The sequence below is a fragment of the Streptomyces spororaveus genome (assembly GCF_016755875.1).
Taxonomy (GTDB): domain Bacteria; phylum Actinomycetota; class Actinomycetes; order Streptomycetales; family Streptomycetaceae; genus Streptomyces; species Streptomyces spororaveus.
The window spans coordinates 4,542,782-4,597,093 of record NZ_BNED01000005.1; the positions used below are offsets into that span (position 1 = coordinate 4,542,782).

59 protein-coding genes, 3 tRNA genes and 1 pseudogene (1 of these 63 running past the window's edge) are annotated in these 54,312 nt (G+C 71.7%); 29 read left to right on the forward strand and 34 right to left on the reverse strand.

The window, feature by feature from the left end; all coding sequences use genetic code 11:
• The 11 genes from Sspor_RS22785 to Sspor_RS22835 all read right to left on the reverse strand — a co-directional run.
• A protein-coding gene (locus tag Sspor_RS22785) for a DNA primase family protein (RefSeq protein WP_237403980.1) crosses the window boundary here: on the reverse strand, window positions 1–337 show its 5' portion. It extends 1,049 nt beyond the left edge of the window; the window shows 337 of its 1,386 coding nt (coding positions 1–337); its start codon is at window positions 335–337; its stop codon lies off the left edge, out of view.
• Window positions 334–651 (reverse strand): hypothetical protein, encoded by a 318-nt coding sequence (locus Sspor_RS22790; protein ID WP_237403981.1) that lies wholly within the window; start codon window positions 649–651, stop codon window positions 334–336. Before Sspor_RS22790 ends, Sspor_RS22785 begins: the two co-directional genes overlap by 4 nt.
• On the reverse strand, window positions 648–1,547 hold the full coding sequence (locus tag Sspor_RS22795) for a bifunctional DNA primase/polymerase (protein ID WP_202200795.1): 900 nt from the start codon (window positions 1,545–1,547) through the stop codon (window positions 648–650). The genes Sspor_RS22790 and Sspor_RS22795 overlap by 4 nt, the downstream gene beginning before the upstream one ends.
• The gene (locus Sspor_RS22800; protein WP_202200796.1) at window positions 1,544–2,227 is read right to left on the reverse strand and encodes a class I SAM-dependent methyltransferase; all 684 of its coding nucleotides are present in this window, start codon (window positions 2,225–2,227) and stop codon (window positions 1,544–1,546) included. Before Sspor_RS22800 ends, Sspor_RS22795 begins: the two co-directional genes overlap by 4 nt.
• A gap of 295 nt (window positions 2,228–2,522) precedes the next feature.
• Window positions 2,523–4,646, reverse strand: coding sequence for an FtsK/SpoIIIE domain-containing protein (locus Sspor_RS22805; RefSeq protein ID WP_202200797.1), 2,124 nt, complete (start codon window positions 4,644–4,646; stop codon window positions 2,523–2,525).
• A gap of 93 nt (window positions 4,647–4,739) precedes the next feature.
• Entirely contained in the window at window positions 4,740–4,970 is a 231-nt protein-coding gene (locus tag Sspor_RS22810; RefSeq protein WP_202204144.1) for a DUF6257 family protein, read from the reverse strand.
• A gap of 278 nt (window positions 4,971–5,248) precedes the next feature.
• Window positions 5,249–5,623: a DUF6251 family protein gene (locus tag Sspor_RS22815; RefSeq protein ID WP_373318808.1), complete on the reverse strand. Its 375-nt coding sequence runs from the start codon at window positions 5,621–5,623 to the stop codon at window positions 5,249–5,251.
• Window positions 5,624–5,625: 2 nt separating this feature from the next.
• The gene (locus tag Sspor_RS22820) at window positions 5,626–6,009 is read right to left on the reverse strand and encodes an RRQRL motif-containing zinc-binding protein (protein WP_202200799.1); all 384 of its coding nucleotides are present in this window, start codon (window positions 6,007–6,009) and stop codon (window positions 5,626–5,628) included.
• A complete protein-coding gene (locus tag Sspor_RS22825) occupies window positions 6,006–6,845 on the reverse strand; it encodes a DUF2637 domain-containing protein (RefSeq protein ID WP_202200800.1) in 840 nt (279 codons plus the stop codon). The genes Sspor_RS22820 and Sspor_RS22825 overlap by 4 nt, the downstream gene beginning before the upstream one ends.
• Window positions 6,842–7,168 (reverse strand): DUF6303 family protein, encoded by a 327-nt coding sequence (locus Sspor_RS22830; RefSeq protein WP_202200801.1) that lies wholly within the window; start codon window positions 7,166–7,168, stop codon window positions 6,842–6,844. Before Sspor_RS22830 ends, Sspor_RS22825 begins: the two co-directional genes overlap by 4 nt.
• On the reverse strand, window positions 7,165–7,434 hold the full coding sequence (locus tag Sspor_RS22835) for a DUF6284 family protein (RefSeq protein ID WP_202200802.1): 270 nt from the start codon (window positions 7,432–7,434) through the stop codon (window positions 7,165–7,167). The genes Sspor_RS22830 and Sspor_RS22835 overlap by 4 nt, the downstream gene beginning before the upstream one ends.
• A gap of 493 nt (window positions 7,435–7,927) precedes the next feature.
• Between Sspor_RS22835 and Sspor_RS22840 the strand changes: the two genes are divergently transcribed.
• The 11 genes from Sspor_RS22840 (at window position 7,928) to Sspor_RS22890 (ending at window position 19,510) form a co-directional block, all read left to right on the forward strand.
• Window positions 7,928–8,773, forward strand: a complete 846-nt coding sequence (locus tag Sspor_RS22840) for a sigma-70 region 4 domain-containing protein (RefSeq protein ID WP_191870315.1) — start codon at window positions 7,928–7,930, stop codon at window positions 8,771–8,773.
• Between the two features lies 1 nt (window position 8,774).
• Window positions 8,775–9,593, forward strand: coding sequence for a protein phosphatase 2C domain-containing protein (locus Sspor_RS22845; protein WP_202200803.1), 819 nt, complete (start codon window positions 8,775–8,777; stop codon window positions 9,591–9,593).
• A 1,181-nt stretch (window positions 9,594–10,774) separates the two neighbouring features.
• On the forward strand, window positions 10,775–11,233 hold the full coding sequence (locus Sspor_RS22850; RefSeq protein ID WP_202200804.1) for a DUF6344 domain-containing protein: 459 nt from the start codon (window positions 10,775–10,777) through the stop codon (window positions 11,231–11,233).
• A 564-nt stretch (window positions 11,234–11,797) separates the two neighbouring features.
• On the forward strand, window positions 11,798–12,109 hold the full coding sequence (locus tag Sspor_RS22855; RefSeq protein WP_202200805.1) for a hypothetical protein: 312 nt from the start codon (window positions 11,798–11,800) through the stop codon (window positions 12,107–12,109).
• A gap of 185 nt (window positions 12,110–12,294) precedes the next feature.
• Window positions 12,295–13,446: an acyl-CoA dehydrogenase family protein gene (locus tag Sspor_RS22860; RefSeq protein WP_202203803.1), complete on the forward strand. Its 1,152-nt coding sequence runs from the start codon at window positions 12,295–12,297 to the stop codon at window positions 13,444–13,446.
• Complete coding sequence (locus Sspor_RS22865) at window positions 13,443–14,429, forward strand: bifunctional MaoC family dehydratase N-terminal/OB-fold nucleic acid binding domain-containing protein (RefSeq protein ID WP_202200806.1); 987 nt, start codon at window positions 13,443–13,445, stop codon at window positions 14,427–14,429. The genes Sspor_RS22860 and Sspor_RS22865 overlap by 4 nt, the downstream gene beginning before the upstream one ends.
• On the forward strand, window positions 14,429–15,487 hold the full coding sequence (locus tag Sspor_RS22870; RefSeq protein WP_202200807.1) for an acyl-CoA dehydrogenase family protein: 1,059 nt from the start codon (window positions 14,429–14,431) through the stop codon (window positions 15,485–15,487). Before Sspor_RS22865 ends, Sspor_RS22870 begins: the two co-directional genes overlap by 1 nt.
• The gene (locus Sspor_RS22875; RefSeq protein WP_202200808.1) at window positions 15,484–15,867 is read left to right on the forward strand and encodes a MaoC family dehydratase; all 384 of its coding nucleotides are present in this window, start codon (window positions 15,484–15,486) and stop codon (window positions 15,865–15,867) included. The genes Sspor_RS22870 and Sspor_RS22875 overlap by 4 nt, the downstream gene beginning before the upstream one ends.
• Window positions 15,864–17,030: a lipid-transfer protein gene (locus Sspor_RS22880; protein ID WP_202200809.1), complete on the forward strand. Its 1,167-nt coding sequence runs from the start codon at window positions 15,864–15,866 to the stop codon at window positions 17,028–17,030. The genes Sspor_RS22875 and Sspor_RS22880 overlap by 4 nt, the downstream gene beginning before the upstream one ends.
• Before the next feature lie 134 nt (window positions 17,031–17,164).
• Window positions 17,165–17,698, forward strand: a complete 534-nt coding sequence (locus tag Sspor_RS22885; protein ID WP_202200810.1) for a SigE family RNA polymerase sigma factor — start codon at window positions 17,165–17,167, stop codon at window positions 17,696–17,698.
• Window positions 17,699–17,860: 162 nt separating this feature from the next.
• Window positions 17,861–19,510, forward strand: coding sequence for a long-chain fatty acid--CoA ligase (locus tag Sspor_RS22890; protein WP_202200811.1), 1,650 nt, complete (start codon window positions 17,861–17,863; stop codon window positions 19,508–19,510).
• A gap of 49 nt (window positions 19,511–19,559) precedes the next feature.
• Here Sspor_RS22890 and Sspor_RS22895 read toward each other — a convergent pair whose 3' ends face one another.
• The 3 genes from Sspor_RS22895 to Sspor_RS22905 all read right to left on the reverse strand — a co-directional run bounded on the left by Sspor_RS22895 (window position 19,560) and on the right by Sspor_RS22905 (window position 24,053).
• Window positions 19,560–20,135 carry an antibiotic biosynthesis monooxygenase gene (locus tag Sspor_RS22895; protein WP_202200812.1) on the reverse strand — a complete coding sequence of 192 codons (576 nt, stop codon included), beginning with the start codon at window positions 20,133–20,135 and terminating at the stop codon, window positions 19,560–19,562.
• A 13-nt stretch (window positions 20,136–20,148) separates the two neighbouring features.
• The gene (locus tag Sspor_RS22900) at window positions 20,149–23,508 is read right to left on the reverse strand and encodes a response regulator (RefSeq protein WP_202200813.1); all 3,360 of its coding nucleotides are present in this window, start codon (window positions 23,506–23,508) and stop codon (window positions 20,149–20,151) included.
• A 119-nt stretch (window positions 23,509–23,627) separates the two neighbouring features.
• Window positions 23,628–24,053 carry an SSI family serine proteinase inhibitor gene (locus Sspor_RS22905; RefSeq protein WP_202200814.1) on the reverse strand — a complete coding sequence of 142 codons (426 nt, stop codon included), beginning with the start codon at window positions 24,051–24,053 and terminating at the stop codon, window positions 23,628–23,630.
• Window positions 24,054–24,240: 187 nt separating this feature from the next.
• On the opposite strand from Sspor_RS22905, the gene Sspor_RS22910 reads away from it, so the two are divergent.
• From Sspor_RS22910 to Sspor_RS22920, 3 genes are all read left to right on the forward strand, one after another.
• Window positions 24,241–24,331: transfer RNA gene (locus Sspor_RS22910), tRNA-Ser, on the forward strand.
• Window positions 24,332–24,549: 218 nt separating this feature from the next.
• Window positions 24,550–24,622 (forward strand) — tRNA-Arg (locus Sspor_RS22915).
• Between the two features lie 197 nt (window positions 24,623–24,819).
• Window positions 24,820–25,185, forward strand: a complete 366-nt coding sequence (locus tag Sspor_RS22920) for a PH domain-containing protein (RefSeq protein WP_190620409.1) — start codon at window positions 24,820–24,822, stop codon at window positions 25,183–25,185.
• A 12-nt stretch (window positions 25,186–25,197) separates the two neighbouring features.
• Here Sspor_RS22920 and Sspor_RS22925 read toward each other — a convergent pair whose 3' ends face one another.
• Window positions 25,198–26,109: an SMP-30/gluconolactonase/LRE family protein gene (locus Sspor_RS22925; protein ID WP_202200815.1), complete on the reverse strand. Its 912-nt coding sequence runs from the start codon at window positions 26,107–26,109 to the stop codon at window positions 25,198–25,200.
• Window positions 26,110–26,216: 107 nt separating this feature from the next.
• On the opposite strand from Sspor_RS22925, the gene Sspor_RS22930 reads away from it, so the two are divergent.
• From Sspor_RS22930 to Sspor_RS22970, 9 genes are all read left to right on the forward strand, one after another.
• Entirely contained in the window at window positions 26,217–26,651 is a 435-nt protein-coding gene (locus Sspor_RS22930; RefSeq protein WP_202200816.1) for an Lrp/AsnC family transcriptional regulator, read from the forward strand.
• Window positions 26,648–27,541: a DUF2797 domain-containing protein gene (locus tag Sspor_RS22935; protein WP_202200817.1), complete on the forward strand. Its 894-nt coding sequence runs from the start codon at window positions 26,648–26,650 to the stop codon at window positions 27,539–27,541. The genes Sspor_RS22930 and Sspor_RS22935 overlap by 4 nt, the downstream gene beginning before the upstream one ends.
• Window positions 27,542–27,668: 127 nt before the next feature.
• Window positions 27,669–28,007, forward strand: coding sequence for an antibiotic biosynthesis monooxygenase family protein (locus tag Sspor_RS22940; RefSeq protein ID WP_202200818.1), 339 nt, complete (start codon window positions 27,669–27,671; stop codon window positions 28,005–28,007).
• Window positions 27,991–28,872, forward strand: a complete 882-nt coding sequence (locus Sspor_RS22945) for an amidohydrolase family protein (protein ID WP_202200819.1) — start codon at window positions 27,991–27,993, stop codon at window positions 28,870–28,872. The genes Sspor_RS22940 and Sspor_RS22945 overlap by 17 nt, the downstream gene beginning before the upstream one ends.
• Window positions 28,873–29,063: 191 nt before the next feature.
• Entirely contained in the window at window positions 29,064–29,831 is a 768-nt protein-coding gene (locus tag Sspor_RS22950; RefSeq protein ID WP_272934843.1) for a response regulator transcription factor, read from the forward strand.
• Window positions 29,831–31,396 (forward strand): sensor histidine kinase, encoded by a 1,566-nt coding sequence (locus Sspor_RS22955; protein WP_202200820.1) that lies wholly within the window; start codon window positions 29,831–29,833, stop codon window positions 31,394–31,396. The genes Sspor_RS22950 and Sspor_RS22955 overlap by 1 nt, the downstream gene beginning before the upstream one ends.
• A gap of 25 nt (window positions 31,397–31,421) precedes the next feature.
• Window positions 31,422–32,696: a bifunctional glycosyltransferase family 2/GtrA family protein gene (locus Sspor_RS22960; RefSeq protein WP_202200821.1), complete on the forward strand. Its 1,275-nt coding sequence runs from the start codon at window positions 31,422–31,424 to the stop codon at window positions 32,694–32,696.
• Window positions 32,693–34,882, forward strand: coding sequence for an ArnT family glycosyltransferase (locus Sspor_RS22965; protein ID WP_202200822.1), 2,190 nt, complete (start codon window positions 32,693–32,695; stop codon window positions 34,880–34,882). Before Sspor_RS22960 ends, Sspor_RS22965 begins: the two co-directional genes overlap by 4 nt.
• 139 nt (window positions 34,883–35,021) lie before the next feature.
• The gene (locus tag Sspor_RS22970; protein ID WP_202200823.1) at window positions 35,022–35,645 is read left to right on the forward strand and encodes a TetR/AcrR family transcriptional regulator; all 624 of its coding nucleotides are present in this window, start codon (window positions 35,022–35,024) and stop codon (window positions 35,643–35,645) included.
• A gap of 47 nt (window positions 35,646–35,692) precedes the next feature.
• Here Sspor_RS22970 and Sspor_RS22975 read toward each other — a convergent pair.
• Window positions 35,693–37,252: pseudogene (locus tag Sspor_RS22975) on the reverse strand (MDR family MFS transporter); the annotation flags it as partial.
• Between the two features lie 85 nt (window positions 37,253–37,337).
• On the reverse strand, window positions 37,338–37,730 hold the full coding sequence (locus Sspor_RS22980) for a MarR family winged helix-turn-helix transcriptional regulator (protein WP_237404359.1): 393 nt from the start codon (window positions 37,728–37,730) through the stop codon (window positions 37,338–37,340).
• Window positions 37,731–37,989: 259 nt separating this feature from the next.
• Here Sspor_RS22980 and Sspor_RS22985 point away from each other — a divergent pair, with 259 nt between their 5' ends.
• The gene (locus tag Sspor_RS22985; RefSeq protein ID WP_202200824.1) at window positions 37,990–38,229 is read left to right on the forward strand and encodes a hypothetical protein; all 240 of its coding nucleotides are present in this window, start codon (window positions 37,990–37,992) and stop codon (window positions 38,227–38,229) included.
• Between the two features lie 16 nt (window positions 38,230–38,245).
• Here Sspor_RS22985 and Sspor_RS22990 read toward each other — a convergent pair whose 3' ends face one another.
• The 10 genes from Sspor_RS22990 to Sspor_RS23035 all read right to left on the reverse strand — a co-directional run bounded on the left by Sspor_RS22990 (window position 38,246) and on the right by Sspor_RS23035 (window position 45,139).
• Complete coding sequence (locus Sspor_RS22990) at window positions 38,246–39,058, reverse strand: hypothetical protein (protein ID WP_202200825.1); 813 nt, start codon at window positions 39,056–39,058, stop codon at window positions 38,246–38,248.
• 50 nt (window positions 39,059–39,108) lie between these two features.
• Window positions 39,109–39,960 carry an RNA polymerase sigma factor SigF gene (locus Sspor_RS22995; RefSeq protein WP_202200826.1) on the reverse strand — a complete coding sequence of 284 codons (852 nt, stop codon included), beginning with the start codon at window positions 39,958–39,960 and terminating at the stop codon, window positions 39,109–39,111.
• 230 nt (window positions 39,961–40,190) lie between these two features.
• Entirely contained in the window at window positions 40,191–41,093 is a 903-nt protein-coding gene (locus Sspor_RS23000; protein ID WP_372499690.1) for an RNA polymerase sigma factor SigF, read from the reverse strand.
• A gap of 207 nt (window positions 41,094–41,300) precedes the next feature.
• Window positions 41,301–41,462, reverse strand: coding sequence for a hypothetical protein (locus tag Sspor_RS23005; protein ID WP_167745563.1), 162 nt, complete (start codon window positions 41,460–41,462; stop codon window positions 41,301–41,303).
• Window positions 41,463–41,940: 478 nt separating this feature from the next.
• Window positions 41,941–42,231, reverse strand: coding sequence for a hypothetical protein (locus Sspor_RS23010; protein ID WP_158781067.1), 291 nt, complete (start codon window positions 42,229–42,231; stop codon window positions 41,941–41,943).
• A gap of 108 nt (window positions 42,232–42,339) precedes the next feature.
• Window positions 42,340–42,424, reverse strand: a tRNA-Ser gene (locus Sspor_RS23015).
• Window positions 42,425–42,554: 130 nt separating this feature from the next.
• A complete protein-coding gene (gene tadA, locus Sspor_RS23020; protein ID WP_237404360.1) occupies window positions 42,555–42,983 on the reverse strand; it encodes a tRNA adenosine(34) deaminase TadA in 429 nt (142 codons plus the stop codon).
• A gap of 50 nt (window positions 42,984–43,033) precedes the next feature.
• Window positions 43,034–43,582, reverse strand: coding sequence for a tRNA adenosine deaminase-associated protein (locus Sspor_RS23025; protein ID WP_202200829.1), 549 nt, complete (start codon window positions 43,580–43,582; stop codon window positions 43,034–43,036).
• Between the two features lie 284 nt (window positions 43,583–43,866).
• Entirely contained in the window at window positions 43,867–44,046 is a 180-nt protein-coding gene (locus tag Sspor_RS23030) for a hypothetical protein (RefSeq protein WP_202200830.1), read from the reverse strand.
• Window positions 44,047–44,128: 82 nt separating this feature from the next.
• Window positions 44,129–45,139, reverse strand: a complete 1,011-nt coding sequence (locus Sspor_RS23035) for a universal stress protein (protein WP_237403984.1) — start codon at window positions 45,137–45,139, stop codon at window positions 44,129–44,131.
• 164 nt (window positions 45,140–45,303) lie between these two features.
• On the opposite strand from Sspor_RS23035, the gene upp reads away from it, so the two are divergent.
• Window positions 45,304–45,939 carry a uracil phosphoribosyltransferase gene (upp, locus tag Sspor_RS23040; RefSeq protein WP_030010426.1) on the forward strand — a complete coding sequence of 212 codons (636 nt, stop codon included), beginning with the start codon at window positions 45,304–45,306 and terminating at the stop codon, window positions 45,937–45,939.
• Window positions 45,940–46,050: 111 nt separating this feature from the next.
• Here the strand turns inward: upp and Sspor_RS23045 are convergent, their stop codons facing one another.
• Complete coding sequence (locus tag Sspor_RS23045) at window positions 46,051–46,722, reverse strand: LytR C-terminal domain-containing protein (RefSeq protein ID WP_237403985.1); 672 nt, start codon at window positions 46,720–46,722, stop codon at window positions 46,051–46,053.
• A gap of 93 nt (window positions 46,723–46,815) precedes the next feature.
• Window positions 46,816–47,112, reverse strand: coding sequence for a type II toxin-antitoxin system VapB family antitoxin (locus Sspor_RS23050; RefSeq protein ID WP_030010424.1), 297 nt, complete (start codon window positions 47,110–47,112; stop codon window positions 46,816–46,818).
• An 88-nt stretch (window positions 47,113–47,200) separates the two neighbouring features.
• On the opposite strand from Sspor_RS23050, the gene Sspor_RS23055 reads away from it, so the two are divergent.
• Together Sspor_RS23055 and opcA are read left to right on the forward strand one after the other, a co-directional pair.
• On the forward strand, window positions 47,201–48,820 hold the full coding sequence (locus Sspor_RS23055) for a helicase HerA-like domain-containing protein (protein ID WP_202200831.1): 1,620 nt from the start codon (window positions 47,201–47,203) through the stop codon (window positions 48,818–48,820).
• Between the two features lie 20 nt (window positions 48,821–48,840).
• Window positions 48,841–49,773 carry a glucose-6-phosphate dehydrogenase assembly protein OpcA gene (gene opcA / locus Sspor_RS23060; RefSeq protein WP_202200832.1) on the forward strand — a complete coding sequence of 311 codons (933 nt, stop codon included), beginning with the start codon at window positions 48,841–48,843 and terminating at the stop codon, window positions 49,771–49,773.
• On the opposite strand, the gene Sspor_RS23065 is transcribed toward opcA, so the two are convergent.
• Window positions 49,722–50,195, reverse strand: a complete 474-nt coding sequence (locus Sspor_RS23065; protein WP_202200833.1) for a cupin domain-containing protein — start codon at window positions 50,193–50,195, stop codon at window positions 49,722–49,724. The genes opcA and Sspor_RS23065 overlap by 52 nt on opposite strands.
• Window positions 50,196–50,324: 129 nt before the next feature.
• Window positions 50,325–50,936 carry an HhH-GPD-type base excision DNA repair protein gene (locus Sspor_RS23070; protein WP_202200834.1) on the reverse strand — a complete coding sequence of 204 codons (612 nt, stop codon included), beginning with the start codon at window positions 50,934–50,936 and terminating at the stop codon, window positions 50,325–50,327.
• Between the two features lie 117 nt (window positions 50,937–51,053).
• Here Sspor_RS23070 and Sspor_RS23075 point away from each other — a divergent pair, with 117 nt between their 5' ends.
• Complete coding sequence (locus Sspor_RS23075) at window positions 51,054–51,866, forward strand: VOC family protein (RefSeq protein WP_202200835.1); 813 nt, start codon at window positions 51,054–51,056, stop codon at window positions 51,864–51,866.
• Window positions 51,867–52,009: 143 nt separating this feature from the next.
• Window positions 52,010–52,357 (forward strand): DoxX family protein, encoded by a 348-nt coding sequence (locus tag Sspor_RS23080; RefSeq protein ID WP_202200836.1) that lies wholly within the window; start codon window positions 52,010–52,012, stop codon window positions 52,355–52,357.
• A gap of 48 nt (window positions 52,358–52,405) precedes the next feature.
• Here the strand turns inward: Sspor_RS23080 and Sspor_RS23085 are convergent, their stop codons facing one another.
• The 3 genes from Sspor_RS23085 to Sspor_RS23095 form a co-directional block, all read right to left on the reverse strand.
• Complete coding sequence (locus tag Sspor_RS23085) at window positions 52,406–53,185, reverse strand: ATP-grasp domain-containing protein (RefSeq protein WP_202200837.1); 780 nt, start codon at window positions 53,183–53,185, stop codon at window positions 52,406–52,408.
• A gap of 126 nt (window positions 53,186–53,311) precedes the next feature.
• Entirely contained in the window at window positions 53,312–53,794 is a 483-nt protein-coding gene (locus Sspor_RS23090; RefSeq protein WP_202200838.1) for an MFS transporter, read from the reverse strand.
• Window positions 53,791–54,183, reverse strand: a complete 393-nt coding sequence (locus tag Sspor_RS23095; RefSeq protein WP_202200839.1) for a hypothetical protein — start codon at window positions 54,181–54,183, stop codon at window positions 53,791–53,793. Before Sspor_RS23095 ends, Sspor_RS23090 begins: the two co-directional genes overlap by 4 nt.
• Window positions 54,184–54,312: the final 129 nt, after the last annotated feature.

Below are 54,312 nucleotides of genomic sequence, written 5' to 3' on the forward strand. Positions count from 1 at the left end.
AGGAGGGAGCGTCCACCTCTGTGGGCAGGAGGGTGACGGCGAACAGGGCGTCCAGGAGGTTGCCGAGCTTGGTACGGGTCGGAGCCCAGTCCCGGACCTCGGGCAGACCGTCCTTGTCGAGCCCGGCCACGTAGGTGGCGTGCTCCAACTGCTCGTACAGCCGCTTGCGCATCAGCAGGTCCTCGAACTCACGCCAGCAGGTACCCGTCCAGTGCATCCACGACCCCCGCCACCGCCTGCACAGCAGACGGCCCTGCCCGTCCTGCCAGCCGGGCAGAATCCGCCGGGCGACGGCCATCGGGTTGGACGGAGCAGGCAGCTCCTCGGCGAGGCTCATGCGGCCTTCCTCCCTTCCTCGGTGGGGGTGATGTGCGGGCAGTCGGTGCGGTGCTGCTCGTGGTCGGCGATCAGAGCGAGCGCCCGCCGCTGTCCGGCGGCGAACAGGTCCCGTCCGCACGCGCACCAGGACCGGACGGACGGGGTCACGCCGCGCCCAGGGGCGTTGATGTGGAGCCAGGCGACGGGGCGGCGTCCGTCGTCCCAGCGCGGGTCAGAGCGAAGGGCAGAAGGGACGCCTTCGGCGACGACCTTCGGCGCGCTACCGCCGTCGATGGTGGGGGTCGGTTCGGCGGAGCGGGGGCCGGTGGTCACGATGCCCTCACCGCCACAGCGGCAAGGCCGCGCGTGACCGCCCGCTCGGCGTACGCCTCAGGCACTCCGACATCGACGGCCGCGTCGATGACCTGGCGTCCGAGCATCTCCAGACCGCACGGCCCCGGGCATGCGGTGTGCTGGTTGGCGAGGAACCGGGCGACCCCGTAGGCGGCACTGCCGGCACCCTCGTTAAGGCAGGCGGCGACCTTGGCGAGACCACGATCAAGGGCGGTCTGGACGAAGGCGCTGGTGTGGCGGCAGCCAGTGGCCACCGACCGGTCCCACCGGGCGCGGGCCGGAGACGAAGAGTCCACCCCCACGCGAAGGGGCCGGGTGGCCTCTTCCTTCACGACCAGCGCGCGGACAACGTCCGGCAGAACGGTGATGGGGCCAGCGCCCGGGCCCCGCCACACGGCGTAGGACATCAGGGACTTGATGTCGACGCCGGGCCGGACGTGGTTGGCGGACTGCATGGCGCCCCGGTAGATCCAGTGCTCCCCCCGCGTCGTCGGCACGGTCTTCGTTGTGGGAAGCGTCTGGCGGGCCCACGTGATGGCGTCGGCGTTGTCGAGGTCGACGACCGTGAAGCCCGCGCCACCGGGGTGGTAGGCGACGGCACCGGCCTGCTGCCAGGCCCGAGCCCACGCCAAGGAGGTGAGGACGGCCGGGTCCGTGGTGGCGGCGGCCCAGCCGTGGCAGGGGGCCGGGCACTGGCAGGGCCCGGCGGCCTTCATGTTCGGGCGGTCGCCGCACTGGCAGGGCCCGGCGGCTTTGTTGCTGGTGCAGGCGGGGCAGTTCCCGATGGGTAGCTTGCCCGCCCGCAGGGGCAGGACAGGCAGCCCCAGTTCGGCGAGCCAGAGCGCGGTCTGCAGGTGCCCGGTCGCGGCGCTCATGCGGCCACCGCCATGGTGTTCAGGTGGGCGAGCACCTGGTGGCCGATCCAGTGGGTGTATGCCGGGGGGATGCATTCGCGGATGCCGTCGCGGTTCATCCAGGGGACGTCCATGTCGGCGCGGACGTAAGGGACGTTGGAGAAGTTGCCGACGGCGTGGTACCAGTCGCCCTCCCGCAGCGGGCGGCCCATCTTGGTGAGGGGCGCGGTGTGGGGCTGGTGGGCGGGCGGGGTGAGGGTGAAGCCTCCGCCGGTCTCGAAGAGGCGGTGGCGGTAGGTCCGCATCCCGAACACGGCCGCGCACATCACCACCGGGTTTCGCAGTTCCGGGGCGGCCTCTACGACGTTCTCGATGACCCACGGTCGGCCGGTGGCCTCCAGGGCCTGCCGGACGGGGGCGATCAGGTTGGGGTGTTCGCGGCCCTGGATCTTCTGGGTGCGGGAGTAGCGCTGGCAGGGCGGGGAGGCATGGATGAAGTCGAAGCCGGCGCCGAACTTGCGGATGAAGGCGATGGCGTCGCCCTGGTGGAAGCCGAGCGGGTAGCGGGTCTGTGCGGTGAGGTCGACGCCGATGACGTCGAATCCGGCGCGGTGGTAGCCCATGCCGGCGCCGCCCTGGCAGCAGAACGCGTCCAGTAAGCGCGGCTGGTGCTCTCGCCGGATGTCGGTGGTGTGGGTCATGCTGGGTCTCTCCAGTTCTTGTGTGTGCTGGATGAGAGCGGCCCCGTTTCATTGGCGTGAGGGGGCCGCTCTCGACATGTCGGATGGGTGATGCGGAGCCTCTGCCGCGGGTGAGTCAGGGAGGCGTGGGCACCCCCTGCTGGGGTGCGTGTGGAGGGGGTTTCGGGGGTCTGACCTGCGGAGCCTCCCTGCCTCCCTGGTGGATCATTTGTGCAGGTCAGGCCCAGGGAGGTGGGTCAGGGAGCCGGTCAGGGAGTTCTCCCTGCCTCCCTGGCCGATGCGGGGGCGGCTCCCTCTACTTGGTGGCGGAAGCGGAACCGTCCTCGGGGCGGTTGGTGAGGGCGCGGGTGATGCGGTCGCGGCCGATGACCATGCGGCCGTCGGACTTGTAGGGCTCGGCGCCGGTGCCGTCGAGGACGCGCTTGAGGTCGATGAACGACCACCGCCCGTACGCCTTGCCGTTCAGCGCGGCGAGCCGCTTGAGCACCTCCTGTGTGAGGACGCGGGCCTCGGTGCCGAGGACGGTGAGGATGTCCGCGAGGGGGTCGGATTCGTCCGCCGCTGCGACGGTGTGCGCGGTGGTGATGCCATCGCGGAGGGCCTTGGCTCGGTCGGCGACTTCGGCTGCCTGTTCGTCGTCGATGTAGTGCGTCCGTACCGTGATGGAGGTCTGGCCGGCGGGGATGGTGATGCCGCCGGAGGCGACGACGACGGTTCCCTTGTCGAGGTCCTGGCGCAGCAGGTGGGGTGCGGCGCCGCCGTCGACGGCCTTGTCGCCCAGGGCCATGCGGGCCTGGGACTCGGTGCCCAGGACCAGGGAGATACGCGTGTGGGCGCCTTCACGGACGAGCTTGGGAAGGTTCTGATCGGTCGGGTCCTGCGTCCCCTCCCACAGCAGCACGTCCACGGCCCGACCCTGGTTGTGGATCTTCCGGACGGCCATGAAGTACCGGCTGGTGGCCTTGGAGCCGCCGTAGGGACGCTTGTCGGCGCCGACGGCCGGACACATGAACGCGACCTGCGCCTCGTCCACGATGCCGATCAGCGGTGTGAACACGGTCCCGGGCGGCATCTGGATGCGGCGTTCCATCTCCGCGACCAGCTCTTCGACCATCTCGGTCGCCTGGATGACGTGCTCGTCGGTCGGGCCCTGGATCAGGGTCGTGGCGAGTCCGTCGAACATGCCCCAGTCGCCCACGCCCTTGAGGTCGGCGATCCGGAACTCCACCGTCTTGTCGAGGGCGAGCCACAGGGCGAGGGCGCGCAGGGCGGCGGTCTTGCCCTGGTTCGAGAGTCCGGTGGCGAGGATGTGGCGCTGGTACAGACTCAGGGTGGCAGCGTCGCCGCGCAGGTCCTGGCCCCACGGCGCCTTGCCCGTCTTGTAGTTCGCGGCCGCCTTGGGGTCCGTGACCAGCGGGGAAGGGCCGATCGGCTCGTCGAGCGCGCCGGAATCGGCGATCCACAGCCGGACGGTGCGGGCGGCGGCAGGGAGGGTGATGAACACTTCGTGCTCGTGCCGTCCCAGGTTCTCCGCGAGCTTGCGGCGACGCCCCTGCACCTCCTTGGTCGAGACCCCCGAGGGAAGGGTGGCGTCAACCTCTACGCCGCATCCGGCGATCCGGATCGGGCCGAGCATCGCGGCGCCGGCGTCGCCCATCTCCTTGATGGCCTTCCGCATCGGCGCGATACCCAGGTCACGCAGGGCGGTGACCACGATCGACGGGGTGATCGGCGCGCCCGCGTCGTCACGCTGCTGCGCGGGCAGCGCCCACTGGGGTGCGGTCTGCCGCTGCCGGCCGACTCCCCACAGGGCCAGTAACCCGAGCCACGGGCTGATCGTGACGGCCGGTCCCCACACGACGGTGGCGACGTGGACGGCCGCTGCGATCGCCTCGATCACAGCGGTGATCGGGGCGAGGATCCAGGTGGCGTCCTTGTTGGCTATGGCCAGCACGATCCCGAGCAGCAGCAGGCCACCGATGGTGAGGCCCGCCCCGTACGCGGCACTCTTGACCGCGTCCTGGGGGGCTTTCAGCAGGTCCATGCGGCGGTGGTGGCGGGCGGAGCGGAAGCGGGTGAGGCGGTCCTCCCACTCCTTGGCTTCCTCGAAGTTCCCCGCGGCCTCGGCGGCGCGGATCATCCGCTCGTAGCGGGAGCCGGTCCGCCCGTCCCACGCACGCTTGGCCGTGATCCGGGTACCGCCGAGCACGTACATGCCGTGCCGGGCCACCAGCCGAGCTGCCGTACGGGCCGGCTCGCTGGTGACGGCCGCACGCAGGCTGCGTGCCGTGCGCTTCCACCGTCGTACGGGCCGGACCGAATCCGGGGCGGCTACAGCCGGGGTCTCGGGGGTGTCGCCGGGGAGTGTGTAGGTGCCGGTTGTGGGGTCTTTGAAGAGGGGGACGACGTTGTCGGTCATGCTGAGAACTCCTGCTCTCGCTGACAAGCGGGTGGGTAGGGCCCGGGGCGGCCGGCGTTCTTTGGCGAGAGGGACGGCCGCCCCGGGGCACAGCTACTTCCTGGTGTTCTTGGCGCGGGCTTTGCGGGCGGCCTTCTCGGCCGCCGCCGCGTCTGCGGCCTGCTGGGCCTCGCGTTCGCGGGCGCCGTCGATGATCCGCTCGACCTTGCGTTCCAAATCGCCCTGGTAGACGTTCTCTCCGGCGACGCCACGCTTGGCCATCCGGCCGATGTACCAGCCGATCTGCGCGGTCTCCCGCGCCGTGAACTTCGGGTCCTTCGCCATCACGGGACTCCCTCCGGGACCGGTCTGTCCGGTCCCCCGCCCGCCCCGGAGATACCGGGGCGGACAGGCGACCGTCAGGCGGCCCGCAGTTCGTGCGTGTGGCAAAGGACGGGCCCGATCAGCGGGCTGATCCGGTGCACTGTCCACCGGCCGACTGTCCGGGGACCGGGTGGTACCTCGTCCAGGATCCGGCCGGTCTTGCCGACGGCTCGGGGATCGTCCTCACAGGAAGCGATCAGGACTCTGTCTCCTGCCTTGAAGGCCATGGCGCTCTCCTGTCAGCGACGGCGGCGGGCCTTGCGGACGTTCTTCACGGCCGCCGCACCGGCATCACTGCCGACAGACCTCACGACCGTGTGCACTCCCCAGCCCAGGACCAGGGCGAGGACGGCCAGGAACGCGAGGTTCGCGGCCATGGCGGTAAGGGCAGCGACGAGGAGCGGGCCGAAGTACACCCCGGCGGCGACCGCTCCGGCGCCGACTCCGGAGCCGAGCGCGATGCGCTGGACGGTCTTGTCCGGGGCGGCCTGGTGGATGTGCTGGTGGACGACCTGCGGCCCGGCGTACGTGGCGGGCAGCTGGTCGGCGTAGACGTGGGTTCCGTCCGGGAGCTGTACGACGGTCGGTCGGGCGGGTTCGGGCAGGTGGTTCACGGTCATCTCCCGTCAGGAGGCTCGGGGTACGCGCAGGGGACACACATGCCGAGGGAGACCGGGATGACGTATCCGGCATCGCGACGGCATTCGGGGCAGGTGCGGCGGGTGGCGTTGGCCTTGGCCAGCGCGGCCGTCTTGGCCGGGGTCATCGGCCGGACCGGCAGCGCGCGGTCCACGCGGTACAGGAACGCGGTCAGCGGGTCGCGCCGTCGGCGGGGCCGAAGGACTTGACCGGCGATGTCCTGCCCGCCGGGCCGCAGGCCCAGGGCACGGAGCTGCCGGCGGGTGGCCAGCCCGTCCGGGGCGAGCCGCCAGGGGAAGGTGGGCAGGCCGTGGACTCTTCCCAAAGGGTCGAAGCAGTCGGCCCACTTGATCCGGCTCATCCGGCGGCCGCCGCAGCGGTGTCCCGCTCGCGCTCCGCCTTCAACGCCTCCCGCACGACCCGCGCCTTCGCCGGGGAGGTGCGCAGGGCCTTGCGGATCCCTTCACCGGTCAGCTTCTCGACCGGCCACGACTCCGTCAGCGTCCGCGCCTCCGCCAGCAGGTCGACGTCCGTGCGAACGACTCGGGTCGATCGAGCCGCGACGGGCACTCGACCGGTCGCCCTACGAGGACGCGTCGACTCAGCCGCCACCGCGAGCTGCGGACGGGCCGCGATCGGCTCGACTACCGGGAGAGTGGAAGAGGCCACCTCCTCCGCCGGGGCGGGCTCCTCGACCACCGGTCCGCCCTGCTCAGACGTAGACCGATTTGCATCAGTCTGTGTCGATACCTGCGGATCGGGCTCGATCGGCGGGCGGTGGTGAAGGACTTTGGCGACGAGGTCGGAGCCGAAATAGATCGACCCGACCGGAAGCGACGTCGCCAGCAGCACGAGGACCCAGTTCGTCCAGTCACCCTCGGCCAGTCGGCTCCAGCCGATCGACTCCGAGTGCAGGTCCGGCACCAGCCCGTGTACGTAGTTCAGGACCAGCGATGCGAGCGTGTAAGAGGCCAGCACCCGCAGCGCGAACTTCCGTGCGTCACCCGTCAGCACGAGGGCGGCTACGAGGGCCAGGGCCATCAGGCCGTCGACGACGAAGGGATAGAGCCACGCGGCCGTGGTGTCCGCGCCGATGGCTCGGGCCACGTCCCGCAGCGCGTTCCAGGACACCCGGAACGCCATGCCGACCACGGCCACCAGGGCCAGCACCAACAGGATCCGTCCGGTGCGGTTCATGCCCCACCGCCTTCCAGCGGCCGGACCTTGGCCGAGCAGAGCATGAGCACACGCGCCGGGTGCGGGTGGTAGTCCGGCCCGGCATGCTCCGTCCACTCCCACTCGACACCCTCGGCCAGAGTGAACCCGAGGTCCGCCAGGGCCCGAGCCCGCTCCTCCAGGGTCGGAATCTCAGCGGTGGGCGGCCAGGTGAAGGTCGGCCACTCACTGACCAGACCCGACATAGCCACGTACAGCTGCCAGCGCGACCCGCCCGCCGTCGCCGCGCTGGTGGTGCCACAGCAGCGCAGGGACATCTGCGCTCCGAAGATCTGCTTGCTCATGCCGCGCCACCGGAAGACGGGAGGTAGGCGGCCCGGTTCTCCAGCGCGGTCCGGGCGGCGAGTACGCGCCGGCAGGCCCGGCGCAGCCGCTGCTCGTCCACCTCGGTGGGCGTGCGGTCCAGCGTCATGATCTGCGCGTCGAGCAGGTCGCGTTCCGCCAGGATCAGCGGCAACTCGACCTCGATCGCTTCCAGCTCCGCGTCCGACGGCTCCAGGCCGTCGGACCACGGGGTAACACGGTCCTGAAGTGCAGCGATGAACGTCACGGGTCTTGCTCCTTCTGTGGAGGAACGGGACCCAACAGCAGCCCCGGGTCTAGCCACCCGGGGCTGCACTGCGTTGGGGTGAAGCGGAAACATCCGGCTCCCCTCGGCCCCGCCCGTACAGCGCAAGAGCGCCGGACAGGCAGGGGAGGCAACCGGCCGCAGCACGGAACGTCTGCGGAGGGCTGATCACGTACAAATGCACGTCTCGTTTCGGGAGCGCGCTCCCGTTAGTAGGCAGAGACTCGCCATCCGGCTGACAAGGGTTGCCGGTGCCCTTCCCCCCGCCCTGCGGGGTTCCTGATCACACGTGCACCTGAGCGCCATGTAGGGCGGTTCAGGCAGAAGTGCAGGTCAAGCGCCTGATAGGCCCCCACGCAATTCCTTGCTTAGGGGGTCTATGCGTCGACCTGGTAGCCAAGGTAGGCAGTCTGGGCGTGGCCGTCAAGCCCCCCTCGCGGTATGGTTGCTAGACCCCCTAAGCGCGGAGGTTTTGATGCACGAAGAGATGCAGCGGGTTGCGCAGGTCAAGGTGCCTGTGGAGCGCGCGAAGGCTGCGATTGACCTCCTGGCTGACTACCAGGGGCGAGTGATTGAGCTTTCGCGTATCCGGCGAGAAGCGATCGAGGAGGCGGCAGCCTCGGGCATGTCGCAGTCGGAGATCGCGGCGCTCTTGGGGGTGAGCCGCGGCCGTGTGGGCCAGTTGGCCTCTCAGGGCCCCCCGCCGGAGCGCGCCTTCTTCGGTACGGACCTCATGACCATCTCGCTAGGTGGCAAGTACGAAGCCGGGAAATCACCTGAGGAAAACCCGGGCGAAGTAGTCGCGCGAGAAGACCTGGGGAACTTTGATCGACTGCGCAAGCTTCTGGCCACGCTCAAGCTTGATGCGCACTACGAGGTGATCCCGCCCAGCGGCATGGTCAACCTGAACCGGGACAACCACGTCGTGGTCTGCGGTCCCCGGCTCTCGCCGATCATCGCGCAGGTGCTTGAGGGCGACGACTACCTGCGTTTCGAGAAGGACAGCGCATGGCATCTCGTAGACCTCAAGACTGAAGAGCGGTTCCGGTCTCCCATGGACGAGGACGGATCGGCGGCGGATTACGGGTACCTGGCACGACTCCCGAGGCTTGATGGACGAGGGACATTCCTCTACGCCGCCGGCATCCATGCCATCGGGGCGAACGGAGTCGTTCACTACCTGGAGAACAACCTTCCCGAGCTGTACAGGGAGGTTCGCACCCGACGCTTCTCCACTCTGATCTCTTGCCGCTACGACCCCAAGACTCTGGAAGTCCTGGAGAGCAAGAGGGTTACGCCGCTCTACCGACACGAGGGATGACATGCACGTCAGCGTTGCGACCCAGGCCGGCGGTACATCCCCTAACGAGGACTGGGTGGCGGGTACCCCGACATTCGCAGTGGTCCTTGACGGGCTCAGCACAGCAGGCTTGGAAACCGGGTGTGTGCACGGCGTGCCGTGGTACGTCGCCCAACTCGGTGGCCACGTCGTCGCCGCTCTCGCGGACCCTGGCGTCCCACTGCCGGACGCGTTGGCAACGGCTCTGGAGCGGGTGGCGAACCTTCACCAGACCTGCGACCTGAAGAACCCGGGCACGCCGTCGGCGACCGTAGCCATTCTCCGGGAACGGTCAGACCGCATTGATCACCTAGTCCTTGCCGACTCGCCGATCGTGCTTGAGGGGGCAGGCGGGTTCACAACGCTGACCGATCTTCGGGTGGACGAGGTCTGCCAAGACCTGCGGGCCGAATCGGAGCGCCACGCGACGGGTTCCCCTGAACACCGCGCCAGTGTGGCGCGGCTCGTGGCGGCTCAACGCCAGATCCGGAACACGCCCGAGGGCTACTGGGTGGCCGCTTCGGCGCCGGAGGCAGCGTTTCACGCGCTGACGGGTGCTGTGGACCAGAGCGAGGTTCGTTCGGCCGCCGTAGTTTCGGACGGCGTCTCACGGCTCGTCACCGAGTATCAGATGGCTTCTTGGGAGGACGTGTTCGCCCAACTGCGCAGGGAAGGCCCCGCAGCGCTGATCGCCACGGTGCGCAAGGTTGAGGCGACTGACCCCCACGGGCAACGGTGGCCCCGGTACAAGGCTGGCGACGATGCCGCCGTGGCCTTTTGTCAGCGCGACACCGGCGAGTGATCAAGCTCTGTGGCCAACCTGCGGCCAGAACTGTTCTGCAAGGCACCAGCTGAGCCACTGGAGTGCTGGTCAGGGCCGTTTCCCTGCCTAAAAGATCGCGGCCTTGAAAACCGTCGTGGCGCGAGTCACCGTGGGTTCAAATCCCACACCCACCGCCACAGCTGGGCCAAGGCTCAGGTCAGAGGGGTGCTTCCGAGTCAGGAGGCACCCCTCTTGTATTCGAACTGTCTCACCGCTTCTCACCCGTGAGTCGTTCTTGATCAGGCTTTGTCCCCCAGGCGTCCCCCGTGCGCTGACAGCATGGTTCTCCTGCGCAGGCGGGAGGCAGCGGATTCGCCGGCCTGCCACCCGGGCACGTCAGGGTCCCGACGACGGACGGTGGGAAACGACTCGTGGCTGCTCCAACGCTTCCTGTCTGTGAGGCATCAGGGCCCGACGATGCGGGGTCGTACATGTGGTCTGAGCAGCTCTTGTGGCTCCTGGAGGGCCAGCGGAAGTACGACCATCGACGGGCCCGGGCTGTAGAGGAGCATCGGGCAAGGGCGCAGGAGTGGATGCGACAAGCGGAGGCCGCGGGCGATCCAGAGGAGCACAGGCGCTGCAAAGAGCTGGTGGCCGCCGAGCTGCGGTCGGCGCACGATCCGCTACCCGGGCAACGAGCAGCGCTTCAGGTCAAGGAACAGGCTCTCCTCAGGGGCTGGGGACAGCCGGCGGTGCTCGTACGCGGAAGCGCACCCGACCGGCGGGACGTCTTCCACAGTGACGTCGACTGCGGACTGATCGGCGGTGAAGGCAGACGTCCGGGCGAGGCCCGTTGGATTCTGGCCATGGATGCGGAGGAGGCGGGATACCGGCCCTGCTCCAGGTGCGGGTCCAGCAGGTAGAGGTACGCGGTCCCAGCTTCTCCGTCACCCGCTCGGCGATGCAGGGGAGGCGATTCCCGGCTTGCCGGTCCGGCGGGGGCGTGCCGGGGAAAATCCGCAGGTCAGAACGGGTTTCGGGTGCAGGTTTCCGACGGCTCCCGGCAGGGCGGCCGGAGGTCTCGGCCACGGCCTTGGGCCTTCCGGGTGGTGTTTGTCGGAAGATCGGCGCGGGTCGTGGGGATGGTGCGGTTGCGGCCACATCATGACGAATGTATTCAGATCCGCCCGTCCGAACATCGTGAATCGAGGCACCTCGTCATGGCTCACCGCAGCATCCTCACGTCGATCTGGACCTCCGTCCTCGCCGCCCTGGTGGCCCTCCTCTCCGGCTTCGGTCTCGCGGGGAAGTCGGCCTCGGCCCAGGCCGTCGCCTCCACCCCCGCCGCTGCGGGCACCGCGGCCACCGCCGTACGCCGGCCGGCCTTCGCGGCCAGGCGGACCTGGCGGGCGATGATGCGGGGCGGTTCGCTGCCGCCGACCATCAAGCAGCGGATCCGCGCCGAGGCGCACGGCAAGACCCCTTCCGTACGACGCTCCACCACCGCCGCAGCCATGGGCGCGGGTACGGCCACCGCCTCCCGGACGCTGACCCCGGTCGCAGCGCCTGCCGCGGCCATCGCGGCGCCTGCCACGAAAACCGCAGCCGCAGCCGCAGCCGCAGCCAAAGCCACAGTCGGCGCCGGTGGTGCCCGGGGCGCACTCGCCCTCGCCGCGTAGTCCCGTAGCCCGGTGGTCTCGTGGCCACGGCAGTAGCGCAGAGCAGTAGCGGAAGCAGCAGCAAGAGGATCAGCAGGAACCAGAGCGTCAGCAGGTTCGGCAACAGGCGCTGGAGCCCGGTCGGTCATGGCCGTGGATCGCGCTAGGTGGTGCCCCCGGAGCGGGGCACGGATGGATCACCCCGGCTCACGCCGGGGCGCGCAGGGGCACGCAGGGGGCGTGAAGCTTGGTATTGCAGGGCCGCAGGCCCGGGAGACGGTGGGGTTCCCGGACGCGCGGCCCCTTTCGGCATGTCCGGGACACGGCAGTCTGGCGGAACGGTTCGCCTCTTGTGCGGCGCCGGATGCAGCCGCTTCCGGGGCGCTGACCTCGGGCTTCAAGCATGGGAATGGGGTTTATCCGATGTTGGTCATACTTGCGGGGGAATCGGGGACTCCGGGGTGGTTCGCCGGGGATTCGGTGGGCAACTCTGGTCTCGCGACGTCGTCACCACACGAAACGACCGAGGCGGTCGGCCAACTGCCCTGGAACAATTCCCACTTCGGTTTCCTGGAGGATCAAGACATGGCAAGCATCCGTACCGCCCGCGTCATCGCCGCCGTCGCCGCTCTCCCCCTCGTCGCTGCCCTCTTCGGCGGGGTGGCGTCGGCCGACAACGGCTCCTTCGCGAACGACGGATCGAATGCGAGCGTCGCCAGCATCGTCGGCAGCGGCGTGGGCGGTAACAACAACGGCAATTCGTCCACGTCTCAGCAGGTGGCCACCGGTTCCGGCGCCTCCAACCAGAACAACACCGCTCAGGTGAACGGCTCGGCCTTGACCGCGATCGACCAGTCCAATTCGGCCGTCGCGGTCCATTTCCTCCCCTGGTGGTAGTCGCGGCCTGAGCCACTCCGATTCTTGAGGGCGTCTGTGCGACCGGACCGGCTGGGGTCCGGTAGCGCAGGCGCCCTCGCGCACGCGGTGCGCCCACCGCTCCCGTCGCCCCGACCTTGACATCGCGGGTGAATCTGACGGACAGTCAGGTTCCCTCGATGATGCGATGCCGGGAGGCCTGCGCCGTGCACCTCGCCCCGACCGAAGGCCAGTTGCGGCTCCGCGCCGAACTGCGCGCGTACTTCAAGGACCTGCTGCCGGACGGCCTTCCCGATGATCCGGCCGGCCAGCGCGAGCTCCTGCGCCGCATAGGCGCCGACGGGCTGCTCGGCCTCGGCTGGCCCGTCGAGTACGGCGGTCAGGACCGCGGCGCCGCCGAGCAGTTCGTCTTCTTCGACGAGGCCTACCGGGCCGGAGCCCCCGTCTCCATGGTCACGCTCAACACCGTCGGCCCCACCCTGATGAAGTACGGGACCGAGGAGCAGAAGGACTACTTCCTCCCCCGGATCCTCGCGGGCGACATCGTCTTCGCCATCGGTTACTCCGAACCCGAGGCCGGCACCGACCTCGCCGCCCTGCGCACGCGGGCGGTCCGCGACGGGTCCGACTGGCTGATCGACGGGCAGAAGATCTTCACTTCCAACGCCCAGAACGCGGACTGGATCTGGCTCGCCTGCCGCACCGACCCCGAGGCCCCCAAGCACAAGGGCATCTCGATCATCCTGGTGCCCACCGACACCCCGGGTTTCTCCTGGACCCCGATCGACACCGTCGGCGGGCTCACCACCACGGCCACGTACTACGACGGCGTCCGCGTGCCCGCCGGCCATCTCGTCGGCCCCGAGCACGGCGGCTGGGGCCTGATCACCAACCAGCTCAACCACGAGCGCGTCGCCCTCGCCGCCATCGGCATGCAGGCCGAGGACTTCTACGCGCACGCGCTCGGCCACGCCCGCACCCCCGACCCGGTCACCGGTGACCGGCCCGCCGACCTCCCCTGGGTGCAGTCCCGGCTCGCCGAGGCGCACGCACGGCTGGCCGCCGTACGCCTCCTCAACTGGCGCCTCGTCCAGGACGTCGGCAGCGGGGCCCTGGCCCCCGGTGACGCCAGCGGGGTGAAGTTCCTCGGGACCGAGTCCACGGTCGAGGTGTACCGGATGTGCCAGGAGGTGGTGGGTGAGGAGGCCCTGATCCGCGGGCCCGCGGCCTTCGCGGGCGGCGAGCTCGAACGGATGAACCGGGCCGCACAGATCAACACGTTCGGCGGCGGGGTCAGCGAGGTCCAGCGGGAGATCGTCGCCATGATGCGGCTCGGCATGAAGGGGAGGAAGCGATGACGGCGGGCGCGGAAGTGGGCGTGGACGAGAACGGGGCCCGGGATGTGGCCGGGGCAGAGGCCGGGGCAGAGGCCGCCGCCGAGGAGGCGGCCCGGTTCCACACGCTGCTGGCGGTCTTCGAGGGCCGGCCGGCCGCCACCGCGGGCCGGGGCAAGGACGCGGTCAACGAGCCGATGATCCGCCACTGGTGCGAGGCGATGGGCGATGCCAACCCCGCCTACACCGGGCCGGACGCCGTCGCGCCGCCCACCATGCTCCAGGCCTGGACCATGGGCGGACTCTCCGGTCACTCGGACCGGTCCTCCGCCTACGACGAGCTCCTCGCGCTCCTCGACGGCGCCGGCTTCACCTCCGTGGTCGCCACCGACTGCGAGCAGGAGTACCACCGCCCGCTGCGCCCCGGCGCCGCGATCACCTTCGACGCCGTCATCGAGACCGTGTCCGCCCGCAAGACGACCAAGCTGGGCACCGGCCACTTCGTGACCACCCGCATGGACGTCCAGGCGGACGGGGAGCTCGCCGGCACCCACCGCTTCCGGATCCTCAAGTACGCCCCCGCGGCCAGGCGGGAGAAGAAGCCCGAAGCCCGGCGTCCCCGCCCGGTGGTCAACCGCGACAACCAGGGATTCTGGGACGGGGTGCGCGATCACAAGCTGCTGATCCAGCGCTGCACCTCCTGCACGGCCCTCCGCTTCCCGTGGCTACCCGGCTGCAACGCCTGCGGGAGCCCCGACTGGGACAGCGTCGAGGCCTCCGGTGCCGGCACGGTCTTCAGCTACGTCGTCATGCACCACCCGCCCTTCCCGGCCTTCGACCCGCCCTACGCGGTCGCCCTCGTCGAGCTCGCCGAAGGGGTCCGGATGATCAGCAACATCACGGGGGTGCCCTACGACAAGGTGCGCATCGGCCTCCCCGTCCAGCTGGAGTTCCTGCGCGTCGACGACGGCCTCGAACTCCCCGTCTTCCGCGGGAGCGAGGGCTGATGGACTTCCACCCCACCGAGGAACAGGCCGCCGCGGCCGGTCTCGCCACCCGGATCCTCTCCGATCTCGCCACCCACGAACGCCTCGCCGAAGCCGGCACCGGCAGTGACGCCGAGCTGTGGAAGGCCCTCACCACGGCCGGACTGGCCGCCGCGGTCGAGGAGATCGGCCTGCTCGGGCTCGTCCTGCTGCTGGAGGAGCAGGGCCGTACCACCGCTCAGGTCCCGTACGCCGCCACCTGCGTGTACGGGATCCTCCCCGTGGCCGCGCACGGCAGTCCCGAGCAGCGCGCCCGCCTGCTGCCCGCCCTCGGCACGGGCGAGGCCGTGGCCACCGGGGCCTTCCCGGAGCGTGGCCGGATCACCGCCGACGGCGGCCGGCTCACCGGGACCGCCCCGGCCGTGCCGTGGCTGCGCGACGCCACGCACGTACTGGTCCCGGACGCGGACCGGGCGCTGTGGCTCGTACGGACCGACGCGCCCGGCGTGCGGACCTCCCCGGTGGAGACCACCGCCCCCTGGTCGGCGGGCCGGCTGACGCTGACCGCGGCCGAGGGGGAACGCCTCGGCGCGGACGGTGCGTACGAGGACGCGCTCGCCGCCGCCCGTACGGCCTTCGCCGGGCTCCAGGCGGGCGTCTGCGCGGGCTCCCTGGCCCGCGCGGTGGAGTACACCTCCACCCGTGAGCAGTTCGGCAGGCCGCTCTCCACCAACCAGGGGGTCATGCTGCGCGCGGCCGACGCGTACATGGACACCGAGGCGATCCGGGTCACCACGTACGAGGCGGCCTGGCGCATCGATCAGGGCCTTCCGGCCCATGAGCACGCGCTGACGGCCGCCTGGTGGGCCTCGGAGGCGGGCAAGCGGGTCGTGCACGCGGGCCAGCACCTGCACGGCGGCCTGGGCGCCGACCTGGACCATCCCGTCCACCGGCACTTCCTGTGGGGACGCCAACTGGACGCCTACCTGGGCTGCGGCAGCGAGCTGCTGGCCGAGCTGGGGGCCTCGATCGCGGCGTCCTCCGCATGCGCTTCGACAGCAGAGGGAGAGCAGGCATGAAGGTCGGCGACACGCTGCCGCCGCTGGAGATACCGGTCACCCGCACGCTGATCGTCGCGGGCGCGATCGCCTCCCGCGACTACCAGGACGTGCACCACGACGCGGCGCTCGCGCAGGAGAAGGGCTCCCCGGACATCTTCATGAACATCCTGACCACGAACGGCCTGGTCGGCCGCTACATCACCGACCACCTCGGGCCGCGCGCCGTCCTGCGCAAGGTGGCCATCCGCCTCGGCGCCCCCAACTATCCGGGCGACACGATGACCCTCACGGGCACCGTCACCGCGGTTTCCGGGACCACCGTCGAGATCCGCGTCGTAGGCGCCAACGGCCTCGGCCACCACGTGTCGGGAACGGTCACCGCGGAGGTCCCGGCATGAGCGTCCGCACCCGCGACGAGCTCGGCGGCCGCGCCGCCATCGCCGGCATCGGAGCGACCGAGTTCTCCAAGAACTCCGGCCGCAGCGAGCTCAAGCTCGCCGTCGAGGCCGTGCACGCCGCCCTCGACGACGCCGGACTCACTCCCGCCGACGTCGACGGCATGGTCACCTTCACCATGGACACCAGTCCCGAGATCACCGTCGCCCAGGCGGCGGGCATCGGGGAGCTGTCCTTCTTCTCCCGTATCCACTACGGCGGCGGCGCGGCCTGCGCCACCGTCCAGCAGGCCGCCCTCGCCGTCGCGACCGGGGTCGCCGAGGTCGTCGTCTGCTACCGCGCCTTCAACGAGCGCTCCGGGCGCCGCTTCGGGTCCGGGGTCCAGCAGCGGGAGCCCTCGGCGGAGGGGGCGGCACTCGGCTGGTCGCTGCCCTGGGGGCTGCTGACCCCCGCCTCCTGGGTGGCCATGACCGCACAGCGCTACCTGCACACCTACAACCTCACCCCCGAGGCATTCGGGCACGTCGCGGTCACCGACCGGCGGCACGCCGCGAACAACCCCGCCGCGTACTTCCACGGCAAATCCATCACCCTCGCCGACCACGCCGCCTCGCGCTGGATCGTGGAGCCGCTGCGGCTGCTGGACTGCTGTCAGGAGACGGACGGCGGCCAGGCCGTCGTCGTCACCACGACCGAGCGGGCACGGGACCTGCGGCACGTGCCCGCCGTGATCACCGCGGCCGCACAGGGCGCCGGGCGCCGCCAGGAGGGCATGACCTCCTTCTACCGCGACGACCTCAACGGGCTGCCGGAGATGGACGTGGTCGCCCGCCAGCTGTGGCGGACCAGCGGGCTGCGGCCCTCGGACATCGACGTCGGCATCCTCTACGACCACTTCACCCCCTTCGTGCTGATGCAGCTGGAGGAGTTCGGCTTCTGTGCGCCGGGCGAGGCCGCGGATTTCGTCGCCGCGGACGCGCTGCCGCTCAACACCCACGGGGGCCAGCTCGGAGAGGCGTACCTCCATGGGATGAACGGCATCGCCGAGGCCGTCCGCCAGCTGCGCGGCACGTCCGTCAACCAGGTCAGGGGGGCGGCGCGCGCACTCGTCACGGCCGGTACCGGGGTGCCGACCTCCGGTCTGATCCTCGGTTCCGACGGCTGAGATCCGGGACCGGAGGCCCCCGCCCCCTCCACCTTCAGGGGGTGGGGGCGGCCCTGTTCCTACAACCTGAGGTGGATCCACCATCGGCACCTGCGGCCGATCCCACGGAGGGCGGGCGCTCCTAGCGTGGAGACATGACCACGCCTGTGTGTACGCTCGCCTCGAATCCGACGCCGTACCCGTCGTTCTCGGCGTACGTCCGGACCCGCGGCTCGGTCCTGATGCGCACCGCGCGCTCCCTCACCGCCAACCCGTGCGATGCGGAGGACCTGCTCCAGACGGCCCTCGCGAAGACGTACGTGGCCTGGGACCGGATCGAGGACCACCGCGCCCTGGACGGCTACGTCCGGCGGACCCTCGTCAACACCCGTACCTCCCAGTGGCGCAAGCGAAAGGTCGACGAGTTCGCGTGCGAGGAGCTCCCGGAGACCGAGGCGGCCCCGGCCTGCGACCCCGCCGAGGCACAGGCACTGCGCGACGCCATGTGGCGCGCCGTGACCCGGCTGCCCGACCGCCAGCGGGCCATGGTCGTCCTGCGCTACTACGAGGACCTGAGCGAGGCGCAGACGGCGGAACTGCTCGGAGTCTCGGTCGGCACGGTCAAGAGCGCGGTCTCCCGCGCTCTGGGCAAGCTCCGTGAGGACCCGGAGCTCATGCCGGTGCGGTGAGACGGAGGGTGTTTCACGTGAAACACGGGGACGACAGGGGATGTTTCACGTGAAACACGCCCTGGTTTCTACTCCCGGGTAGTGACATGCCGACCGGTACGTGCGCAGAATCGGCAGCATCCGTAGCCGCCGCAGCGCCGCAGCGCTCACCGGGAGGACGCTTTGCTCAGCACCATGCAGGACGTACCGCTCCTCGTCACCCGCATACTCCGCCACGGGATGACGATCCACGGGAAGTCCCAGGTCACGACCTGGACCGGGGAGGCCGAGCCGCACCGCCGCAGCTTCGCCGAGATCGGCAACCGCGCCACCCGACTCGCCGGCGCCCTGCGCGACGAGCTCGGAGTGCAGCAGGACGAGCGGGTCGCCACCCTCATGTGGAACAACGCCGAGCACGTCGAGGCGTACTTCGCGATCCCCTCCATGGGCGCGGTCCTGCACACCCTCAACCTGCGGCTCCCCCCTGAGCAGCTGGTCTTCATCGTCAACCACGCGGCCGACCGGGTGGTGCTGGTCAACGGCACCCTGCTGCCGCTGCTCGCGCCGCTGCTGCCGCACCTGCCGACCGTCGAGCACGTGGTGGTCAGCGGCATCGGCGACCGCTCCGTGCTCGAAGGCCTGAACGTGCGCGTGCACGAGTACGAGGAGCTCCTCGCGGGCAGCTCCGACAGCTTCGACTGGCCCGAGCTGGACGAGCGCCAGGCGGCCGCGATGTGCTACACCTCCGGCACCACCGGGGACCCCAAGGGCGTCGTCTACTCCCACCGCTCGGTCTACCTGCACTCCATGCAGGTCAACATGACCGAGTCGATGGGGCTGACCGACAGGGACACCACCCTCGTCGTGGTCCCGCAGTTCCACGTGAATGCCTGGGGGCTGCCGCACGCCACCTTCATGACCGGTATCAACATGTTGATGCCCGACCGGTTCCTGCAGCCCGCCCCGCTCGCCGAGATGATCGAGCGGGAGAAGCCCTCGCACGCTGCGGCCGTCCCCACCATCTGGCAGGGACTGCTGGCGGAGGTCACCGCCAACCCGCGCGACCTGACCTCGATGAAGCAGGTCACCATCGGCGGCGCGGCCTGTCCGCCCTCCCTGATGGAGGCGTACGACAAGCTCGGGGTCCGCGTCTGCCACGCCTGGGGCATGACCGAGACTTCGCCGCTGGGCACGATGGCGCACCCGCCGGCGGGCCTGAGCGCCGAGGAGGAGTGGCCCTACCGGATCACCCAGGGCCGCTTCCCGGCAGGCGTCGAGGCCCGCCTGATCGGTCCCGGCGGCGACCTCCTGCCCTGGGACGGGGAGTCGGCGGGCGAGCTGGAGGTGCGCGGCAACTGGATCGCGAGCTCCTACTACGGCGGTGTCTCCGGCGAACCCATCCGCCCCGAGGACAAGTTCAGCGCCGACGGCTGGCTCAAGACCGGCGATGTCGGTGTGATCAGCGCCGACGGCTTCCTCACCCTCACCGACCGCGCCAAGGACGTCATCAAGTCCGGCGGCGAGTGGATCTCCAGCGTGGACCTGGAGAACGCGCTGATGGCGCACCCCGAGGTCGCCGAGGCCGCGGTCGTCGCCGTCCCCGACGAGAAGTGGGGGGAGCGCCCGCTGGCCACGGTCGTCCTCAGGGAGGGTGCGAGCGTGCCCTACACGGTTCTGCGCGAGTTCCTCGCCCAGACCGTCGCCAAGTGGCAGCTGCCGGAGCGCTGGACGTTCATCGAGGCGGTTCCGAAGACCAGCGTCGGCAAGTTCGACAAGAAGGTGATCCGCAGGCAGTACGCGGACGGCGCGCTGGACGTCACCAAGCTCGACTGACGACGCCGGGCGGTCAGGGGGCGTCCGGCGGATCCGGGTCGGACAGCTCCTAACCCCGGGTGAGCCATGGCCGCAGCAGCCTGCTGACCGCGGGCATGGCCACGTAGGTCATCAGGGTGCTGAACACGACGGCGAAGGCGGCCGTCCGCAGCACGAAATGCAGATCCACGAGGTACGGCCCGAGCACCGCGTTGCCGACCAGCGAGATCGGGAAGATGGCCAGCCCCGAGCTGATCACCATCTTCCACCGCGGCGGCGCGGGCCGGGTCGTACCCGGCTTGGCGAACCAGGTCTCCATGCCCTGCAGTTCCCGGCGGGCTATCTCCGTGTGGTGGTGGCCCAGGCAGTTGGAGAACCACTGCGCCCGCTCCGGGGAGTCCTGCCAGCGCTGGAACGCGGCCTGATTGCGGAAGCGGTGCACCAGGAACCACGGCCCGCCCTCCGCCGCCGGGCGGAAGAGCCCGTACCCGAGGTGGTCCGGGAAGCCCGCGGCCGTCTCCAGGATGCCGTGGGCCCAGGCCTCGAAGGTCTCCTCGTGGCCGGGCTCCACCTGCCGTGCGATGAGCAGATTCACCTCCCCGTTGTCGGCGGGGACGGTGTGCTCGCTCGTGTTGATGATGGCCATCGGCCCAGGATTACTAGTTGGTGCCGATCTTGGCGAGCAGGTCCACGATGCGGCCCTGGACATCCGCCGTGGTGGACCGCTCCGCGAGGAAGAGGACGCTCTCGCCGGAGGCGAGCCGCGGCAGTTCGGACTGGTCGATGCCGGTCGTCGTGTAGACGACGAGTGGGGTGCGGTTCAGCTGCCCGTTCGCGCGCAGCCAGTCCACGATCCCGGCCCGCCGACGGCGCACCTGCATGAGGTCCATGACCACCAGATTGGGACGCATCCGCGTCGCCAGTTCCACGGCGTCGGTGTCGGCGCCCGCCCGAGCGACCTGCATGCCGCGCCGCTCCAGTGCGGCTGTCAGCGCGGTCGCGATCTCGTCGTGCTCCTCGATCAGCAGCACCCGGGAAGGGTGCTGCTCGCTGTCGCGCGGCGCCAGCGCCTTCAGCAGCACGGCCGGATCGGCTCCGTACGCCGCCTCGCGCGTGGCGTGCCCCAGCCCGGCCGTGACCAGTACGGGGACCTCCGCGGCCACCGCGGCCTGGCGCAGGGACTGCAGGGCCGTGCGGGTGATCGGCCCGGTCAGCGGGTCGACGAACAGCGCGGCGGGGAACGCGGCGATCTGCGCGTCCACCTCCTCGCGGGAGTGCACGATCACCGGCCGGTAGCCGCGGTCGCTCAGCGCCTGCGTCGTCTGCACGTCGGGCGCGGGCCACACGAGGAGCCGGCGCGGATTGTCCAGGGGCTCCGGAGGCAGTTCGTCGTCAACGGGCGGCGGCGCGGGCCGGTTGACCACCTCGACGGCGCCGCCCGGGCCGTCCAGCGGCTCGGGGCCCTCGTCGGAGCCGGCCTCGGGCGCCTCTATGGCGAAGGCCCGGCCCTGCGGGGCGGGCTCGGCGAGCCGGCGACGGCGGCCGGAGCCGGAAGCCGCACCGGAACCGGAGGTGGCACCGGAGCCGGAGGCCGGGCCGGAGCCACCCGGGTCGACGGAGATGCCCTGGCCGAGGGTGCCGAGCGCGCGCACACTGATCGGCTGCGCGGCGGCCTGGCCCTCCGCCGGGATGTCCTGGGGCCGACGCGCACCGGGGACCGCCGCCTGTCCGGAGGCCTCGCCCTCCTCGGGAGCGGTACGGGCCGCCGGAACCGGCCACGCCGGGGCGCCGCCGGCCAGCGCACGGCGCCGCCCGGTCGGGTTCGCGGCGGACTCGTCGGGCTGCGCGGCCGCAGTGGCGGCAGTGGCCGGAGCCTCGGGTTCGGCGGCGGGGGCGCCCAGCACCCGGCGGCCACGCCGCCCGGCCGGAGCGTCGGAGTCGGAGTCGGCCGCGGCGGGAGCCGGTGTCGGGCCGGCGGGCAGCGCGAAGCCGCCCTCGGGAGCGATGGGCCGCGCGGGAGCGGGAGCCGGGCCGAGCCCGGTCGCGGGGACGGGGCCGCCGGGCTGCGCCGGACCGGCCTGACCCAGCGCCCGGCGCCGCCCGGCGGGATGCTCCGTCACCGGAACCGGGGGCACCGCGGGTACGGGCGGGAGCGCGGGCATGGCGGTGCCCCGCGGGGGCACGGGCCGCCCGGGGCCGTCGTGCCCGCCGGTGCCTTCGGCCTCACCGCTGACGTCACCGGCCCGGCCGCGCCTGCGCCCGGTGCCGAGTCCCGCCGGGTTCACCGGAGACTGCGCGAGCTCGGGGCCCGCGTCGGGGGCGTCGCCGGCCTCACCCGCCCGCCGCCGACCGGAAGGCAGCGCCAGCGCGCCGCCACCCTGCGCGGCCTGTGCGGCCTGCGCCGCTTCGGGGCCGGTGTTCTCGTCGTCCAGGAAGGCGTCCACCCCGCGCCGGCCCCGCCGGCCGCCGGATACCTTGCCGGGAGCCGCGCCCGCGGCCGTCCCAGCGCCCTGCGTGGCGGGATCCGCGGGGGGCTCCTCCGCCGGCTCCGGCAGGGTCACCGTCCCCGCTCCCGAGCCGAGCGGGAGTTCCAGTACGTACGCCCCGCCGGGGGCACCCGGTACCTCGACCGTCTGCAGCACGCCGCCGTGCGCGGCCACGATCCCGCGCACGATCGGCTCGTGGACCGGGTTCCCGCCCTCGTACGGCCCGCGTACCTCGATCCGTACGACATCGCCGCGCTGCGCGGCGGCCACCACGATCGTCGAGTCGCTGTAGCCGCTGCCCTGGCGGGTCTTGCCGGTCGCGTCCACCCCGGCCACGTCCGCGACCAGGTGGGCGAGCGCGGTAGAGATCCGGTCCGCGTCGACCTCGGCCTCGATGGTCGGTGCGTGCACGGCGAACTGCGCGCGGCCTGGGCCGATCAGCTCGACGGCCCCGTCGACGCCCGCCGTGACGACGGTGTTGATCAGGACCTTCTTCTTCGCCAGCCGGTCCCTGCCGGCGTCCAGACGCTGGTAGCCGAGGACGTTGTCCACCAGCGTGGTCATCCGTGAGTACCCGGCGGCCAGGTGGTGCAGCAGCTGGTTGGCCTCGGGCCACAGCTGTCCGGCGTCGTCGGCGGCCAGCGTCGCCAGCTCAGCGCGCAGCTCGTCCAGCGGCCCCCGCAGGGACTCGCCGAGGACCGCCATCAGCTGCGCGTGCCGCGCGGCGAGGGCGTCGTAGGGCCGCCGGTCGGTGAAGGTCATGACGGCGCCGACGAGCTGCTCGCCGTCCCGCACGGGCGAGGTGGTGAGGTCGACGGCGACCGGCTGTCCCGCCTTGTTCCACAGCACCTGCCCGCGGACGCGGTGCTTGCGTCCGCTGCGGAGGGTGTCGGCGAGGGGGGACTCCTCGAAGGGGAAGGGGGAGCCGTCGGCGCGGGAGTGCTGGACGAGGCCGTGCAGTTCGCGGTTGCCAAGGTCGGTGGCGCGATAGCCGAGGATCTGGGCCGCGGCCGGGTTGACCAGCACCACCCGTCCGTCGGTGTCGGTGCCCACGACGCCCTCGGCGGCGGCACGCAGGATCATCTCGGTCTGCCGCTGCGAGCGGGCCAGCTCGGCCTCGGTGTCCACGGTCTGCGAGAGGTCGCGGACCACGAGCATCAGCAGTTCGTCACCCGTGTACGAGGGTTGCGGCTCGCGGTAGGCGTCGCGTCCGTCGAGATGGGCGCTGGTGAGCTCGACGGGGAACTCGGAGCCGTCGGTACGGCGCGCGATCATCCTCTTGGGCTTGGCGCGGCCGCCGTCGTCCTCGCCGGGCCGGCGCATGGAGCCGGGGATCAGCTTGGAGTCGAACTCGGGCAGGAGGTCGAGCACGCCCCGGCCCACGAGCCCGGTGCCGGGGCTCTCCATGATTTCGAGCGCGATCGAATTCGCGTTGACGACCGTGCCGTTGGCGTTGACGAGCAACAGCGCGTCCGGAAGGGCATCGAGTATTGCTGCGAGGCGAGCAGCGCCTCGGGATGGCCTGCTGCTCACGACGAGCTTCCTCCCTGACCACAACTACCGGCAAGTCACGGGAGGAGTCTAAGGCCACAGGCCCGCGATGGGGTGGCCGATGTGTGGCGTATACCGCCCATCCCGCGCATCCTCCCAGGTCAGGCACGCCCACTCGGAAGCAGAGGTTCCAACTCGTCCCAGCGGCGGATTTCGCATCCGTCGGTCCGCCGGAACGTGGCGTCCACCTTGTGGCCGTTCCATGTTCCGGTGATCCGGGCGGTGGCGGGGCCCCCGTGCTGCATGGTGCAGATCTGCCGCTTGGAGACGGGGGCGAAGGGGTCCTTCCCCTCCCTGGCGAACTGGTCCAGCCGGGCACAGGCGCCCTCCGCCTCCGGGTGGTCGCCGCCGACGGGGCCGCATTCGAGCCGGTACTCCCGGTCCAGCCGGCGGTTGCCGGTGTCGGCCATGGTGATGGTGAGGCGGTCGGGCGGCGCCAGCAGCCGGCCCAGCGGGAGCGGAGGCAGCGGTCCGGCCACCGAGGCGGCCAGGGCGGAGGTGACGGCGAAGGCGGCGAGACGCAGCATGGGGCACTCCAGGTCGTCCGTACGTCGTACGTCTGCCCAACGACGCGGGCGCGCCGACGTTGCGTGTCGCGGCCTGCTTTAAGGCTTTGCCCTCCGCCCGTCCCGCCTAGTACCGTGGGAGCGGATTGGTGAGGGGCCCTGCGCCTGTGTCATCATCTGCACGCACCTTCGTACGCGAGGGTGTGCTGGAGGCGTCGCCTAGTCCGGTCTATGGCGCCGCACTGCTAATGCGGTTTGGGTCTTACCACCCATCGAGGGTTCAAATCCCTCCGCCTCCGCACCTCATCGAAGCCCCGGTCCTGACGGACCGGGGCTTCGATGCTTTCCGGGACGATCCGGCCCGCTCCGCCCTCCGCGCGAACCCATCCGGACGATCTCCATCCGGCTCATTTCCGCAGGTCAGCAGGGGTTTGGGTAATGGATTTCGCGTCCCGGCGAGGTCCATGTATTGTTGTTCTCGCAAGGCCAACGGGGCGCAAAACCCCGGGAAGCCCAAGCACTCGTAGCTTAACGGATAGAGCATCTGACTACGGATCAGAAGGTTGCAGGTTCGAATCCTGCCGAGTGCACAGCAAGACAGAGGCCCCCAGGAGAAATCCTGGGGGCCTCTGTCGTATGTCCTGACGGTTCTCCGTCTCCTCCTTGATGGGGAGGGGGTCCCCCGGAGGATGTCAGGGGTCGGATGGCTCTGGCGGGGGACGCGGGCGAGGGGTCTGCCTGGGTACGGTTTCTGAAGATCGTTCGAAGCCGGAAAACGGGGGCACTCATGGGACTGTTCGGGAACGCGCACACCGTCGACCCCGTGTCGGCGCAGCGGGACTACGCGCGGCTGCTGGGGCAGGGGGAGCAGGTGCATGCCGCTTACCTGCTGATCCGGGACACGATCCTGTTCACCGACCGGCGGCTGGTGCTCGTCGACAAGCAGGGGCTCACGGGGAAGAAGGTGGAGTACCACTCCATCCCGTACCGGAGCATCACGCACTTCTCCGTCGAGACCGCCGGGCACTTCGATCTCGACGCCGAACTCAAGATCTGGATATCCGGCAGCCCGGCGCCGATCGAGAAGACCTTCACCAAGGGCGTCGACATCTACGAGGTGCAGGCGATCCTGACCCAGTTCGTCGCCCGGTAGGCGGCCCGGCCCTCAGAGGACTCGGGGCAGGCCGGTCACCGACATCACCAGGGAGTAGAGGGAGGTGGTGGCGGTGATGAAGAGGCGGTTGTTCTTGGCGCCGCCGAAGGCGATGTTCGAGACGGGTTCGGGGACGCGGAGGCGGCCGATCAGGGTGCCGTCCGCGGCGTAGCACCGGACTCCGTTCTCCATCGCCGCCGCCCACAGCCGGCCCTCGTCGTCGAAGCGGATGTTGTCGACCCCGGGGCAGTCGGTGAAGACGCGGCCGTCGGTGAGGGTGCCGTGGCCGGTGACCTTGAAGGTGCGGATGTGGCCGGCCCGGGTGTCGGCGGCGTACAGCTCGCTCTCGTCGGGGGAGAAGACCAGGCCGTTGGGGCCGAGGAAGCCGTCGGCGACCATCCGGACCTCGCCGGTCGAGGGGTCGGCCCGGTAGAGGTTGCAGGAGCCGATCTCGCTGGGCGCGCGGTGCCCCTCGTAGTCGCTGGTGATCCCGAAGTCCGGGTCGGAGAACCAGATGGAGCCGTCCGAGCGGACGACCGCGTCGTTCGGACTGTTGAGCCGCTTGCCGTCGAAGCGGTCGGCGATGACGGTGAGGCTGCCGTTCGGTTCGGTGCGGGTGACGCGCCGGTTGCCCTGCTCACAGGTGATCAGGCGGCCCTCGCGGTCCAGGGTGTTGCCGTTGGAGTGGCCGGCCGGGGAGCGGAAGACGGAGACCGCGCCGGTCGCCTCGTCCCAGCGCAGCATCCGGTCGTTGGGGATGTCGCTCCACACCAGTTGCCGCCAGGCGGGCAGGTAGAGCGGGCCCTCGGCCCAGCGGCAGTCGTCGTGGAGCCGCTCCAGCCGGGCGTCGCCGTTGGCGCAGCGGCCGGTCCGGAAGCGTTCGTCCAGAATCTCGTACAAGGTGAGGTCGGCTATGGCAGACATGATTCCCCCTGGAAGAGCTTTGCCGAATTTTGTTCGGTCTGATGGTGAGATTGCAGGATCAGGTACCGTCTTCGCAAGGGTCGACAGGCCCATGAGAGGAAGATTGCGTGGACGACATCGACCGTGCGCTCGTCCTGCGCCTGCAGCAGGACGCCGGCCAGTCGTACGCCGCCCTCGGCACGGCCGTGGGGCTCTCGGCGGGGGCCACCCACGAGCGTGTACGCAAACTCCGCGAGCGCGGGGTGATCCGGCGGACCACCGTGGACGTCGACCCGGCGGCCGTCGGCAGCGGAGTCCTGGCCTACGTGATGGTCGACTCCAACGCCTGGATGGGCGAGGCCGGCGCCGACTTCGCCGCCATCCCCGAGATCCAGGAGGCGCACATCATCGCGGGCAGCGCGTCCGTGCTGGTCAAGGTGCGTACGGCCTCGACCGAGCAGCTGCAGGACGTCCTGCGCCGCCTCTACGCCATCGACGGTGTCAGCGGGACGCACGCCACCGTCGTCCTGGACACCTTCTTCGAGCGGCCGCTCCCGCTGTGACGTGGTGGTGCACCGGGATCCGGTGGCAGGACGGCCGCCCCGCCATCGGGTGGTACGGACAGGGGCGCGGCGGGCGGATGAGCGAGCTCGCGTACGGGCAGCGGATCGCCTTCGCCGCACGCGGGCAGCGGCACTGCCTGGGCGTGTGGCGGGCCGGCAAGCGGACGCCCTGCCCCACCGCGGACACCGTGCCGGGCCGCACCGGGAACGCGCAGTGCCCCGAATGCGCCCGCCTCGACCGGTCGTTCTCCGTGGCGGCCGACACCAACGCCGCCGATCCGCGCACCTACCGGGTCTACCTGGCCTGGTTCGGGCCCGGCATGGTCAAGGTCGGGATCACCGCCGAGGAGCGCGGCTCGGCCCGGCTGCTGGAGCAGGGGGCCGTGACGTGGGCCTGGCTCGGGCGTGGGCCGCTGATGGCGACGCGGCGCACCGAGGAGCTGCTGCGGGCGGCGCTCGGGGTGCCCGACCGGATCCCGTACGCCCGCAAGCGCGCCGTACGGGCCCATCTGCCGGCCGCGTCCGATCGGGCGCGGGAGGTCGCCGAGCTGCACGCACGGGCCGCGGCGCTGGCCGGGTGGCCGGAGTCGCTGGAGCGTGTGGAGTGCGAAGTGGCCGACCACGCCGCGGTGTTCGGGCTGGACGCACTGCCGGGCCTGCCCGGGCCGGGTCGCGTGCTCACCGAGATGCTGTCCGGAGGGTCCGTCGTGGGCCGGCTCGTGGGCGCCGCCGGGCCCGATCTGCACCTCGCGGACGGACTGGTGGTGGACACCCGGCTGCTGGCGGGCTGGGAGCTCACCGCCCCGGGGGACGAGGACGTGACCTCGGTCCCGACGGCACAGCTCCCGGCCGCCTCTGCGGCTTCCGCCGAGCAGGACGGGCTGTTCTGACACCACTGGACCCCGGTGCCGGACCCGGCGCGAAGTGCGGTGGCCAAGGTCAAAACTTGGATCCCTTTGGGCTTTCAGGGGTGATTCAGGTGGACATGTCGGGGGCGCTGCGTCGAAGGTGTTGGGCATGATCATTCAGCCGGTGCAGGCCTTCGAACCTCCTTACGTCATGGCCGTCTTCAGCAACATCCGCGCCGCCGACGACAGCGGATACCCCGAGACCCTCGCGCGGATGCAGGAGCTGGTCCCCGGGAATCCGGGGTACCTCGGGTACGAGTCGGCGCGTACCCCCGGGGGCCTCGGCATCACCGTGGCCTACTTCCGCGACCACGAGTCCCTCACCGCCTGGCGGGAGGACATGGAGCACCAGGCGGCCATGAGGCAGGGCCGCGCCGACTGGTACGAGAGCTACACCCTGCACGTCGGCACCGTCGAGCGGAGCCACGGCTTTGTCCGCAACGGCTGAGGCGGTCCGCGCCTTCCGGGAGCGGCTCGGGCTGCCCGGACTGGTCGACGTCCACACCCACTTCATGCCCGAGCGGGTCCTGGACAAGGTGTGGGACTACTTCGACGCGGTCGGCCCGCTGACCGGCGTCGAGTGGCCCATCACCTACCGGCACGAGGAGGAGCAGCGCGTCGCGCTCCTGCGGGAGTTCGGCGTCCGGGCCTTCACCGCCATGCTCTACCCGCACAAGCCGGCCATGGCCGCCTGGCTCAACGCCTGGTCCGCCGATTTCGCCGCCCGTACCCCCGACTGCCTGCACACCGCGACGTTCTTCCCGGAGGAGGGCGTGAGCGGGTACGTCCGCCAGGCCGTGGAGTCCGGAGCCCGGATCTTCAAATCGCACCTCCAGGTCGGCGGCTACGACCCGAACGACGAGCGGCTCGACCCCGTCTGGGGGCTCCTCGCCGAGGCCGGCCTCCCCATCGTGATCCACTGCGCCTCCGGCCCCGTCCCCGGCAAGCACACCGGACCCGAACCGATAGCCCGGCTGCTGGCCCGCCACCCGAGGCTGCCGCTGGTCGTCGCCCACATGGGCATGCCCGAGTACGCCGACTTCCTCGACCTCGCCGACCGGTACGCCGAGGTCCGCCTGGACACCACCATGGCCTTCACCGACTTCTCCGAGGAGATGTACGGCTTCCCGCCCGGCGACCTCGGACGGCTCGCCGACCTCGGAGACCGGATCCTCCTCGGCACCGACTTCCCGAACATCCCCTACCCCTACGAGCACCAACTCGCCGCCCTCGAACGGCTCGGCCTTGGCGACGACTGGCTGCGCGCGGTCTGCCACGACAACGGCGCCCGGCTGTTCCGTCTCGACGGCTGACCATCGGACCGGACCGGACCGGGGCCGTCCGGACGGCTGCCCGCCCCTTCCTCGGCCCCTCCCTCCGCCCGCCCTCCCTCCCTCCCTCCCTCCGCCCTCCCTTCCGTCTCCTTCTTCCGGGCCTCCCTTTCTCAGGAAATTCACAGGTAGGCACAAGAACGCTCTCAGAGGCAGCGGACAGCGTGTCCGGTATGACTGCGACGACCACCTCCCATGCGTCCACGTCCACCAACCACCCGACGGCCCTGGTACGGCCCGACGGCGGACCCTGCCGGGTACTCGTCGTCGACGACGAGGCCTCGCTCTCCGAGCTTCTGTCCATGGCCCTGCGCTACGAGGGCTGCGAGGTCCGCAGCGCCGGCGACGGGGCGGGCGCGGTGCGGGCGGCCCGGGAGTTCCGGCCCGACGTGGTCGTCCTCGACATCATGCTTCCCGACATGGACGGCCTGGCCGTCCTCGGGCGGCTGCGCCGGGAGATCCCCCAGGTCCCCGTGCTGTTCCTGACCGCCAAGGACTCGCTGGAGGACCGGATCGCGGGCCTCACAGCAGGCGGCGACGACTACGTCACCAAGCCGTTCAGCCTGGAGGAGGTCGTGGCCCGGCTGCGCGGCCTGGTCCGGCGCTCCGGCGCGGCGCAGGCCGCTCGAGGCGGTTCGGTACTGGCCGTCGGCGACCTGCGGCTGGAGGAGGACAGCCACGAGGTGGTGCGGGGCAGCCGCGAGATCCACCTGACCGCCACCGAGTTCGAGCTGTTGCGCTACCTGATGCGCAACCCGCGGCGCGTGCTGAGCAAGGCCCAGATCCTGGACCGCGTGTGGTCCTACGACTTCGGCGGCCAGGCCAACGTGGTCGAGCTCTACATCTCCTACCTGCGCAGGAAGCTGGAGAGCGGTATCGGTATGCCGCCGATGATCCACACCCGGCGCGGCGCCGGTTACCTGATCAAGCCGGCCGAGTAGTGACCCTCCGCACGAAACGGCGGCCGCGCGGCCGCCGGCCCTGGTCGCTGCGCACCCGGCTCGTCGTCTCGGCGGTGGTACTGATCGCGGTGGTGGGCGCGGCCATCGGGACCGTCACCACCTTCGCCCTGCGCTCGTACCTCGTCACCGAGCTCGACGGACAGCTGAAAACCTCCGTGCGGATGGCCGTCCGGGCGCCCGGCGGGAAGCCGGCCCGGGAGAACAGCGCCGGCTTCGTCATGGCTCCCGGCAGCCCGCTGGACGCCGCCGGGATCCGCCTCGATCCCGCCGGTACCGTCGTCGGGACGGCCCGCAACGTGCGCGTCGAGGGCTGGTCGGCCGAACAGCCGCCGCCGCTGACCGAGGCCCAGGGCACGGCCCTCGCCCGGGCCGCCCGGAACGTCGCGGAGGGCAGGCCGCAGCCGGTGGACGCGGAGCTCCCCGGGCTCGGCAGCTACCGGGTGCTGATCGCGCCCGACGGCACCCTCGCCCTCGGCTTTCCCCTGAGCGGTGTCGACTCCACCGTGCGCACCCTGGTCGGCGTGGAGCTCTGCGTCACCCTGGCCGGGCTGATCGCGGCCTCCCTCGCCGGTCAGGCCCTCGTCGGGGTCGCCCTGCGCCCCCTGCGCCGGGTCGCCGCCACCGCCACCCGGGTCTCCGAGCTCCCCCTCCACACGGGCGAACCCGCCCTGCATGAGCGGGTGCCGGACACAGAGGCCGACCCCCGCACCGAGGTGGGCCAGGTCGGCGCGGCCCTCAACCGGATGCTGGGCCATGTCTCCTCCGCCCTCACCGCCCGCCAGCAGAGCGAGATGCAGGTCCGCCAGTTCGTCGCCGACGCCAGCCACGAGCTGCGCACCCCGCTCGCGTCCATCCGCGGGTACGCCGAACTGACGCGCCGGGGACGGGAGGAGCCCGGACCCGACACCCGGCACGCCCTGGGCCGGATCGAGTCCGAGGCCACCCGGATGACCGGCCTGGTCGAGGACCTGCTGCTGCTGGCCCGGCTCGACGCGGGCCGCCCGCTCTCCACCGGCGACGCCGACACCGATCTGGCCCCGCTCGTCGTCGACGCCGTCAGCGACGCCCGGGCCGCCGGTCCCGAGCACCACTGGCGCCTGAGCCTGCCCGAGGAGCCGGCCCCGATCCGGGCCGACCCGGCCAGGATCCAGCAGGTCCTGGTGAACCTGCTCGCCAACGCCCGTACGCACACCCCGCCGGGGACCACCGTCACCGCGCACGTTTCACGTGAAACATCCGCCGTCCGGCTGCGGATCGAGGACGACGGGCCCGGAATCGCGCCCGACCTCCTCCCCCGCGTCTTCGAGCGCTTCGCACGCGGTGACGCCTCCCGCTCCCGTGCGGCGGGCTCCACCGGGCTCGGGCTGGCCATCGTCCAGGCCGTGGTCACGGCGCACGGCGGGCGGGTCGGCGTACGGAGCGAGCCCGGACGGACCTGCTTCGAGGTCCTGCTGCCGCACGCGGGACCGCATCGGCCGGACCTGCCGGACCTTCCGGATCTGCCGGACTCACAGGCAGGGCACAGGCTCAGCACACAGCGGTGACAGGGCGCCCCGCGAGTGTCGGACCATGCGAACCGACACCTCTCCCGGGGCCCTCCCGGCACGGGCGCCCCTCGCGCCCGTGCCCGGCGAGCCCGTCCTCGACGTGGTGATCCCGGTCTTCAACGAGGAGAAGGACCTCGGCCCGTGCGTCCGCAGACTGCACGAGCACCTGACCCGGACCTTCCCCTACCCCTTCCGGATCACGGTCGCCGACAACGCGAGCACCGACCGCACCCCCGAGGTGGCACGGGGGCTCGCCGCCGCACTGGACGGCGTACGCAGCACCCGGCTGGAGGAGAAGGGCCGGGGCAGGGCCCTGCGTACGGTGTGGTCCGGTTCCGACGCCCCCGTCCTCGCCTATATGGACGTGGACCTCTCCACCGACCTCAACGCCCTGCTGCCGCTGGTCGCACCGCTGATCTCCGGTCATTCCGACCTCGCCATCGGCACCCGCCTGGCCCGGTCCTCACGGGTGGTGCGGGGCGCGAAGCGGGAGTTCATCTCGCGCGCCTACAACCTTCTCCTGCGTTCCTCCCTCGCCGCCCGCTTCAGCGACGCGCAGTGCGGATTCAAGGCGATCCGGCGCGAGGTCGCCGAGCGGCTGCTGCCGCTGGTGGAGGACACGGGCTGGTTCTTCGACACCGAACTGCTCGTCCTCGCCGAACGGGCCGGGCTGCGGATCCACGAGGTTCCGGTGGACTGGGTCGACGACCCCGACTCCACCGTCCACATCGTCCGGACCGCCACCGAGGACCTCAGGGGTGTCTGGCGCGTGGGCCGGGCACTGGCGGTCGGCGCGCTCCCGCTGGACCGGCTCGCCCGCCCCTTCGGCGACGATCCGCGCGACCGTGCCGCACTGCCCGGAGTGGAGGGCGGACTGGCCCGCCAGCTGCTCGGCTTCTGCGCCGTCGGAGCGCTGTCCACCGTGTTCTACCTGCTCCTGTACTCCGCCTTCCGTGCCGGGACCGGCCCGCAGTTCGCCAACGGGGCCGCGCTGCTGCTCTCCGCGATCGCCAACACCGCCGCCAACCGCCGGCTCACCTTCGGGGTGCGCGGCCGGGACCGGGCCGTGCGCCACCAGGCCCAGGGCCTCGTGGTGTTCGGCATCGGGCTGGCCCTCACCAGCGGCTCCCTCGCCGCGCTCGGGGCGGCCACCGCCGATCCCGCGCACAGCACGGAACTGGCCGTGCTGATCACCGCCAACCTCGCCGCCACCGTGCTGCGCTTCCTGCTCTTCCGCGCCTGGGTCTTCCCCGAGCGGCGCGACACTCCCGTGAACGTGAAGGACGACATCCGATGACCACGGCAGCACCCTCGCTCTTCCCGGTTCCCGAGGCCCGCGCAGGTACCGGCCGCCTCGCGGTCGACCGTCCCCGCTGGGAACTCCCCTCCCTGGCCGGGCTGCTGATCGCCACCGCCGCCCTGCTCCTGTGGGACCTGGGCTCCTCCGGCTACGCCAACTCCTTCTACTCCGCCGCCGTGCAGGCGGGCAGCGAGAGCTGGAAGGCCTTCTTCTTCGGCTCCTCCGACGCCGGCAACTCCATCACCGTGGACAAGCCCCCGGCGGCCCTGTGGCCGATGATGCTGTCCGTCCGGCTCTTCGGGCTCGGCGCCTGGCAGATCCTCGTACCGCAGGCCCTGATGGGCGTCGCGACCACCGGGGTGCTGTACGCCGCCGTACGCCGCCAGTTCGGTCCCGGGGCCGGGCTGCTGAGCGGCGCCGCCTTCGCGCTGACGCCCGTCGCCGCGCTGATGTTCCGCTTCAACAACCCCGACGCGCTGCTGACCCTGCTGCTGACCGTCACCGTGTACTGCGTACTGCGCGCCCTCGACGGCGCCCGTACGAAGTGGCTGGTCTGGGCCGGGGTGGCGGTCGGTTTTGCCTTCCTCACCAAGACCCTGCAGGCCTTCGTCATCCTGCCGCCGCTGGCCCTGCTGTACGCCGTCTGCGCGCCCACCCGGCTGCGCAAGCGGCTCGGGCAGCTGCTGCTGGCGGGGCTCGCGATGGTGGTGGCCGGCGGCTGGTGGGTCGCCGTCGTCGAACTGTGGCCGGCCTCCTCGCGCCCGTACATCGGCGGCTCGCAGAACAACTCCTTCCTGGAGCTGACCCTCGGCTACAACGGACTCGGCCGGATCAACGGCAACGAGACCGGCAGCGTGGGGGGCGGCGGCCGCGGCGGCGCCGGAGGCGGAGGTGGCGGCGGCTGGGGGGAGACGGGCATCGACCGGCTCTTCTCGGGCAACATCGGCGGACAGATCGCCTGGCTGCTGCCGGCGGCCCTGGTGCTGCTGGTGGCGGGTCTGGTGATCACCTGGCGGGCCCGCCGGACCACCGACACGCTGGAGGGCATGGCCCGGGCGGCCTTCCTGGCGTGGGGCGGCTCGCTGCTGATCACCGCGGTCGTCTTCAGCTACATGCAGGGCATCTTCCACGAGTACTACACCGTGGCACTGGCGCCGTTCGTGGCCGCGCTGATCGGCATGGGTGCCGCCGTGCTGTGGGAGGAGCGGGGCGGCCGGGTCGCCGCGATCACCCTGTCCGGCACGCTCGCCCTGACGGCGGTCTGGTCGTACGTGCTGCTCGGCCGGGCCACCGGCTATCTGCCGTGGCTGCGCTGGGCGGTCCTGGTGGGCGGGCTGCTCGCCGCGGCCGCGCTGCCGTTCGCCGCTCGGGCCGGGCGCCGGGCGCTGCAGGCAACGGCCGCGCTGGGCGTGGCGGCGGCACTGGCCGGGCCGTTCGCGTACTGCCTGACCACCGTGAGCACCGCGCACACCGGCTCCATCGTGACCGCCGGTCCGGCGGTGGCGGGCGGCCGGGGCGGCCCCGGCGGGATGAGGGGCGGCCCCGGGGCTTTCGGCGGCCCTGGCGGCGCAGGCGAGATGTTCCCGGGCGGCCAGGGCCAGGGCCAGGGCGGCCGGGGCGGCGTGCCGAACGGCGGAATGCCGGGCGCCGGGCCGCAGGGCGGGATGCCGCAGGGCGGGATGCCGCCGGGCCAGGGCGGTACGGGCGGCCAGGGCGGACGTGGCGGCGAGCGGTTCGGTGGCGGTGGCGGGGCGGGCGGCCCCGGCGGCCTGCTGAACGGCGCCCGGGTGAGCGCGGAGGCCAAGAAGGCCCTCACCACCGACGCCGACGCCTACACATGGGCGGCGGCCGCCATCGGCTCCCAGAACGCGGCGAGCTATCAGCTGGCCTCCGGCGCACCGGTCATGGCGATCGGCGGCTTCAACGGCAGTGACCCCTCACCGACGCTGGAGCAGTTCCAGAAGTACGTCAGGGACGGGAAGATCCACTGGTTCATCGGCCAGAACACCATGGCCGGTGCGGACGGCGCCGGTGAGGGGAACACCCGCGGCGGCGGTCCGGCCGGCCCGGGCGGTCCGGGCGGTGGCACCGGCACGGACATCGAGACCTGGATCAAGGCCACCTTCAAGCCGACCACGGTCGGCGGGGCCACCTTCTACGACCTGACGACCCCGGCGACCTGATCCGACCTGATCCAACCCGATCCGACCTGATTCAGCCTGATCCGGTCCGATCCGGCCCGATCCGCCCCGCTGGCTCTAGCATCGAGGGGGCGGACCGGGCATTCCGGGCTGATCCACCTGTCGTGAGGAGGGTGCCTGCATGGCGACCGCGGCCGATCCCGGTGAGACCCGCATCAGCGTGTGGCTGGCCGCAAGGCCCGCCGCACCCGCCAGACGCCGCAGCGAAGCACCCTCCGGGCTGGACCGGGAGCGGATCACCGCCGCCACCGTGCGGCTGCTCGACGCCGACGGACTGGCCCGGTTCTCGATGCGACGGCTGGCCGCCGGGCTCGGGGTCACCGCGATGTCCCTGTACTGGTACGTGGAGACCAAGCAGGACCTGCTCGAACTCGCCCTCGACAGCGCGCTCGGCGAGCTGCGGCCGCCGCCGGTGGAGGGCGGCGGGGCGGGCTGGCCGGCCCGGCTGCAGGCGCTGGCCCGCGGCTACCGGCGGGTGCTGGCCGACCATCCCTGGGTGGCCCCGCTCACCGCCGCGTTCCCGAACATCGGCCCGCACGCGCGGGCCTTCGACGCCGCGCTCCAGCGGCTGCTGGATGCCACGGGTCTCGCCGATGGTGCACGTACGGGCGCCCACCTGGCCGTCTCCCAGTTCCTGCACGGCTGTGGGAGTACGGTCCGGCGGGCGCCCGAGGGCGATTTCTGCCTGGCTCTCGACGTCCTCATCGCGGGCATCGAGGCCAAGGCGTCAGCCCGGACGGCCTAGGCGTCGGCCCTGACCGCCTAGGCGTCGGCCCTGACCGCCTAGGCCTTGACGGCGGGCTCGGTGGGGGCCGCCGCCTCGTCCGATGCCGCCGCCGGGGCGTGCGCCGCCGGCTTCGACTTCAGGGCGACCTCCTTGATGAACACCACCAGGACCAGTCCGAGCAGCGCGAACGGGGCGGCGTAGAGGAAGACGTCGCCGACGCCGTGCCCGTACGCGGTCTCGATGACCTCGCGGATCGGCGCGGGCAGCTTGTCGAGGTCGGGGATGCCGCCCCCGCCGGTGCCGCCGTGGCCGAGGGCCGCGGCCTTCGGGCCGAGCGCGGCGAGGCCGTCCTGGACGTAGTGCGTGACCCGGTTGGCCATGACGGCGCCCAGCGCGGAGACGCCCATGGCGCCGCCGAGGGAGCGGAAGAAGGTGACGACCGAGCTGGCCGCGCCCAGGTCCTCGGGAGCCACCTGGTTCTGGGTGGCGAGGACCAGGTTCTGCATCATCATGCCGAGACCGAGGCCGGTCACCGCCATGTAGATCGCGATGTGCCAGTACGGGGTGTCGTGGCGCAGTGTGCCCAGCAGACCCAGACCGGCCGTCAGCAGGACGCCGCCGGAGACGAGCCAGGCCTTCCACCGACCGGTCTTGGTGATCACCTGACCGGAAACCGTGGACGAGACGAAGAGGCCGGCGATCATCGGAATCGTGAGGATTCCGGACATCGTGGGGGACTCACCGCGGGCCAACTGGAAGAACTGGCTGAAAAACACCGTTCCCGAGAACATCGCGATGCCGACGAACAGGGAGGCCGCCGAGGCCAGGGTGATGGTCTTGTTGCGGAACAGCCGCAGCGGGATGATCGGGTCGCTCGCGCGGGACTCGACGAGGACGAAGAGCAGGCCGAGCAGCAGCGCCCCGCCGGTCATCGCCCAGGTCTGCCAGGAGACCCACGCGTAGGAGTCGCCGGCCTGCGTGACCCAGATCAGCAGCAGCGAGACGGCTCCGCTGATCAGGAAGGCGCCCAGCCAGTCGACCTTGACGTCGCGGCGCACGACCGGGAGGTGCAGGGTGCGCTGGAGCACGATCAGCGCGATGACCGCGAACGGCACGCCGACGTAGAAGCACCAGCGCCAGCCCAGCCACTCGGTGTCGGTGATGACACCGCCCAGCAGCGGGCCGCCGACGGTGGCGACGGCGAACACCGCGCCCAGGTAGCCGCTGTACCGGCCGCGCTCGCGCGGGGAGATCATCGCGGCCATCACGATCTGCGCCAGGGCGGAGAGGCCGCCGACGCCGATGCCCTGGACCACGCGGCAGGCGATCAGCGTGCCGGTGTTCTGGGACAGGCCTGCGACCACGGAGCCGAGGACGTAGATCACGAGGGATATCTGGACCAGCAGCTTCTTGCTGAAGAGGTCGGACAGCTTGCCCCACAGCGGGGTGGCGGCCGTCATCGACAGCAGGGCGGCGGTGACCACCCAGGTGTACGAGGACTGGGTGCCGCCGAGGTCGCTGATGATCTGGGGGAGGGCGTTGGAGACGATCGTGGACGACAGGATCGCCACGAACATGCCGAGCATCAGCCCGGACAGCGCCTTCATGATCTGCGGGTGGGTCATGGTCACGGAAGTGGCCGGGGACGTGCCCCCGGACGTGGGCGGATGGTCGGTCGTCGTCTCCGACTGGGCCATGTCTTTCCTTTGTTCAGAAGCTCGATCGGAGTCGGGCCAGCAGGGTGTTCAGTACGTCGATGTCCTGGGGGGACCAGTCGCGGAGGGCTCTCTCCAGCGAGGCCGTGTGGCGGGCGCCGAGCTCGGCGAGGAGCGCCCGCCCGGCCGGGGTGAGCCGCAGGATCCGGCAGCGACCGTCGCCCGGGTCGGTCTCGCGCTCGATCCAGCCGCGGTCGGCGATGTGGGTGACGTGCCGGCTGGTCACCGAGATGTCGACCCCCATGAACTCGGTCAGCCGGCTCAGCCGCATCTCCCCGTGCCGGTCGAGCAGGGTGAGGACGGCGGCGGCGCCGGGCGGGCAGTCCGGGGGCAGGCTGCGGGCGAGCTCGCGCTTGACCGCACCGATTCCGGTGAGCTGGCGGGCCAGCTCCGCGTACGGAGCGGCCTGCGCGGGCGGAGCCGTCCGGACGGCCGGTGCGTTCTGCGGGCGCGGGCTCGATGCGCTCTGCAGGGTCGGTGCGCTCTGCAGGTTCGGAGTGCTCTGCAGGGTTGGAGCGGTCTGCACGGTCACCGGGTTCCCCATCTCGTTGCTTGAGGCAACCATAGAAGCGCATGGTTGCTACAGGCAAATGAATCCGGGGGGTGGGGCGGTAAAGGAATCGGAAAACCGGCTAGGGTCCTGCTCCATGGCTGACAACCGCAACTCACAGGTCCCCGAGGGCAACTATGACCCCGCGGGCAGCACGCAGATGTTCAAGGCCTTCGTCGAGGAGGCCGCACCGGCCCGGCAGGCGGGTCCGGGAGCCCGTCAGCAGCGTCGCGCGGAGCAGCAGCGGTCCGGGTCCTCGAACCCGGCCGCGAAGGTGGGGCTGGTCCTCGCCCTGGTGCTCGTGATCGGCGCGGCGGTCTGGCTGGTCATGCGCTGACGGCCGCACCGGCCGCTCAGCTCCAGGTCGCGGTGACCTTCCGGGTGTCCACGTGCATGCCCAGCGGCACCCGCCAGGACTCCACGCACACCGTGTAGGTCTGCGTCTTCGAGGCCCCGCCCGCCAGTGGCGCCGGCAGGGGCTGGCTCGTCGCGATCGTGGCCCAGTCGATGCCGAGGGCGCCGATGATGTGCGTCGCGAAGCTGACCGTGCCCGAACGGGCGGCGGTGGTCCCGGTGTTCGTGAAGGTCACGGTGACCCGCTCGCACCAGCGGTCGGCCGCGGCCGACCGGAGCGGCGCGGACAGCGTCAGCCGGGCCGGAGTGGACGCGGGCGGGGCCGGCGGAGTCGTGCCCGGCCTGCCGGGCGGGCTCGTCGGTGTGCCCGGGATGCTCGGTGTGCCCGGGGTGCCCGGCGCGGACGGGCCGGTGGGCTTCGTCGGCGTGCCGGGCCTGTCGGGTGTGCCGGGTGACGGTGGGGTGCGGCCCGGGTCCGCGGGGGTGCCGGGCGGGCCTGCGGAGCCGCCGGCGGCGGGGGTCGTGGCTCCGCCCGGGGCGGGGCCGCCCGGGGTCCCGGATCCCGAGGGGGCGGTCGACGTACGGGCGGACGCCGAGGATCCGCCCGCCGCGTCCGGGCCGCCGAGCTGCTGGAACTCCACCTGGCCCCGGGGTGCCACGTTCTCCCCCGCACCCCGTTCGGGGCCCGGGGCCGCGGCGCCCACGGCGAGATAGCCGTCCCGCGCCGGGCCGCCGCAGCCGGTGAGGCCGGCGGCGGCCGTGCAGCACAGGGCGAGCAGGGTGGCGGCGGTGGCTCGCGATCCCTTTCGCATCGCGCCAGTTTTCCTGACGGATCGTCAATTTGGAAGCGCGAGGCGCCGGATCACTCCCCGATGAGGCCTACGCGCAGTTGCGCGAGGGTGCGGGTCAGCAGCCGGGAGACGTGCATCTGGGAGATGCCGACCTCCTCGCCGATCTGCGACTGCGTCATGTTCGCGAAGAAGCGCAGCATGATGATCTGCCGTTCCCGGGGCGGGAGTTTGGCGAGCAGCGGCTTCAGGGACTCGCGGTACTCGACCCCCTCCAGCGCGGTGTCCTCGTAGCCGAGGCGGTCCGCGAGGGAGCCCTCGCCGCCCTCGTCCTCGGGAGAGGGCGAGTCGAGCGAGGAGGCCGTGTAGGCGTTGCCGACGGCGAGGCCGTCGACGACGTCCTCCTCCGAGACCCCGAGCACGGCGGCGAGCTCCGGCACGGTCGGCGAGCGGTCCAGCTTCTGGGCCAGTTCGTCGCTGGCCTTGGTCAGCGCCAGGCGCAGTTCCTGGAGCCGGCGCGGGACGCGGACGGACCAGGAGGTGTCCCGAAAGAATCGTTTGATCTCGCCCACGACGGTCGGCATCGCGAACGTCGGGAATTCGACCCCGCGTTCGCAGTCGAAGCGGTCGATCGCCTTGATCAGGCCGATGGTGCCGACCTGGACGATGTCCTCCATCGGCTCGTTGCGGCTGCGGAATCGGGCGGCCGCGTAGCGCACGAGAGGCAGGTTCAGCTCGATCAGGGTGTCGCGTACGTACGCCCGTTCGGGGCTGTCCGCATCCAGGGCTGCGAGCCGCAGGAAGAGGGAGCGGGAGAGGGTCCGGGTGTCGATGGCTTCCGAGCGGTCGGACGCTGCAGGTGCTGTGGGCGCAGGCGCGCTCTTGACGAGCGTGAGCACCTTGGAGCTGCCCTGGTCTACGGACATGCCACCCCCTTGAGGTCGCGGACGGTCGCGTACTGCGCGCCCGTCGGAGGAACGCAGCCTCCACCTGAATACCGGAGGCGGGGCTGCGGCAAACGCGGTTCACGCAGAATGTCACATGTCGGCAACGCGCTGTAGCGCCATGTCGACATATATCTCCAGCGACAGACAGGCCTGGAGGGCGATCAGTCCGATCTGTCGGGAAACATGCGAATGATCTACGCTCGTTCCGGTTACGCCTCGATCCTGTTTGCGGATCTCAGTCGGGCGAAGCTCCGGGCGAGGAGTCGGGAGACGTGCATCTGGGAGACGCCGAGCTCCACGCTGATCTGTGACTGCGTCAGATTGTTGTAGTACCGCAGGAGCAGGATCCTTTGCTCACGTTCGGGCAGCTGTACGAGGAGGTGGCGGACGAGGTCGCGGTGCTCGACTCCGGCCAGCTCCGGGTCCTCGTAGCCGAGGCGGTCCAGCAGCCCGGGCATGCCGTCGCCCTCCTGGGCGGCCTCCAGGGAGGTCGCGTGGTAGCTGCGCCCGGCCTCGATGCAGGACAGCACCTCGTCCTCGGTGATGCGCAGCCGCTCGGCGATCTCGGAGGTGGCCGGCGTGCGGCCGTGGAGGGTCGTGAGGTCCTCGGTGGCGGCGTTGACCTGGACCCACAGCTCGTGGAGGCGGCGCGGCACGTGGACGGTGCGGACGTTGTCGCGGAAGTACCGCTTGATCTCGCCCACGACGGTCGGCATCGCGAAGGTCGGGAACTGGACGCCGCGGTCCGGGTCGAACCGGTCGATGGCGTTGATCAGGCCGATGGTGCCGACCTGGACCACGTCCTCCATCGGCTCGTTGCGGCTGCGGAAGCGGGCGGCCGCGTACCGGACGAGCGGGAGGTTGGCCTCGATGAGGGCCCCGCGCACCCGGCTGTGCTCGCTGGTGCCCGGCTCCAGGCCCTTCAGCTGGCCGAACAGGACCTGGGTGAGGGCCCGGGTGTCCGCGCCCCTGCTCGGGGGTCTCGGCGCGACCGGGGGCTCCTCGGGCGGCTCCGGGCGGGGCTCCGGGCGGTGTTCCCGCTGGGGTTCCGGCTGGGGCGGCACCTGGGGGTCCTGCTGGGGTGGCACTTGAGGCGCAGTACTGGCCGGCACGGTCACGCCACCCCTTCAGTCAACTCTCATCCATCAAAAGCGGTCATAGCATCACAAGAGATGTGCACTGTGCGCAAGCACCGTATATCGCCGTGTTGAGGGCAAGTTGGGCATAGCAGGGCAATATGCCCAGTGGTGGGTATACAAAAAGCCCCCCACCCGTCGGAGTGGGGGGCCGGAAGTCCGGGAACCGCTTCAGCGTACGGGTCAGCGCACCAGTTCGGTCATGAACTCGCCGATGCCGGAGGCGGCATCCGATATCCCCTGGAAGCCTATTTCCACGATCTCGGCCGCTCTCTTCGGCTGGGTGATGATCACGAAGAGGGCGAACACGGTGAGGGCACCCGTGATGAGCTTCTTGGTGTCCACGTGCGGGCGGCCTCCCCAACCGGTCCGAGCAAGTCGGGTGAGTCTAACCGGTCAAGATTGGACACTCACCTGTCCTTTAAGGACCAAGGGCCCGGTACTCCGGGCCCTTTGCCGTGGAGCGGGCGGTCGAGGCGGGCACAGGATGGGTGGGAGCCCACCGGTTCTGGCAGGAAACCGGTGGGTGAGGGGCAGGGCCTCACTGCGGGGTCCGAGCCGCGAGCTTCCCCCTGAACGCGGCCCGGACCGGCAGGTCCGCCCTCGTCGGGGGAAGTGGTTCGTCCCCCCGATGCCACTTCCCCCGTCCCACCCGTCGAAGGTCCCGGCTCCGGCCGGGACCTTCTTCACGTGGTCCGGCGGTCTGCCGGGCTGCTGGCGGGCCTGCCGGTTCCTGCCGGTTCCTGCGGGGCGTGCGCGGGGCGCTCGCAGGCGCACGAGAGGTGCACGAGAGGCGTGCGGAGGCGGACCGGGAACCGGTTGGCTACTCCAGGCCGCCGGCCAGGTCCGTGAGGGGCTGTACGGGCGCGATGACGGGGGCCAGCTGGTTCGGCAGCTCCATCAGCGCGTTGAGCTGGTTCGCGCCGGCACTCAGCTGCGACCCGATCTCCTGGACGGACGTGGGCTGGGCCCCGGCCGGCATCCCCGGCGCGGCCGCCGGCAGGTCCGGGAGGGTGAGGGGGGAGACCGGGGCGGCCGAGGCGGCGGGTGCGGCGAGGCCCGCGGCGGCCCCCGCGAGGGCGAGGGCGGCGAGCATGCGCTGGGTCTTGGTCATGCCGTGACAACGGCCGAGGGGGCGGGCGGTCACGCGGGTGTCCGCCAGAGAGGCGATCGGAATACGCCGAGAGCCCCGACCCTTACGGGGCGGGGCTCTCGATCGAAGCGGTAGTGGAGGGATTTGAACCCCCGATGGGTTGCCCCATACTCGCTTTCGAGGCGAGCTCCTTCGGCCACTCGGACACACTACCGAGATGGATCCTAGCCTAAGGAACCCCATCCGCTGAAATCGATGGGTCCGGGGGCGTCGCGACGGCCGTACGCAGGCCTTTTCCGGACCCTGGACCGGACGCGTGCGGGACCCCGGACCGATCCGTCGGCTCAGAGGTCACGGAAGAAGTCCGTCAGCTGCCGCGCGCACTCGTCCGCCAGGACACCGCGGATCACCTCGGGACGGTGGTTGAGCCTGCGGTCCCGTACGAGGTCCCACAGCGACCCGGCCGCACCGGCCTTCTCGTCGTCCGCGCCGTAGACGACCCGGGCGACGCGCGACTGCACGAGCGCGCCCGCGCACATGACGCACGGCTCCAGGGTCACCACGAGGGTGCACCCCGGAAGGCGCCATTCCCCGAGCTCGGCGGCCGCCCGGCGCAGTGCCACCACCTCGGCGTGCGCGGTGGGGTCACCGGCCGCCTCGCGTTCGTTGTACCCGGTGGCGAGGATCCGCCCGTCCGGGCCCAGCACGACGGCGCCGACCGGCACATCGCCGGCCGGCACCGCCCGGGCGGCCTCCTGGAGCGCCAGGCGCATGGAGTCCCGCCACGGGTCCCGTACGGGATCGGGGGTGTTCGCGGGGAGCACTAGCGGACGGCCTCCAGGACCTCGGTGGCGCCGAGGGAGTCGGCGATCTCCGAGAGGGCGTCCCCGTCGAGGGTCATCAGTTGTTTGTTGGTCACCCCGAGATCGTCCAGCAGCCCGGGGTCGCCGAGCGGACCGGCCGGTACCGGTTCCGCACCGGTCCCGCCCACCTCGTCCTCGTCGGCGTCCTCGTCCGTGAACGCGGCGACGGCATCCTCCTCGCCGTCCTCGGTGCCGTCCAGGTCCAGGTCGTCGAGTTCGTCGTCCTCCTCGTCGCTGCCCAGCAGCTCTTTGGTCAGCATCGAGCCGTAGGAGCTGCGGGCGGCCGCGGAGGCGTTCGATACGAAGTACCGCGGGTCCTCCTCGCCGTCCACGCGGACGACGCCGAACCAGGCGTCCTCCTGCTCGATGAGGGCGACCACCGTGTCGTCGTCGACAGCGGCGGACCGGGCGAGATCGATCAGATCACTGAGGGACTCGACGTCGTCGAGTTCCATGTCGCTCGCTTCCCACCCGTCTTCGGTGCGCGCGAGCAGTGCGGCGAAATACACCGTGACTCTCCCACTGGTCTTAGGCGTGCCGGTTGGAGGTCCCCCCGGCCGGAGGATGGGGCAGAACGGCTGTGCTGCTCGCCGCCCGTACCCCGCCCAATCGGCATCGTGGCAGAAACAGCGGCTTTGCGAGAGGTCTTCCGCGCTTGCGTCGTGCCGCGCCGTGCACCGGCAGGGGCCGTGCGGGGTTGCGGCGCGGGGGCGGCGGGGCCGTAGGGAGGGGTGTGGGGCGGGTGGTGCGGCCCGGACGTGTCGCGGCGTGCCGGGCCGGTGCCGGCGCCGGATCACCAGCGGAAGGTGCGCATGCGCATCTGCTGGCGCATACGGGCCGCACGGGCGCGGCGGGGCTGGACGCGATCGCGCAGCTCGCGCGCCTCCATCAGGTCGCGCAGGAACTGCGCGCGGCGTGCGCGGCGCTGCGCCGCGGTCTCCGGCACCTCGTCGTCGGGCTGCCTGTCGGACATCGGCCACCACCTGGCTGGTCGGTCGTCCCCCCTTGCACCCACCTTCCCCCGGACGGAGCGTTTGATGCCACCCCGTCGCAGGTCAGGCGTCGTCCTTGAGGGTCGGGACCACGGCGACCGGGCCGTGCGCGTGGTGGAGCACGGCATGGGCCACCGAGCCGATCGCCAGGGACATGGCGGTGCGGCGCGGGTGGTGGCGGCCCACCACGATCAGCGCCGCCGCCCGGGAGGCGATGACCAGCCGGCCGGCCGGGTCCCCGGGTACCGCGGCCTGCTCGACGGGGACGTCCGGAAAGCGCTCGCGCAGCGGGGCCAGCCGCTCCGTCTGGGAGCGCAGCATCTCCCGTTCGGCCGGTACGCCGTCCCCCTCGTCGGCCAGCCCCTCCGGCGGGATCACCGCGAAGGGGCTGTCGATCACCAGGTTCGGCGAGGGCGGGATGGCGTACGCGGAGACCACCTGGACGGTGGTCCCCCGCACGGCGGCTTCGGTGAACGCGAAGGTCAGTACGTCGTCGGGCGTCTCGGCGGCGTGCAGTCCGACCACCACCCGCCCGGCCGACAGCTCGGCGTCGGCGTCGGGGCGGGCGCCGCGCTCCGCGTGCGGGACCACCACGACCGGGCAGGCGGCCGTACTGGCCACGGCCCGGCTGCTGGAGCCGAGCAGCAGGCTGGCGAAGCCGCCGCGGCCCCGGGAGCCCATCACCAGCATCCGGGACCGGGAGCCGATCACCCGCAGCGCCTCGGGCACCGAGCCCTCCAGAGCCTCGTACGTGACCCCGGCGGGCAGCCCGGCGCCGGGGTCGAAGCCGGAGCCCGAGCCCGAGCCGGGGCCTGCTCCGGAGCCCGAGCCCGAGCCGGGTCCGCCGCCGAGCAGGGCCCGGACCCACTCGCGTACGGGGTCGGGGATGTCCTCCGGTTCGGAGGCGTCGTGCAGGGAGGCCCGGCGCCCGGCGTACAACTGGGCGTGGTCGGGCAGTACATGGGCGACGAGCAGCCCGCAGTCGTGCCGGACGGCCTCGGCCCGCGCCCACTCCAGGGCCCTCAGGCTGTGTTCCGAACCGTCGACGGCCGCGATCACCGGTGTGTTGCTCATCCGTCCAGCCTGCTGGGCGTCCACGCGGGTCGCATCCGCAGGGAAGCGGCGGGCGCGGCCGCCGCTTCGGACGCGAAGGGGCCGCGTCAGCGCGTAGCCTTTTGGGTGCAGGTCGCGTCGTGCGACCGTTTTTGCAGGTCGCAGGCTGAGTTTTGGAGGATGTTGTGCGTTTGCAGGTCGTCGATCACCCCTTGGTGGCGCACAAACTCACCACCCTGCGCGACAAGCGCACCGACTCCGCCACCTTCCGGCGGCTCGCCGACGAGCTGGTGACCCTGCTCGCCTACGAGGCCACCCGGGACGTGCGCACGGAGCAGGCCGACATCGAGACCCCCGTCGCCCCGACCACCGGCGTGAAGCTCTCGCACCCGCGCCCGCTGGTCGTCCCGATCCTGCGGGCCGGCCTCGGCATGCTCGACGGCATGGTGCGGCTGCTGCCGACCGCCGAGGTGGGCTTCCTGGGCATGGTCCGCAACGAGGAGACCCTGGAGGCCTCCACGTACGCGACGCGCATGCCGGAGGACCTCTCGGGCCGCCAGGTCTACGTCGTCGACCCGATGCTCGCCACCGGCGGCACGCTGGTCGCGGCGATCCAGGAGCTGATCAAGCGCGGCGCCGACGACGTCACGGCCGTGGTGCTGCTGGCCGCGCCCGAGGGCGTCGAGATCATGGAGCGCGAGCTGGCGGGCACGCCGGTGACGGTGGTGACGGCCGCGGTGGACGAGCGGCTCAACGAGCACGGCTACATCGTGCCGGGCCTGGGTGACGCGGGCGACCGGATGTACGGCTCGGCGGAGTAGCGCCGTACGGCGGTCCGGCGCGTCCCGCGCGGTGGTGCGCGGTGCGCGCCTGGAGCGTCCGGGGCGCCCGGAGCGTCGGAAGCGTCCGGAACGCCGGACGCGTCCGGCGCGTCAGCAGTTCTTGGGCGCGGGCACGGGGTTGGCCAGGAGGGCCAGCGCCCTGTCCGCGTCCTCCTTCGTACTCAGCTCCTTGAAGGCGTCGCCCAGGATCAGGTCGACGTCCGCGCTCTCGCGCGTGTCGGTCTGCTGGGTGGCGCCGGCGAGCTGTGTGCCGAGGACGGCGAAGACCGCCTTGTCGGTCGCCGGGGAGCCCAGCAGTATCCCCGTGCCGGGGACCTTCTTGTCGAAGGTGGCCGGGGCGTTGCCCACGTTCCCGATCACGAAGCCGCGTTTGGCCAGCTCGTCACCGACGGCCTTGGCCAGACCCGCCCGCGGGGTCGCGTTGTAGACGTTGACCGTGATCTCCCCGGGCGGGGGGAGCACGACCGCCGGTTTGGCGGCGGCCGAGGCGGTGGAGGCGGCGGCCGGGCCGCCCTTGGCGGCGGTACCGGGAGGCGTCGTCGGGCAGTCCTTGGCACCCGCAGCCGTGTTCCGCTTGGGGCTGTCGCCCCGGAACACGTCGATGAGCTGCAGGGCCCCGTAGCCGACCAGGGCCAGCGCAAGGATCGAGCCGAGTACGGCGAGGACGATCCGAGGACGGCTCCGCTTACGGCTCATACGGGGGTAGGCGGCTCCCGTGACGCGGTACTTTCCGCCCATGCCGGGGGGAGTGAGCATGCTCATGGGCGCAGCGTAGTGCGACCCGGTGTCGATGCCTACTAAATGATCTGCTGATAGGTCAATGGTGACCCGAAAGGCGCAATACAGGCGAAGTCGTCAGTCCATTTCGAGGACGCGCGCGTGCAGCACCTGGCGCTGCTGGAGGGCGGCGCGCACGGCGCGGTGCAGCCCGTCCTCCAGGTAGAGGTCGCCCCGCCACTTCACGACGTGCGCGAACAGGTCGCCGTAGAAGGTGGAGTCCTCGGCGAGCAGCGTTTCGAGGTCCAGCTGGCCCTTGGTCGTCACGAGCTGGTCGAGCCGGACCGGGCGCGGCGCGACGTCCGCCCACTGCCGGGTGGTTTCCCTGCCGTGGTCGGGGTAGGGCCGTCCGCTTCCGATGCGCTTGAAGATCACACGGAAAGCCTACCGGGCCGGTGCGTGCGGGCGCAGCCTCGTGACGGTGGTGCAAAAGTGGCGAACAGCGCTATTTGGGGAGTCACGCATGAGCGAGAGCACCGACCCCGCGGTTCCGGCGGACAAGACGGACCCGGCGGACCCGGCCGGCCTGATCGCCGCCGGGTACGCCTTCACCGGACCCGCGCTCGACCTCGGGGCACTCCTCTGGGACGGCGACTGCCTGCCCGACCGTCAGATCCGCATCCCCCTGGCGATGCTCAACCGCCACGGACTGGTCGCCGGAGCCACCGGTACCGGCAAGACCAAGACGCTCCAGCTCATCGCCGAGCAGCTGTCGGCGAGCGGTGTCCCCGTCTTCCTCGCGGACATCAAGGGCGACATCTCGGGAATCTCGGTGCCCGGTACGGCGGGCGACAGGATCGACGAACGGGCCCGCGACGTGGCCCAGTCGTGGGAGCCCACCGGATACCCCTGCGCGTTCTACTCGCTGGGAGGCATCGGCCCCGGAATCCCGCTCCGGTCCACGGTCACCAGCTTCGGCCCGGTGCTGATGTCCAAGGTGCTGGAGCTCAACCAGACGCAGGAGCAGTCCCTCGGCCTGATCTTCCACTACGCCGACACCAAGGGCCTGGAGCTGGTCGACCTCAAGGATCTGCGCGCGGTCGTCGCCTTCCTCGTCTCCGACCAGGGCAAACCCGAACTCAAGGGCATCGGCGGGCTCTCCACCGTGACCGCCGGAGTGATCCTGCGGGCGCTGACGGCCTTCGAGCAGCAGGGGGCCTCCGAGTTCTTCGGCGAGCCGGAGTTCGACACCGGCGAGTTCCTCCGCACGGCCGCGGACGGGCGCGGCCTGGTCTCCGTCCTGGAACTGCCCGCCGTCCAGGACAAGCCGCAGCTCTTCTCCACCTTCCTGATGTGGCTGCTCGCCGACCTCTACAACGACCTGCCGGAGGTCGGCGACCTGGAGAAGCCCAAGCTCGTCTTCTTCTTCGACGAGGCGCACCTGCTCTTCAGCGGGGCCTCGAAGGCCTTCCTCGCCTCCATCACACAGACGGTCCGGCTCATCCGCTCCAAGGGCGTCGGCGTGTTCTTCGTGACGCAGACCCCCAAGGACGTGCCGGCGGACGTCCTCGCCCAGCTCGGCAACCGGGTGCAGCACGCGCTGCGCGCCTTCACCCCCGACGACGCCAAGGCGCTGAAGGCGACGGTGCGGACCTTCCCCAACTCCGCGTACGACCTGGAGGAGCTGCTCACCCAGCTGGGGACCGGCGAGGCGGTCGTCACCGTGCTCAGCGAGAAGGGCGCCCCCACCCCGGTCGCGGCGACCCGGCTGCGCGCCCCGCAGTCGCTGATGGGACCGGTCGCGGCGGCCGACCTGGAGCAGGCCGTGACGTCCTCGCCGCTCTGGGCGCGCTACGCGGAGCCGGTCGACCGCGAGTCGGCGTACGAGAAGATCAGCGCCGAACAGGCCGCCGCGGAGGCGCGGGCAGAGGCCGCCGCGGCCGAAGCCGAGGCCGAGAAACAGGCCAGGGTGGCGGAGAAGGAAGCCGCGCGGGCCGCGCGCAGCGCCCCCAAGCCGGATCCCTCGCTGGCCGAGCAGGTGGTGGGGAGCGGGCTGTTCCGCTCGCTGGCCCGGTCGATCGGGACCCAGCTGGGCCGGGAGATCTCGCGCTCGATCTTCGGGACGGCGCGCAGGCGCCGGTGACGCGGTGACAGACTCGGTGCATGCGGACCGAACTCACCGACACCACGTCCAGCAAGGTCAACCGGGCCCTGCTCGAAGCACGCCGGGCGATAGGCAGCCCGACCATGGGGCTGGTGCTGACCCTTGTCCTCGCCACCGACGAGGAGAACGCGTACGACGCCGTACGCGCGGCCTCCGAGGCCTCGCGTGAGCATCCCTGCCGCATCATCGCGGTGATCAGGCGGACCTCGCGCGGCTCGCACAAGCTCCGCGCGAACCGCGTCGACGCCGAACTGCGCGTCGGATCCGACGCCGGGACCGGCGAGATCGTGCTGCTGCGCCTGCACGGGGCACTGACCGAGCACGCCGGCTCGGTCGTCCTGCCGCTGCTCCTGCCGGACGCGCCCGTGGTGGCCTGGTGGCCGGCCGACGCGCCCACCGACCTGGCGCGGGACCCGCTGGGCGCGCTCGCGCAGCGCCGGATCACGGACGCGGCCGCCGCCTTCGACCCGGTCGGCGTGCTCGACGAGCGGGCCGCGGGCTACCAGCCCGGGGACACCGACCTGGCCTGGACCCGTCTGACGCCGTGGCGCTCGCTGCTGGCCGCGGCCCTGGACCAGAAGCCGCTGCCGGTGACCGGCGCGGCGGTGGAGAGCGAGCCCGACAACGCGAGCGCGGAGCTGCTGGCGCGCTGGCTGGAGGACCGGCTGGGGGTGCCGGTGGCCCGGGTGGCGAGCGAGGGCCCGGTGATCACCGGGGTCAGCCTGCAGACCGCGGGCGGGGAGATCCGGGTGGACCGGCCCGCGGGTGTGCTGGCCACCCTGAGCCTGCCGGGGAGCCCCGACCGCAGGGTGGCCCTGAAGATCCGCAGCGGCGCAGAACTGATCGCGGAGGAACTGCGCCGCCTCGACGCGGACGTGGTCTACGGCTCCGCGCTGCGGCGGCGGCCGCTCCAGACGGTGCTCTCGGCGTAGTGGTTGTCGTAGGTCGCCGAGCTGTCCTTGATGTCCTGCACGGTGGCCTCGCCCGCGTTGACCCGGCCGAGGAGCCGGTAGTAGTCGAAGCGGCCCATGCCGGGGGTGAAGCCGACGAACACGGCGGCCGTGTGGCCGGCGGCCGGGGCGAAGGCGTGCTTCACGCCCGGCGGGACGGCGATGAAGTCGCCCGCGCCCAGGGTGTGGATCTCGTCGTCGACGAGGATGTCGAGCCGACCGGCGGTGACGTGGAAGAACTCGGTGGCCTTGGTGTGGAAGTGCACCGGGGCGCCCGCCGCGCCCTCGTCGAAGGTGGCGGTGTTGCAGGTGAGCTCGTCGGTGTCGGTGAGCAGGGTGATGAGGCTGCCGGGGCCGTCGTAGATGGCTTCGGCGGTGGCGGCGCGGGTCGCGATCTCTGTCATGTCCACCAATCTACGATCTTGAGCGACCGGAATCAGGGGTCAATCGGCGGCCCGTGTGGCCGGTCAATTCCGCGGCGCTCCAGGAGCTGACCGGGGGCGGTGCGCGGGCGCCCCCGGTGGTGACCCGGATCAGGAGCCGTCCGCGGCCTTGCCGGCTTTCGCGGCCTTCGCGGCGGCCTTCATCTCCTGCTTGTGGGCCCGCACCCTGGCCAGGGACTCCGGGCCCGTGATGTCGGCCGCCGAACGGTAGACGTTCGCCTGCCCGTAGCCGCCCGCGGCCTCCCGCCAGCCCGTCGGCCGCACGCCGAACCGCTTGCCCAGCAGGGCGAGGAAGATCTGCGCCTTCTGCTCCCCGAAGCCCGGCAGCGCCTTGAGGCGCTTCAGCAGCTCCTGCCCCGTCGCGACGTCCGCCCAGACCGCCTCCGCGTTCCCGTCGTAGTGCTCCACGAGGTACGCGCACAGCTGCTGGACACGCGTCGCCATCGACCCCGGGTACCGGTGGACGGCGGGCTTCTCGGAGAGCAGGGCGGCGAAGGCCTCCGGGTCGTACGCGGCGATGGTGTGCGCGTCGAGATCGTCGGAGCCGAGCCGCTGGGCGATCGTCCAGGGCCCCGAGAACGCCCACTCCATCGGCACCTGCTGGTCGAGCAGCATCCCGACGAGTGCGGCGAGCGGGCTCCGGCCGAGCAGCGCGTCGGCCTCCGGCTGCTGGGCCAGCCGGATGGTGATGTCCTTGTCCATGGCTCCAGCGTCCCGCCTGGGCGCGCTCCCCGCGCGGTCGCCGCACCGCGCGCCTAGCGTGAGTACGACCGTCTGCGACGACGACAGGTACGAGACGAGACGAGGAGTCGATCGATCATGTCTGAGTTCCCCGAGGGCGCTCCGTGCTGGGTGGACGCGATGTTCGCCGACGTGGAAGGGGCCAAGGCCTTCTACGCCGACGTGCTGGGCTGGACCTTCGGCGAGGCCAGCGGCGAGTACGGCAACTACACGCAGGCCTACTCGGACGGCAAGGCCGTCGCCGCCGTGGTCCCGCCGATGCCGGGGGCCGACGCCCCCTCGCAGTGGTGCCTGTACTTCGCCTCGCCCGACGCGGCGGCCACGGCCGAGAAGGTGACGGCGAACGGCGGCGAGGTGCTGATGGGCCCGATGCAGGTGGGCGCCTTCGGCACGATGCTGATCGCGAAGGAGCCGAGCGGCGCGGTCTTCGGCGTCTGGCAGCCGGGGGAGCACAAGGGCTTCGAGAAGATGGGCGAGGCGGGTTCGTACGCGTGGGCGGAGGTCTTCACGCGGGACCCGGCCAAGGCGGACGGGTTCCTGTCGAAGGTCTTCCCCTACGGCGTCCAGCAGATGGACCCGGGCGAGGACCCCGAGATGGCCGGCATGGACTTCAAGGTGTTCAGCGTCGGCGGTGGCGGGAACCCGGTGCTGGGCCGGATGAAGATGGACGACGACTTCCCGCCGGACGTGCCGCCGTACATCCAGGTCTACTTCGGGGTGCCGGACTGCGACGAGGCGGTGTCGAAGACCCAGAAGCACGGCGGGAAGCTGCACTTCGGCCCGATGGACAGCCCGTTCGGGCGGTTCGCGGCGGTCACGGACCCGCAGGGCGCCGCTTTCGCGGTGATCGACATGTCGACAACGGTGGGTGAGATGCCGAGCTTCGGCTGAACCCGGGCCCGGCCCTGAGCGCGGGCGGGAAGTTTTTTCGCGCGGCCTGTCACATCGGCGCCGCGGGGCGGGTCAGTGGGGTGAAGCAGGCGGGAGACAGACCGGAGCGAGTCCGCACCGGCGCCCGCCCGAGGGGAGCTCGGATGTCCACCACCGCTGTTGTTTTCGCCCTGGTCGGCGCGTTCATGGTCGGGTTCTCGGCGGCTTCGATGTTCCTCGGGGCGAAGTGGGTCGTGGAGCCCCTGGTCGAGTACGGCGTGCCGCGCTCGTGGTGGACCCTGCTCGCCACCGCGAAGGCGGCGGGCGCGGTCGGCCTGGTCGTGGGTGTCTTCGTACCGGCCATCGGCATCGCGGCGGCGATCGGCGTCGCCCTGTACTTCGCCGGAGCCGTGATCACGGTGCTGCGGGCGAAGTCGTACGCGCACGTCGCCTTCCCGGTGATCTACGCGGCCCCGGCGGTCGTGGCCCTGGCCCTCGGCTTCAACGGCTGAGCGGGCGGGGGAGACCGGCCGACGGCCTCCCCGCCCCCGGCCCCCTGCCTAGGGGGTCACGAACGGCAGGTCGGCTGCGCGGACGCGGTGGAGCGGGCCGGCGGCGCGCAGGACCACGTCCAGGACGGCCTCGGGCCGGGCGGCGTAACTGTTCGAGAACCACGGCATGTTGGCCTCCACCACCGCGTACCGGCCCGTCGCGCCGAGGAGGCCGACGTCGACGGTGACGGCGCTGGGCAGCTGCGCGCCCGTCGCGTCGAGCAGCGAGGCCGCGAAGGCGCGTACGTCGGCCCCGCGCGGATCCTCGTCGAGCGGCGCGGGGTCCAGGCGCCCGTGGACGGCGTACCGGCTCCCGGCGGCGATCTCCCCGTCGAGCAGGAACAACCGGTACTCGGCGGTGAAGTCCACCACCCCGGAGACGAGCACGGGGGTGGCGGCGGGCAGGGACCGCGGCAGCGGCGCGTCCGGCCCGTACACGGCGGGCGGGAAGGACTTCTCGCGCGGCGGCTTCACGAACGCCGGCCGCCCGGATCCGGTCAGCTCCCGCGCCGCCCGGCCCAGGGTGGTCAGCTCGATCCGGCGGCCCGTGAACCGCTCGGGCAGGCGCGTCAGCCAGTGGTCGGGCGGTTCCAGCAGCCCCAGCCCGAGCGGGCCGGCCACCCGCGCGGCGGCGTGCGGACCACCGCACCAGTGCACGGCCCGGCCGGCCAGCTCGCCGAAGCCGGGGCCGAGGGCCCGGACGGTCATCCCCCGGCGGGCGGCGGCCTCGGCGAGCAGTCCGGCCGTGGTGGTCGGCCGGGCGGGTATCAGGAGCACATCGCTCGTCATCCGGCCATTGTGCCGACCGGCCGGAGCGGGGACCGGGGCCGCGGACGGGGACCTACGAGGACACGGCGGCCGGCGCCGGACCGTCCGGCGCCGTCCGGCCGTCAGGCCCGCCCGGTCCCGCACCGGTCACAGGTCGTCGCCGCCTCCGACGCGGACGGTGTGGGCGTGCGCGGCGGCGGCCGCCCCGTACGCCCCGGGCCCGACCCGGCGGCGGCGCGCGCGGACCGCGAGGGCGGACAACAGCATGCCCACCCCGGACGCGATCGCGAGCAGCAGGCACGCGCTGGACAGGCCGGCCGCCAGCGCGTCCGCCGCCGGGTCCCCGGCCGAGCTCCGGGACTCCCCCACCGTCGCGTTGACCGTCGCCACGGCCGCCGTGAACGCGGCCGCGCCGATGTACCGCGCCATGTTCGAGATGCCGGAGGCCGCGCCGACGTCGTCGGCGGAGACGGTCGAGGTGGACGCCGAACTCGCGGGGCCGTTGACGAGTCCCAGGCCGGTGGCCAGGAGCACGAGCGGCAGGACGAACGCCCCGTACCGCCAGTCGCCCTGGACGAACACGAGCAGCGCGCAGCCGGCCGTCGCCGCCGCGAAACCGGCGGCGATCACGGTCCGATGCCCAGCCGCTGGACGATCCGGGGCACGAGCGGGGTGATCGCGATCAGACCCACCGTCGCGGGCAGCGTGGCCAGACCCGCCTCCAGCGGGCTGAGCGCGAGCGTGGCGGGGTTCTGGAAGTAGAGGCTGACCAGGTACATCAGACCGTTGATCACTCCCGCGCTCAGCAGGATCCCGATCGTCGCTCCGATCAGCACACGGTTTTTCAGCAACCGCAGGTCGACGAGGGGGGCTTCCACCCGGCGCTCCACGGCGACGAACGCCACAGCGGCCGCCGCCGCCAGCGCGAAGCAGCCCAGGACCTGCGCCGAGGTCCACCCCCACTGTGCGCCCTCGCTGAGCGCGAGCAGCGCCGGGGCGAGCACGGTGGCGATCAGCACGGTCCCCGCGAAGTCGATGGAGCGGCTGCGATCCGGATCCTTGGATTCGGTGACGCCCCTCAGCGTGACGGGGATACAGGCGAGCGCGATGGCCGCGTCGGTCCAGAACAGGCCCTGCCACCCCGCAGC

Coding starts and splice junctions, on each gene's coding strand:
- Sspor_RS22795 (WP_202200795.1), bottom strand. CDS start 1,547: ATGAGCGCCGCGACCGGGCACCTGCAGACCGCGCTCTGGCTCGCCGAA.
- Sspor_RS22800 (WP_202200796.1), bottom strand. CDS start 2,227: ATGACCCACACCACCGACATCCGGCGAGAGCACCAGCCGCGCTTACTG.
- Sspor_RS22805 (WP_202200797.1), bottom strand. CDS start 4,646: ATGACCGACAACGTCGTCCCCCTCTTCAAAGACCCCACAACCGGCACC.
- Sspor_RS22810 (WP_202204144.1), bottom strand. CDS start 4,970: ATGGCGAAGGACCCGAAGTTCACGGCGCGGGAGACCGCGCAGATCGGC.
- Sspor_RS22820 (WP_202200799.1), bottom strand. CDS start 6,009: ATGAGCCGGATCAAGTGGGCCGACTGCTTCGACCCTTTGGGAAGAGTC.
- Sspor_RS22825 (WP_202200800.1), bottom strand. CDS start 6,845: ATGAACCGCACCGGACGGATCCTGTTGGTGCTGGCCCTGGTGGCCGTG.
- Sspor_RS22830 (WP_202200801.1), bottom strand. CDS start 7,168: ATGAGCAAGCAGATCTTCGGAGCGCAGATGTCCCTGCGCTGCTGTGGC.
- Sspor_RS22840 (WP_191870315.1), top strand. CDS start 7,928: ATGCACGAAGAGATGCAGCGGGTTGCGCAGGTCAAGGTGCCTGTGGAG.
- Sspor_RS22845 (WP_202200803.1), top strand. CDS start 8,775: ATGCACGTCAGCGTTGCGACCCAGGCCGGCGGTACATCCCCTAACGAG.
- Sspor_RS22850 (WP_202200804.1), top strand. CDS start 10,775: ATGGCTCACCGCAGCATCCTCACGTCGATCTGGACCTCCGTCCTCGCC.
- Sspor_RS22855 (WP_202200805.1), top strand. CDS start 11,798: ATGGCAAGCATCCGTACCGCCCGCGTCATCGCCGCCGTCGCCGCTCTC.
- Sspor_RS22865 (WP_202200806.1), top strand. CDS start 13,443: ATGACGGCGGGCGCGGAAGTGGGCGTGGACGAGAACGGGGCCCGGGAT.
- Sspor_RS22870 (WP_202200807.1), top strand. CDS start 14,429: ATGGACTTCCACCCCACCGAGGAACAGGCCGCCGCGGCCGGTCTCGCC.
- Sspor_RS22875 (WP_202200808.1), top strand. CDS start 15,484: ATGAAGGTCGGCGACACGCTGCCGCCGCTGGAGATACCGGTCACCCGC.
- Sspor_RS22880 (WP_202200809.1), top strand. CDS start 15,864: ATGAGCGTCCGCACCCGCGACGAGCTCGGCGGCCGCGCCGCCATCGCC.
- Sspor_RS22885 (WP_202200810.1), top strand. CDS start 17,165: ATGACCACGCCTGTGTGTACGCTCGCCTCGAATCCGACGCCGTACCCG.
- Sspor_RS22895 (WP_202200812.1), bottom strand. CDS start 20,135: ATGGCCATCATCAACACGAGCGAGCACACCGTCCCCGCCGACAACGGG.
- Sspor_RS22905 (WP_202200814.1), bottom strand. CDS start 24,053: ATGCTGCGTCTCGCCGCCTTCGCCGTCACCTCCGCCCTGGCCGCCTCG.
- Sspor_RS22920 (WP_190620409.1), top strand. CDS start 24,820: ATGGGACTGTTCGGGAACGCGCACACCGTCGACCCCGTGTCGGCGCAG.
- Sspor_RS22925 (WP_202200815.1), bottom strand. CDS start 26,109: ATGTCTGCCATAGCCGACCTCACCTTGTACGAGATTCTGGACGAACGC.
- Sspor_RS22940 (WP_202200818.1), top strand. CDS start 27,669: ATGATCATTCAGCCGGTGCAGGCCTTCGAACCTCCTTACGTCATGGCC.
- Sspor_RS22950 (WP_272934843.1), top strand. CDS start 29,064: ATGACTGCGACGACCACCTCCCATGCGTCCACGTCCACCAACCACCCG.
- Sspor_RS22960 (WP_202200821.1), top strand. CDS start 31,422: ATGCGAACCGACACCTCTCCCGGGGCCCTCCCGGCACGGGCGCCCCTC.
- Sspor_RS22965 (WP_202200822.1), top strand. CDS start 32,693: ATGACCACGGCAGCACCCTCGCTCTTCCCGGTTCCCGAGGCCCGCGCA.
- Sspor_RS22970 (WP_202200823.1), top strand. CDS start 35,022: ATGGCGACCGCGGCCGATCCCGGTGAGACCCGCATCAGCGTGTGGCTG.
- Sspor_RS22985 (WP_202200824.1), top strand. CDS start 37,990: ATGGCTGACAACCGCAACTCACAGGTCCCCGAGGGCAACTATGACCCC.
- Sspor_RS22990 (WP_202200825.1), bottom strand. CDS start 39,058: ATGCGAAAGGGATCGCGAGCCACCGCCGCCACCCTGCTCGCCCTGTGC.
- Sspor_RS22995 (WP_202200826.1), bottom strand. CDS start 39,960: ATGTCCGTAGACCAGGGCAGCTCCAAGGTGCTCACGCTCGTCAAGAGC.
- Sspor_RS23010 (WP_158781067.1), bottom strand. CDS start 42,231: ATGACCAAGACCCAGCGCATGCTCGCCGCCCTCGCCCTCGCGGGGGCC.
- tadA (WP_237404360.1), bottom strand. CDS start 42,983: ATGCGCCTGGCGCTCCAGGAGGCCGCCCGGGCGGTGCCGGCCGGCGAT.
- Sspor_RS23030 (WP_202200830.1), bottom strand. CDS start 44,046: ATGTCCGACAGGCAGCCCGACGACGAGGTGCCGGAGACCGCGGCGCAG.
- Sspor_RS23035 (WP_237403984.1), bottom strand. CDS start 45,139: ATGAGCAACACACCGGTGATCGCGGCCGTCGACGGTTCGGAACACAGC.
- Sspor_RS23045 (WP_237403985.1), bottom strand. CDS start 46,722: ATGAGCATGCTCACTCCCCCCGGCATGGGCGGAAAGTACCGCGTCACG.
- Sspor_RS23055 (WP_202200831.1), top strand. CDS start 47,201: ATGAGCGAGAGCACCGACCCCGCGGTTCCGGCGGACAAGACGGACCCG.
- opcA (WP_202200832.1), top strand. CDS start 48,841: ATGCGGACCGAACTCACCGACACCACGTCCAGCAAGGTCAACCGGGCC.
- Sspor_RS23065 (WP_202200833.1), bottom strand. CDS start 50,195: ATGACAGAGATCGCGACCCGCGCCGCCACCGCCGAAGCCATCTACGAC.
- Sspor_RS23070 (WP_202200834.1), bottom strand. CDS start 50,936: ATGGACAAGGACATCACCATCCGGCTGGCCCAGCAGCCGGAGGCCGAC.
- Sspor_RS23075 (WP_202200835.1), top strand. CDS start 51,054: ATGTCTGAGTTCCCCGAGGGCGCTCCGTGCTGGGTGGACGCGATGTTC.
- Sspor_RS23080 (WP_202200836.1), top strand. CDS start 52,010: ATGTCCACCACCGCTGTTGTTTTCGCCCTGGTCGGCGCGTTCATGGTC.
- Sspor_RS23085 (WP_202200837.1), bottom strand. CDS start 53,185: ATGACGAGCGATGTGCTCCTGATACCCGCCCGGCCGACCACCACGGCC.